General features: G+C 39.5%; 43 protein-coding genes (2 of these 43 only partly in view). 14 read left to right on the top strand and 29 right to left on the bottom strand.

Annotated features, from left to right (window positions below; all coding sequences use genetic code 11):
• The 5 genes from BM192_RS13825 to BM192_RS13845 form a co-directional block, all read left to right on the top strand.
• Positions 1–278, top strand: the end of a protein-coding gene (locus BM192_RS13825; RefSeq protein ID WP_037439440.1) for a hypothetical protein. The gene continues 517 nt to the left of window position 1, outside the view; 278 of the gene's 795 nt are visible here — the last part of the coding sequence; its start codon lies beyond the left edge, outside the window; the stop codon is at positions 276–278.
• Positions 279–397: 119 nt separating this feature from the next.
• Complete coding sequence (locus tag BM192_RS13830) at positions 398–982, top strand: RNA polymerase sigma factor (RefSeq protein WP_051759746.1); 585 nt, start codon at positions 398–400, stop codon at positions 980–982.
• A gap of 75 nt (positions 983–1,057) precedes the next feature.
• Positions 1,058–2,257, top strand: coding sequence for a FecR family protein (locus tag BM192_RS13835; protein WP_051759747.1), 1,200 nt, complete (start codon positions 1,058–1,060; stop codon positions 2,255–2,257).
• Positions 2,258–2,373: 116 nt separating this feature from the next.
• A complete protein-coding gene (locus BM192_RS13840; protein WP_081857485.1) occupies positions 2,374–5,610 on the top strand; it encodes a SusC/RagA family TonB-linked outer membrane protein in 3,237 nt (1,078 codons plus the stop codon).
• Positions 5,611–5,637: 27 nt separating this feature from the next.
• Positions 5,638–7,320 (top strand): RagB/SusD family nutrient uptake outer membrane protein, encoded by a 1,683-nt coding sequence (locus BM192_RS13845; protein WP_074590012.1) that lies wholly within the window; start codon positions 5,638–5,640, stop codon positions 7,318–7,320.
• Positions 7,321–7,378: 58 nt separating this feature from the next.
• Here the strand turns inward: BM192_RS13845 and BM192_RS13850 are convergent, their stop codons facing one another.
• Genes BM192_RS13850 through BM192_RS13870 form a run of 5 tightly spaced genes read right to left on the bottom strand, consistent with a single transcriptional unit; the run spans position 7,379 to position 16,487 of the window.
• The gene (locus BM192_RS13850; RefSeq protein WP_037439443.1) at positions 7,379–9,961 is read right to left on the bottom strand and encodes a BamA/TamA family outer membrane protein; all 2,583 of its coding nucleotides are present in this window, start codon (positions 9,959–9,961) and stop codon (positions 7,379–7,381) included.
• 19 nt (positions 9,962–9,980) lie between these two features.
• Positions 9,981–12,371: a GAF domain-containing protein gene (locus BM192_RS13855; protein ID WP_234797563.1), complete on the bottom strand. Its 2,391-nt coding sequence runs from the start codon at positions 12,369–12,371 to the stop codon at positions 9,981–9,983.
• Positions 12,371–13,237, bottom strand: coding sequence for an SdiA-regulated domain-containing protein (locus BM192_RS13860; protein ID WP_037439445.1), 867 nt, complete (start codon positions 13,235–13,237; stop codon positions 12,371–12,373). The genes BM192_RS13855 and BM192_RS13860 overlap by 1 nt, the downstream gene beginning before the upstream one ends.
• Before the next feature lie 15 nt (positions 13,238–13,252).
• Complete coding sequence (ppk1, locus tag BM192_RS13865; RefSeq protein ID WP_037439447.1) at positions 13,253–15,277, bottom strand: polyphosphate kinase 1; 2,025 nt, start codon at positions 15,275–15,277, stop codon at positions 13,253–13,255.
• A gap of 1 nt (position 15,278) precedes the next feature.
• A complete protein-coding gene (locus BM192_RS13870) occupies positions 15,279–16,487 on the bottom strand; it encodes a Pycsar system effector family protein (RefSeq protein ID WP_037439448.1) in 1,209 nt (402 codons plus the stop codon).
• Between the two features lie 446 nt (positions 16,488–16,933).
• Here BM192_RS13870 and BM192_RS13875 point away from each other — a divergent pair, with 446 nt between their 5' ends.
• From BM192_RS13875 to BM192_RS13885, 3 genes are read left to right on the top strand one after another with little or no spacing between them, the layout of a single operon-like run.
• The gene (locus BM192_RS13875; protein WP_037439450.1) at positions 16,934–23,449 is read left to right on the top strand and encodes a type I polyketide synthase; all 6,516 of its coding nucleotides are present in this window, start codon (positions 16,934–16,936) and stop codon (positions 23,447–23,449) included.
• A 2-nt stretch (positions 23,450–23,451) separates the two neighbouring features.
• Complete coding sequence (locus tag BM192_RS13880) at positions 23,452–27,471, top strand: non-ribosomal peptide synthetase (RefSeq protein WP_051759748.1); 4,020 nt, start codon at positions 23,452–23,454, stop codon at positions 27,469–27,471.
• Positions 27,472–27,476: 5 nt separating this feature from the next.
• Positions 27,477–28,169: a 4'-phosphopantetheinyl transferase family protein gene (locus BM192_RS13885; RefSeq protein ID WP_037439452.1), complete on the top strand. Its 693-nt coding sequence runs from the start codon at positions 27,477–27,479 to the stop codon at positions 28,167–28,169.
• Between the two features lie 9 nt (positions 28,170–28,178).
• On the opposite strand, the gene BM192_RS13890 is transcribed toward BM192_RS13885, so the two are convergent.
• From BM192_RS13890 to BM192_RS13900, 3 genes are all read right to left on the bottom strand, one after another.
• Positions 28,179–29,345, bottom strand: coding sequence for a glycosyltransferase family 2 protein (locus tag BM192_RS13890; protein WP_037439454.1), 1,167 nt, complete (start codon positions 29,343–29,345; stop codon positions 28,179–28,181).
• Between the two features lie 3 nt (positions 29,346–29,348).
• Positions 29,349–30,260 carry a glycosyltransferase family 2 protein gene (locus BM192_RS13895; protein ID WP_037439456.1) on the bottom strand — a complete coding sequence of 304 codons (912 nt, stop codon included), beginning with the start codon at positions 30,258–30,260 and terminating at the stop codon, positions 29,349–29,351.
• A 75-nt stretch (positions 30,261–30,335) separates the two neighbouring features.
• Positions 30,336–31,940: a hypothetical protein gene (locus tag BM192_RS13900; RefSeq protein WP_074589994.1), complete on the bottom strand. Its 1,605-nt coding sequence runs from the start codon at positions 31,938–31,940 to the stop codon at positions 30,336–30,338.
• A gap of 368 nt (positions 31,941–32,308) precedes the next feature.
• Here BM192_RS13900 and BM192_RS13905 point away from each other — a divergent pair, with 368 nt between their 5' ends.
• On the top strand, positions 32,309–33,583 hold the full coding sequence (locus tag BM192_RS13905; protein WP_037439458.1) for a right-handed parallel beta-helix repeat-containing protein: 1,275 nt from the start codon (positions 32,309–32,311) through the stop codon (positions 33,581–33,583).
• An 89-nt stretch (positions 33,584–33,672) separates the two neighbouring features.
• Here the strand turns inward: BM192_RS13905 and BM192_RS13910 are convergent, their stop codons facing one another.
• From BM192_RS13910 to BM192_RS13965, 12 genes are all read right to left on the bottom strand, one after another.
• On the bottom strand, positions 33,673–35,025 hold the full coding sequence (locus tag BM192_RS13910) for a lipopolysaccharide biosynthesis protein (protein WP_051760133.1): 1,353 nt from the start codon (positions 35,023–35,025) through the stop codon (positions 33,673–33,675).
• Between the two features lie 149 nt (positions 35,026–35,174).
• Positions 35,175–36,869: a GMC oxidoreductase gene (locus tag BM192_RS13915; RefSeq protein WP_037443318.1), complete on the bottom strand. Its 1,695-nt coding sequence runs from the start codon at positions 36,867–36,869 to the stop codon at positions 35,175–35,177.
• A gap of 6 nt (positions 36,870–36,875) precedes the next feature.
• The gene (locus BM192_RS13920; RefSeq protein ID WP_037443319.1) at positions 36,876–37,448 is read right to left on the bottom strand and encodes a gluconate 2-dehydrogenase subunit 3 family protein; all 573 of its coding nucleotides are present in this window, start codon (positions 37,446–37,448) and stop codon (positions 36,876–36,878) included.
• Entirely contained in the window at positions 37,448–38,569 is a 1,122-nt protein-coding gene (locus BM192_RS13925; RefSeq protein ID WP_037443320.1) for a glycosyltransferase family 4 protein, read from the bottom strand. Before BM192_RS13925 ends, BM192_RS13920 begins: the two co-directional genes overlap by 1 nt.
• 21 nt (positions 38,570–38,590) lie before the next feature.
• Positions 38,591–39,781: a glycosyltransferase gene (locus BM192_RS13930; protein WP_037443321.1), complete on the bottom strand. Its 1,191-nt coding sequence runs from the start codon at positions 39,779–39,781 to the stop codon at positions 38,591–38,593.
• 9 nt (positions 39,782–39,790) lie between these two features.
• Positions 39,791–41,002: a glycosyltransferase gene (locus BM192_RS13935; protein ID WP_037443323.1), complete on the bottom strand. Its 1,212-nt coding sequence runs from the start codon at positions 41,000–41,002 to the stop codon at positions 39,791–39,793.
• Positions 41,003–41,048: 46 nt separating this feature from the next.
• Positions 41,049–41,663 (bottom strand): acyltransferase, encoded by a 615-nt coding sequence (locus tag BM192_RS13940; protein ID WP_037443325.1) that lies wholly within the window; start codon positions 41,661–41,663, stop codon positions 41,049–41,051.
• A 97-nt stretch (positions 41,664–41,760) separates the two neighbouring features.
• Positions 41,761–43,218: an O-antigen ligase family protein gene (locus BM192_RS13945; RefSeq protein WP_037443328.1), complete on the bottom strand. Its 1,458-nt coding sequence runs from the start codon at positions 43,216–43,218 to the stop codon at positions 41,761–41,763.
• Positions 43,219–43,232: 14 nt separating this feature from the next.
• The gene (locus BM192_RS13950; protein WP_037443330.1) at positions 43,233–45,383 is read right to left on the bottom strand and encodes an exopolysaccharide transport family protein; all 2,151 of its coding nucleotides are present in this window, start codon (positions 45,381–45,383) and stop codon (positions 43,233–43,235) included.
• A 23-nt stretch (positions 45,384–45,406) separates the two neighbouring features.
• On the bottom strand, positions 45,407–46,084 hold the full coding sequence (locus tag BM192_RS13955) for a TolC family protein (RefSeq protein ID WP_037443332.1): 678 nt from the start codon (positions 46,082–46,084) through the stop codon (positions 45,407–45,409).
• A gap of 30 nt (positions 46,085–46,114) precedes the next feature.
• Positions 46,115–47,173: a sugar transferase gene (locus BM192_RS13960; protein ID WP_037443335.1), complete on the bottom strand. Its 1,059-nt coding sequence runs from the start codon at positions 47,171–47,173 to the stop codon at positions 46,115–46,117.
• A 3-nt stretch (positions 47,174–47,176) separates the two neighbouring features.
• Entirely contained in the window at positions 47,177–47,563 is a 387-nt protein-coding gene (locus tag BM192_RS13965) for a response regulator (RefSeq protein WP_037443336.1), read from the bottom strand.
• Between the two features lie 479 nt (positions 47,564–48,042).
• On the opposite strand from BM192_RS13965, the gene BM192_RS13970 reads away from it, so the two are divergent.
• A complete protein-coding gene (locus BM192_RS13970; protein ID WP_037443339.1) occupies positions 48,043–49,260 on the top strand; it encodes a glycosyltransferase in 1,218 nt (405 codons plus the stop codon).
• Between the two features lie 20 nt (positions 49,261–49,280).
• On the opposite strand, the gene BM192_RS13975 is transcribed toward BM192_RS13970, so the two are convergent.
• Both BM192_RS13975 and BM192_RS13980 read right to left on the bottom strand, forming a co-directional pair.
• Positions 49,281–50,228 (bottom strand): hypothetical protein, encoded by a 948-nt coding sequence (locus BM192_RS13975; protein ID WP_037443341.1) that lies wholly within the window; start codon positions 50,226–50,228, stop codon positions 49,281–49,283.
• A 77-nt stretch (positions 50,229–50,305) separates the two neighbouring features.
• A complete protein-coding gene (locus tag BM192_RS13980; protein ID WP_074964031.1) occupies positions 50,306–51,274 on the bottom strand; it encodes a GlxA family transcriptional regulator in 969 nt (322 codons plus the stop codon).
• 80 nt (positions 51,275–51,354) lie between these two features.
• On the opposite strand from BM192_RS13980, the gene BM192_RS13985 reads away from it, so the two are divergent.
• From BM192_RS13985 to BM192_RS14000, 4 genes are all read left to right on the top strand, one after another.
• Positions 51,355–51,651 carry a Dabb family protein gene (locus BM192_RS13985; protein WP_037443231.1) on the top strand — a complete coding sequence of 99 codons (297 nt, stop codon included), beginning with the start codon at positions 51,355–51,357 and terminating at the stop codon, positions 51,649–51,651.
• A gap of 485 nt (positions 51,652–52,136) precedes the next feature.
• Positions 52,137–52,529, top strand: coding sequence for a GreA/GreB family elongation factor (locus BM192_RS13990; RefSeq protein WP_037443230.1), 393 nt, complete (start codon positions 52,137–52,139; stop codon positions 52,527–52,529).
• 144 nt (positions 52,530–52,673) lie between these two features.
• On the top strand, positions 52,674–53,312 hold the full coding sequence (locus tag BM192_RS13995; protein WP_037443228.1) for an NAD(P)H-dependent oxidoreductase: 639 nt from the start codon (positions 52,674–52,676) through the stop codon (positions 53,310–53,312).
• Positions 53,284–53,574, top strand: coding sequence for a putative quinol monooxygenase (locus BM192_RS14000; RefSeq protein WP_037443226.1), 291 nt, complete (start codon positions 53,284–53,286; stop codon positions 53,572–53,574). Before BM192_RS13995 ends, BM192_RS14000 begins: the two co-directional genes overlap by 29 nt.
• A gap of 69 nt (positions 53,575–53,643) precedes the next feature.
• Here the strand turns inward: BM192_RS14000 and BM192_RS14005 are convergent, their stop codons facing one another.
• The 7 genes from BM192_RS14005 to BM192_RS14035 form a co-directional block, all read right to left on the bottom strand.
• Positions 53,644–54,138 (bottom strand): TlpA family protein disulfide reductase, encoded by a 495-nt coding sequence (locus tag BM192_RS14005; protein ID WP_074589976.1) that lies wholly within the window; start codon positions 54,136–54,138, stop codon positions 53,644–53,646.
• A 129-nt stretch (positions 54,139–54,267) separates the two neighbouring features.
• Positions 54,268–54,648, bottom strand: coding sequence for a monovalent cation/H(+) antiporter subunit G (gene mnhG, locus BM192_RS14010; protein WP_074589974.1), 381 nt, complete (start codon positions 54,646–54,648; stop codon positions 54,268–54,270).
• Complete coding sequence (locus tag BM192_RS14015; RefSeq protein WP_037438726.1) at positions 54,641–54,916, bottom strand: cation:proton antiporter; 276 nt, start codon at positions 54,914–54,916, stop codon at positions 54,641–54,643. The genes mnhG and BM192_RS14015 overlap by 8 nt, the downstream gene beginning before the upstream one ends.
• The gene (locus BM192_RS14020) at positions 54,913–55,395 is read right to left on the bottom strand and encodes a Na+/H+ antiporter subunit E (protein WP_037438723.1); all 483 of its coding nucleotides are present in this window, start codon (positions 55,393–55,395) and stop codon (positions 54,913–54,915) included. Before BM192_RS14020 ends, BM192_RS14015 begins: the two co-directional genes overlap by 4 nt.
• A 19-nt stretch (positions 55,396–55,414) precedes the next feature.
• The gene (locus BM192_RS14025) at positions 55,415–56,926 is read right to left on the bottom strand and encodes a proton-conducting transporter transmembrane domain-containing protein (RefSeq protein WP_037438722.1); all 1,512 of its coding nucleotides are present in this window, start codon (positions 56,924–56,926) and stop codon (positions 55,415–55,417) included.
• Positions 56,923–57,276: a Na+/H+ antiporter subunit C gene (locus BM192_RS14030; protein WP_037438720.1), complete on the bottom strand. Its 354-nt coding sequence runs from the start codon at positions 57,274–57,276 to the stop codon at positions 56,923–56,925. Before BM192_RS14030 ends, BM192_RS14025 begins: the two co-directional genes overlap by 4 nt.
• Positions 57,277–57,278: 2 nt before the next feature.
• Positions 57,279–57,671, bottom strand: the 3' portion of a protein-coding gene (locus BM192_RS14035) for a Na+/H+ antiporter subunit B (RefSeq protein WP_037438718.1). Its footprint extends 18 nt past the window's final position; the window shows 393 of its 411 coding nt (coding positions 19–411); the start codon falls outside the window, past its right edge; the stop codon is at positions 57,279–57,281.

The following is a 57,671-nucleotide window of genomic DNA, read 5'->3' on the forward strand; positions in this document are numbered from 1 at the left end:
AGATTAGCAGTTATCCCGGGAACACTGTGTTGTATTTTAATGATCTGGAAGGAAATCCACTATTTAAAGAAGTAAAAAACGCATGGATATTCGGGCTGGAAGGTTTGCATCCGTTTTTCTTCAGTAATTCGGCCAATTGGGGAGGTAAAGAAAATAAAGACCCCTATGATATCACTTATTCTTACAACCGGTCTTTATTTCCACAAACTATTCAATGGAAGTCAGGCACACAGACCACAACCTTGAAAGTTACCTTCTCAGAAATCTACCCCGAATAAGGGGAAGGTTAGCTGCAGCCACGATTACTAACGTTTACAGGATGCATACAACGAGCAAATAATAAGAATTACTTAATTTATTGTAAATTACATCTTGCAATTAGTAAGAATAAAATTGAATGGAAACACTTCAGGAGAAGGAACTTGTGCAGTTGATTAGGGAAAGTAATGTACCCGCATATGAGAAAATATATTCGCTATATAGTATTAGAATTTTAAAAAAATTGATTCGCCTTTTAAAGGATGAAGAAATGGCAAAGGAAGTTTTACAGGATATTTTTCTTAAAATATGGGAGAAAAGAGAGCAGATAGATCCTGAAAAAAGCTTCAAAGCTTACTTATTCAGAATAACTGAAAATCAGATTACTGACGTTTTCAGAAGATCTGCATCTGACCTTAAATTAAGAACCCACCTGATTAATGCATCTACTGAATTATATAACCATATAGAAGACTTCATCAATTTCAAAGAGATTAGCGGTAACCTGAAACTAGCTATTGACGCATTACCCCCCCAGCGAAAAAAAATATTCACCCTCTGTAAAATGGAAGGCAAAAGTTATGAAGAAGTTGCCGAATTACTGGGAATCTCCACTGGTACAGTAAATGACCACATGGTAAAAGCAGGGCGTGCGGTAAAAAAACATCTGATGACTAGTGACATCTTTATGATTCTACTCATAAGCAGCTATATCAGTCAATAATTCCCGAATACTAAAAAAAAGAAAATTGTAGCATATGTATTATGCTTTTCGTCCGTATAAGGATAAAAGTGTCAATTGGAAAATCAAAGAATTAAAGACATATTCAGCAGATATTTACAGAACAAGTGTTCTGTAGAAGAAGCAAAGGAACTTCTGGATAATTTCCATAGCGATAATGAAGAGCATCTGCGGCAGCTTATCATTTTGGAACTTAACCGCAGGGAGCCATCCGGCGATGACAGAAAATTGGAATCGGCTTCTGAAGAAGTCCTCGCCAAAATCAAAAAACAAATTTACAGAAATCATCAAAATGTACCAGTATCCTGGTGGCAGGCTAACAGGTGGTTAAGAACCGGTATTGCAGCTTCTTTATTGATAGCGTTAGGAACTTGGCTTTACTTGTCTTTATCTCCTGTACAGTCAGATAAACCTACCTTACGCAACCAAATTACTGCCGACCTCAAACCCGGCCAGAACAAAGCTACTTTAACACTTCCCGACGGCCGGCGTCTTTCCCTCGATGATCAGAAAAATGATCAGCTGAAGCTATTGACGGGTGATGCAGAAATAAGCAAAACTACCAGCGGGCAGCTTATTTACCAGCACTCTCCAGGTTCCGAACCCGGATTTACTGTATTTCACACACTAGAAACGCCAAAGGGAGGACAATATCAGATTAAGCTTGCAGACGGTACGCTTGTGTGGTTAAACTCTGACAGTAAACTGGCCTATCCGGCAACTTTTAAATCTGCTGGAACACGTACTGTTAAATTAACAGGAGAAGCCTATTTCGAAGTCGCACATAATCCGGCGCAACCTTTCATTGTTCAAACTACAGGACAGACGGTGGAAGTACTTGGAACACATTTTAATATGATGGCGTATGAAAATGACGACAATCAGGAAACCACCTTGCTTAAGGGCGCCGTAAAAGTGGGTTTTTCAACCAAATCAAAAATCCTTCATCCCGGACAACAGGCACAGACCAAGCTCAATTCATCTGAAATTTACATTCTATCGCACGTAGATACTGGAAAAATCACCTCCTGGAGAGAAGGTATTTTCACATTTGACAACTCTGATATCGACGACGTCATGAAGCAATTATCCAGATGGTATGATGCGGTTGTGATTTATCAGGGTGAAAAACCAACCGTAACGTTTACGGGGGTAATCTCCCGAAATAACAACCTGTCAAAAGTTTTAGAAGTACTGGAATTGGCAGGTGGCGTAAAATTTAAAATCGAAGGAAACCGAATAATAGTTAAAAGATAAATGACAGAGAACAGACTGATAACATGATTGCACGCAATTGGATCAAACGGTCCTTTGAATCTGTATTTCCACCTGGAAGTAAAACTTAATAATCAACCAAATATAACCAACAGCTTATGAACAAACTTACGGATTTCAAATCCTGGAGGCACCCCGGTGCATTAGTAAAAAAGGTCTTTTTGAAGGCCAGATACACAGGCATTTTTATTTTTGCTTTTTCTTTTCAGACCGGTGCAACGACTTTCGCTCAAAAAGTAACCATCTCCGGTAATCATTATGAACTAAAGGACATTTTAAAAGAACTTCGCAGACAGACCGGATTCTATTTCATCTATTCCAATGAAATAATCCGTAATGCAAAACCAGTCAACGTAAATCTCAGGAATGAGGATCTGGACAAAGCCTTAATCCAAATTTTTGATCAGCAACAACTTAGTTATTCTATAAAGGGTAAAACGTTGATTGTAACTGAAAAAATTCAGCGTAAAGTGTCGCCTGCAGTGTTCGCTATAGATTTGAAGGGAAAAGTGACAGACAAAAAAGGTGGACCACTGCCGGGTGCAACTATCCGTGTAAAAGGTGACAATAAGGCCGTCATAACCAATAGTGACGGGGAATTCCAGTTGAAAGATATAAGCAATGATGCGGTGTTAATTATTTCCTACACCGGCTTCGTGAGCCAGGAAGTATCAGTCCTGGGAAAGAAGGAAATTCAGATCAGCCTGGTAGAAGATATGGCCAGGCTGGACGAAGTAGTCGTCGTGGGATATGGCTCACTGGACCGTAAAGAACTAACCAGTGCAGTATCCACACTCAGACAAAAGGATTTGATTTCCGGTGCTGTATCTCCACTGCTCGCGATACAGGGAAAAGTGCCTGGGTTAAATATCGAATCTACCAATGGTACAGATCCGAATGCTGGTTTATCACTCCAGTTAAGGGGGGTAAATTCAGTAAATGCTTCTCAAGGCCCACTTGTGGTAATTGACGGTGTTCCTGGCGGAGACATCAACTCGGTCGTAAAAGAAGACATCGAATCCATAAATATTTTGAGAGATGCGTCTGCAGCAGCTATTTACGGAACAAGAGCTTCGGGCGGAGTAATATTAATTACCACTAAAAAACCTCAGGCCGGTGAAACGAATGTAACTTTTACTAGTGAATTGTTTACAGAGACTGTCAGAAGACGTCCTGAAATGCTATCCGGTGACGAATTTGTAGCCAATGGTCTAGGTGATGACCTGGGACATCGCACAGACTGGTATAAAGAGGTAACCAACAAAAATCCAATCAGCCAGCGTTATGTCTTGAGTATGAGTGGCGGAACAGAAAATGCCAATTTGTATGCGACGGTATTCAAGCGAAATGCGAAGGGTATTGCAATCGGTTCCAAACGGGAAGAAATTGGTGGAAGGATTAATAGCAACTTCAAATTTTTCAATGGAATTGCAGAACTGGCAACAAACATCAGCTATACGCAGGTAGATGCAGACTTTACCAATAATGATATCTTCAATATGGCTTTGGTTCTAAATCCCACCGAAACGCCCTATAACTCCAATGATATTACCGGATACAATGTGCTCGTTGGCGGTTATGATTATTGGAATCCAGTTGCAGAGGTAGCCCTTCGCTCTGATCATAAACAGTACAAGTATCTTTTAGCTAATTCGACTTTAAAAGTCAATCTGACCAAAGATCTGTTTGCCACTGCGACAGTAGGTATCAAAAGTAATAATCAGCATGACACTTTTTATCGCTCAGCACAGCACCGTGAATCAAGATTGAATGGAATTGATGGTTACGGGAAACAGGAATTTCAACGCTGGGATGACAGGATATTTGAGTCCACGATGAATTATAACAAAAAGTTTGACAATCATAGTATTAATGCGGTTGCAGGTTATAGTTATCAGGACTTCAATGGTCAGGGCTTCAATGCAAATAATTCAAATTTTCCTGTTGACGGCATCCGGGAAAATGATTTGGGAACGGGCACTTTTCTAGTTGACGGCCGCGCAGGAATGGGATCTTACAAAAATCCATGGATCAAACTCGCAGCATTCTTCGGTCGTGTCAATTATTCTTTCAAAGATCGCTATATCGTTACAGCAACCATGAGGCGCGAGGGATCCTCCAAATTTGCGCCAGGAAATAAATGGGGCACCTTTCCTGGCCTGTCTTTAGGCTGGCGTCTGTCTGAAGAATCTTTTATCAAAAAACTGAATGTGTTTGATGATCTCAAAATCCGTGCTGGATATGGCGAAACCGGAAATGAGGGCTTTAATGCTAATGTAGCGACAAGGATGTACAGTGCAGATACGTGGTATCTGGCAAATGGAACCTGGATACGGACATATGGCGTTATGCATAATCAGAATAAAAACATTCGCTGGGAAGTGAAAAAAGAATATAATATTGGTATGGATTTCTCTTTATTTAACAGAAAGCTATCCGGTCGATTTGATTATTACAAACGTGTTATCGACGATTTGATTTATGATATAAGTGTCTCTCAACCTCCTGCGATTCATGACAAAACCACTATTAATATCGGTAGTATGCAGAATGAGGGTTTTGAATTTGAACTAAATTATAACGCTGTTAAAACTACCGACTGGAACTATACAACTACACTGGTTGCCGCTCACAACAAGAGCCGTTTAAATTCCCTATGGGGAAATCAGACTTTCGCAGACAGAAAAGGATTCCCAGCTCCAGGTTCTCCCGGCAATGCTGTTCGTTTATACCCTGGCCAGGATCTGGGTCAGTTTTTCATCTGGCAGTTCGCCGGATTTACACCCGAGGGACAATGGATGCTGAATGACCGCAATAACGAGGCCTTTGATGTATCGAAGCGGAATAAAACTATAGCAGACAAACGATTCATTGGTAACGGTATACCCAAACTGCAGTTATCATGGAACCATAGTATATCCTATAAGAATTGGGATGCGGGAGTTTATATGAGAAGCTGGTTAAATTACGATGTCTTCAATATGATTAATATGTATTACAGCTTACCTAATGTAAAAGGTCAAAACGTATTAAAAGAAGCTTATACGGCGCATAAAGATATTAAAGGTGAAAAGGAATTAAGCGACTACTGGCTGGAAAAGGGTGATTTTCTGAAAATTGATGCTGTCAGCCTCGGATACACCTTTAGTAAATCTGTGATCAAACCTTTAAAAAATCTAAGATTATATGCGACCGGGCGCGACCTGTTTGTATTCACAAATTACAGTGGACTAGATCCGCAAGTGAATATAAACGGCCTGGATCCTGGGTTTGAAGAGCGTAATGCTTACCCTAAAACCAGAACATTCATGTTTGGTTTACAAGCCAATTTTTAATCCCTAAGACCTTTAGTATCAGAAATTATGAAAAAAACTTTTATATGGACATTAGCACTTACCGGCATTTTAGCAGGAAGCTGTACAAAACTAGAACCTGAATTTTATAGCCAGGTGACACCTGAAAACTTCTTTCAGAGTGAAAAAGACATCTTAGCAGCTTTAAACCGACCATTCACCCATGCCAACTGGTATTTAGGAGAGGACCGTTGGAGTTTGCAGGAATATACTGCAGATAATTTTGCAATCACAACAAAAGGACGTCACTGGTATAACGGGGGTGAAAATGAGAGATTTCATTACCACAAGTGGACACCTGATGAGGGTTGGATTTGGGGGACCTGGCGAGGTACATTAATGGGTGTTGCGCTCGCTTTAGATACCAGAAGTGATCTGGAAAAGTTAGATTATTCCCGATTTGCCCTTACCCCGGCAGATAAGGATGCTCATATTAATCAGCTTAACACACTAATGGCCTATTTTTATCTGCGCGGCCTGGATTATTTTGGAGGAATGCCCATCTTTAATTCTCTAGATCAGGAATCACTGCCCAGAAATACAGATGAGGAAGTCTTTAAGCATATTGAAAGCATCCTCAAAGAGGCCATGACCAAATTAAAGAAGAAGAACGGTGGCGAAACGGAAGAGGGAGTGTTAAAACAGGCAGCGGCAGCATCGATGTTAGCACAGTTATATTTTAATGCTGAAGCATATATCGGCAAACCAATGTATCAGGAGTGTCTGGAGGTTTCAAAGGCTATAATCAATAATGAATATGGTTTTTACGCATTGGATGACAACTGGAGCGGCCCTCATAGTTTCACCAATGACAGGTCCCCTGAAGTTATATGGTCCAGTCCTTCTCAGTTTAATCGTCTGCAATACAATTGGTTTTACAGTAGATTTTATCATTATAACTCAAGGCAGTACTTTAATACAGATATGGGGGCTGATAACGGTACTCACCTTACGCCTTCTAGAAAACCTGATGGCAGCCTTTACAAAAACGTTTTCAGCTTAGGATCTCCTTTCGAAACTTTTGATGACGGCGATTTAAGAAAAAAACCTTACCGCTTTCTGGGAAACGGTCGCTATGAGGGTATGTTTATTACAGGTGCGCACCTCAGCCCTTCTGGAGAAGTAATTAAGGGAGGCGAGGAATATAAAGACCAGCCACTTGTATTTAGGGATCAGGTTGCCCGGTTTTCTGAGGTGGGCCCGGGGAAAAAATATGCTACTGTAGCTGATCTGCCTTCCCGTATGTCAGATGGCGAGGAAAACACTGGTGTAAGGCCAGTGAAGGTTCCGATACCGCCACTTTCTGAAAACACATTGCGCTGGGGGGCAGATAATCCTATAATACGTTTAACAGAAATTTATTATATGCTGGCAGAATGCAAATGGCGCACAGGCGACAAAAACGGCGCCGCAGAACTTATTAATATGGTGAGGAAAAGGAACTTTGCAAATCAAGAAGATCCCAATCCAGCCACCGCTGCAAATTTGGATGCTCAACGCTTTTTAGATGAATGGAGTATTGAATTTTTGGCAGAAGGAAGAAGAAGAACCGATCTGATCCGCTGGAAAATGTTTACAACGGGTGCCTGGTGGGATCATCAGCCTTCGGGTTCAGCTCATTTAAATCGCTTTCCTGTCCCTACGGAAGCTATTTCAGGGAACAATAACTTAGCACAAAACCCTGGGTATTAATCAAGTAAAATACGATCTATTAATTCATAAAGGGTGTGCTTAACCGCACACCTTTTATCTAAAAGTTAAAACCTACTGAAATATACGGCATTGTACTCTCTTTCGAGAAGCCTACTGCTGCCTGAATAAGGATCATCTCTGCAGGTACTACATAAAGCCCACCCCCATATCCATAGTGCCACTGATCAGAGGACTCACCGCCATACCATACTCTGCCTATGTCGTTAAAGGCTAGCAATCCGACCGAACCCGGAACTATATAAGAGGTGAAATTGAACAGTTTAACTCTTAGATCCAGGTTCTCATATACCATAGTTTTACCACTGAATCTTCCGGTATGAAACCCTCGCAGGTTATGCACGCCACCCAGCTGCATCAACTGAAAATACTGTGGATCTCCGAAGGTAGTTCCCCCACCTAAACGATTTGCTATAACCACACCTCCTTTTCCTGGATTTGCATAATATCTGAACTCTGTCTGTATTTTACCCATGCGGTCATTGCCGTTATTGAGTTCCTGCATACCAGAAATACGGGTATTCCAATACATTCCTTTGGTTGGTACTGCAACCTGATCTCTGGAGTCATACCGTACTTCTGCCAATAAACCTGCAAAAGCCCTGTCAGAAAAGACATTCATTTCAGGATGCTGCCGATTAAATTCGTTGAGGAACCTATTATCGTTAGCACTTTCACTGCTGGTATAGTAAGAGAAAGCCGGTCCGCCACCGATAGTCCATTTACTGATCTGCTGATAAAACTGAAAGTCTGACTGAAAATAATCATAGCGGTTCCGGTAATAGGACATTCCTTTGGGCTCATCTTTGATAAATGCTGTTTCATTACCTAAACCAAAGAAATTACTCAGATTATTCGGACCGAGCAGATTTGCATTAATTTTAAAACTGGTATTACCTATAATTTTCTTGAAGTCTCCGGCATAACTCAGGATAAATGATTTTCGTCCGGTGGAGTAATCGATCCAGAACTCCTGCTTCTGCGCATATGGGGTTCTTCTGAAACCTTGTTTTTCCAGTAATAGCCCAACACCGGGCTGTATTCCCTGGTCTATATTATAATTCAGATGTACGAGCGGACCGAAACGGTCAAACTCATAGCTATTTTTGTTATAGGAGTTAACAGCTGTATCTTTGGCTAATCTTAATTTGGCCAGACTCGATGATGGGATATTATTAGTCTCATCGGATCGGTCATAGATATATGTTTTACCCCTGTTTTTCGCTTTAGGATCAATCTCGAAACTATCCTGATCATCTCCGCCAATCATACGTACGACAATTGGCGAAGATTCAGTACCAGTGAGCCTGAATTGATCTTCACCCGCCATACCATATACTCTTATCTCCTTGGTAATACCGGGTTCAAATGTGCGCTGGTAAAGTTTTCTTCCCGCATCGCCGTTTTTCTTAATATTATGCATGGTCAATTTAACCTCGCCACCTGCTTTCTTTTCCAGCTCGATCAGTTCTTTTTTGTCTGTAGCAGGAATATCAACGGTACGGGAGAGGTAGCGATAATAATCCAGTGCACTCTTATCCAGATTCTTAGTTCTGGCTATAGCAATCCTTAAGGTTTCATCTCCATTGATATTGTAGATATTTTCCGGCATCCTGCGGAATGCCTTTTCAAGTAGTTCCGGGGTAATTATATCCTGAACTTCTTTAACTGCTTTTCTCCAATCTTTCTCATCCAGCCCATTTAGAAAGTACCGGTCAAAATGCCGCTGGTAAATATTCCATTGATCTACGGCCCTGATCTCCGGCTCGTAAGGCTGAATATTTGCTTTCAGCCACTGATGCGATAAAATCCAGGGCAAAAGTCCTGAAGTCTTGTAGAATACTTTGTCCCTGTCCCTGGGTACTGGAATATAAGTCTTGATATCTTTTTTCTCGTCGTCTTCCCTTATCCATCGCCAGTTATCGTCGTGTTTATCGTAATCACCGAGAATGAAATCCAGTAAACGTGATCTTAGCACAAGCTTCTGATCCAGATAGGTATCGTTGTCTTCCTGTAATTTTCGATATACTTTTAAAGTATTATCGCTTTTCCTAAGACCTTCAGGAGAACGTTCTTCCAAAAGGTACACAGCATTTGAAAATTCTTTCTGATAGATTCCCAGACCTGGGTCGTCCCCTACGTAGACAAGTTCTGGATTTGCATGGGGAATATTCAGCGCATCTGCCAATGGAGGAACCACCAAAGCCGAAAAAGGATGGGTAGTGGCAATCTGATCCTGGACAATGTCCTTAACGATCGTCGCTTTCAGGTTATCGGGTAATTTTCTCTCGGGATATTTCTGTACTGTACGTAATGCCCACTCTTTGCCAGAGGCATCTGCGAGGCGCAATGACCTGGTTTCCATTCCTCCGCCAAGCTGAAGAATTTTCATTCCACCCCGTTCTGTCTGCATATCCATCACCCGCACCTTGACCGGCTCTGCCCATAACTTCCTGTAGCCTTCTCCAAAAAAGAAACGATGGGCATTGGAAACTGTGTCATAACCGGGAGCAATGGGCATTGTAACCGAATCTCTTACTGCCGTTGTTTGTGCCAGCACATTTACGGAAAGACTGAGTATAACGCCGGTAAGAACAGCGGATATGCTGGTTTTAAGTATCATGAGAGATATGGTAATGTTTTTATAAAGGATTTTGACTAATGCTGACTCTAAGTGCTTTTAGTCCTTCAACGCCTTGTAATTCTTCAACTTCTAAATATTCTATTTCGCCCGAAAGCAGCTCTTCTGTCTGTAATCTACGGATATGCTTCAGATATTCATGGGCTTCAGACTGATTAAAATATACGATAGCTATTTTTCCGGGCTGGGTTAATCTTTCTGTTGTGCCTTTAATATTCGCTTTATCAATTCTTTTTTTCACCATCTGATAGCGGATATTATAGCTGCCCTCAACATCGAAGCGTTGTTCATCCAGCCGGAAACTTATATCCAGCTGTTTTCCATATACAAATATTAATTGTGTTGTTTCTAGCGGAAGTGGCAGATGACTGTGTAAATTAGCAGTAATATGTGCTATCTCAGCGATTACCCGCAATTGCTGATACCGGAAAACTGAAACCATAAAATCTGGAAAAGGCGTACCAGGTGCAATTGACTGTCCCAAATAGATATCAAATTCCACTCCATCAGTTCTGAATTTCTCGAAATAGCAGGGGTATAAATCTTGTATCGTCTGGTTAAATTCATCGAGCTGCCTTGAGACTGCATGATTAATCATCTGCATACTCAGTTCATATCGATCGCGGTTTATAAAAACCTTTCCACCGCTCTTACTGTCAGCCAAATATCTGTCAATAACGGTCTTCGTTTCGGGGTGCTGCTCTTTCAGTACTTCCAAATGAACAGGAAGCTGTCTGCGCAGGTAGTCATCAGTTTTCATGACTTCCATATCCGACAGTTCACTAAAATGTTGTTCATCCCATACACTCAGTTTTTTACCCAGCACTTCAGTTAATGATCCGCAAAGCACGGGCTGCAGTTGAGCTAAGGTTGACTCCAGTAAGCGGAAATGATCAAAGAGATCTTTTCTTATCATCAGGTTACGCTGGATGCTGGAATTCCTGATATCTACCGCCCCGTAAAAAGGATGTACGTCTTTGAAATTAACTGGTTCTATCTGCAACTTTTTCTCCAAACTACCCGATTTGAGATAATTATAAGCAGCTTCAATAAACCTCCACTGGACTGAAGGCTGAATTGCGGTGAACTGATCGGTAATAATCGCGGAAATCTCATTGTTGAAATCCATGATAATATTCTGATAAAGTTGCGCTAATAAAGGAAAAGCAAACTCTATTGAAGAAATCGTTTGTGGATTAAATGCCCCAAATGATCTGCTGTACATTTCCAGACAACCTACAATTTTGCCGTTATAATATAATGGGTATAATGCAAAGGATTTAATACCATTATCGAGCAATAACCTCAACATTGGTATTTCCGCACAGACCTCTTCATTGATCTCCGGATAAATAATCCGTTTAGGCTGCTGCAGAAATTTCTCGATCAGGTTATCATATTCTGCAGCAAGCATCCCCGATTCCTTTGCAAGTTCGATCAGGACGCTATGAAATCCGTCGTGATCAAATAAAAGGGACTTCTGATTTAGTTTTAGAAAAGGAAGTAAACTAAACTCAAGCTGGTTATTGCAGACCAATGCCTTTAATGCCATATGAATTGCCGGAAAATCCCAACCGGATTTACATTGATTGTGAGATATAATTGTACTCTTAACGGATTCGAGTGCATATTCTGCCGTGGCATCCGTTAGAGTTACGATTGACATCCCTTCAATTGTAAACATTTCGGGGGGTAATACGTCCTTCAGAATCTTCAGATAATCTTCTTCACCATCTAAAAACTTCTTCACAACATCGAGTGATAGCTCCGGTAAGGCTTGCTGTGCGCGGATCTTTAAAAACCTGCTGTCTACGTCCAACCGGTAATATTTCAGCAAATTAGTTTCCAGATCAAGAACAGAATGGACTATATGCTGCTCCAGATTTAATGAAAACTGGTAAAATTCCTGCAAAATAAGATTATAGAAATTGCCAAGCATACTTCTTTCCATCTCACCGGTCGATGGTAAACTTAGGTTTTGGTTGATATGATGTTTCTTTTTATCTAACAGAACACTGTAAAAAGCATCGCTGCCGTAATAAAAACAAGGGCAAACAGGTTTACTGATTGCCCATAACTGTTGTCCTTCCCGCTGAAGCAGAGGAGATACAAGGGTATGGATTAAATCAAAAAGTTTAGCGTAACGTGCTGTATTTTCTTCTTCAATATTATTTTCGAGCTCCGGAAAGGCAGCAAATTCCTGCAAAACATAAGTATATATATTTTTCCTGGCCGATGTATCTTCATTGGACTTTGCAGTCAGAAAATCGACGAATGGTTTCATCGAAAATTTGATGTCTGCCCCCAATTCACTATTTTCACTGCCACAGATATATTTACTGAGGTCTAATTTTATGGACTGCATCTTATCGTTATTTAGATTCTCTGCCATCAGGATTTACGTTTAAACTTCAGAATGTTTCCGGAGCTGAGTTCATCTCCTTCATTTGATATATACAGGTTCCTTTCTTTGTCAAAAGCTATCCCTTCTGGCTGGTTAAAAGTAGAAGAATTTAATCTGTGTGTACTTTTAATTTTCCAGTCCGGACTTGCAATAACCAGCAACTTGTTAACAGAAGAAAGAATATACCACTCTCCGGTATGTTCATCTCTGGCCAAAGCTGATGTTTTCAGACCGGTTTTTAAAATCTGTCCTGAGCTGATCAGCGCCGACAAATCCATATTAATTTCTCCTGAAGGGATCAATTCCTGTTTAGCCTGATCAAAAGTAAAGATGGAACCAGATAACTCACCATGTTTCTTGTCTTCTTTACAATTTTTACAAATCAGAAATACCTGGCCTGTCTGCTGCGAAGCATAAATACTTTCATATTCGCCTTTAGGAAGTATCTTTTTAAAGATTTTAGGCCTTTGCACCTTTTGTGTGGTTGCTTGTGAAAAAGGAAAAGCGGTAATCTCTCCATTACTGTTTAGAACCAGTACTGTTTCTTTCAGGATAGCCAGATCTTCATAGTCGCCTTTTTTACCGAATGTAGTGTGTAGTTGCTTCTTTTTTCCCCAAGCCTGACGAAATAAACGACCGTCTTCATCCTGTATTGAATAAATGGTATCACTTTTATCCTTATAAAATGCTATTCCTGAAATCTCCAGTAAATTATCTGGCATTATAAATTTTTCGGGCTTCTTAAAATCGTACCCGGCAGGACTGGTAAAGTCAGGACGGGAAGATTTACAGGCGAAAAAAATCAGCACTAAAAAGACCGGAAGTAAATAAATTTTGTTTGATAAATATCTCATTTTCTTAGTTTAATGTTAGGTGCTGCCGGTCTTTAAAAACTGGTAAATTTCTTCCTGTGAATGATGCTGTCCGTTTCCATCCACCCGAATTTGTTCCATTCGGGCATTGAGCCGGACCGCCTGAACATTATCTTTTAACTGTAAATTGAGTAAAGTGATTAGTTCCGCTTTTAAATCCGGGTCTTCAACAGGAAAACAAACCTCTATTCTGCTATAAATATTCCTGTTCATCCAATCTGATGATCCCATAAATAATTCTTGCCTGCCTGCATCTTGAAAAAGAAATAACCGGCCATGTTCCAGATACCTTCCAACAATCCTGGTTACAGTGATGTTTTCGCTTTGCCCTTTTATTCCTGGAATCAAACAGCAAATACTACGTATTATAAGCTGAATTTTCACCCCGGCCTGTGAAGCTTCATATAATTTAGAAATCAGGACGCGCTCTTCAAGATTGTTCATTTTAATAATAAGAGATGCTTCCCTCCCTGCTTGAGCATGAGCTATTTCTCTATCTATCAATGTAATAAAACCGGGTAAAAGATTAAAACCTGCGACCAGCAACTTACTAAAAGTGATCTGATCTTCCAGCGCGGGTCTTTTTTTCTTCTTTCTCAGATAACCAAAAAGCTGCTGCAATTCTATAAGCATCGGTTGTCTGGCTGTCATGAGCACATGATCTGTATAAAACTTAGCCGTAGATTCGTTCAGGTTACCGGTAGCTAGTAATCCAAGATATTGTTGCTCTCCATTTATACGTCTTCTAACCAACGCGACTTTAGCATGAACCTTCAGGGCAGCATTACTATATAAGATACGCACGCCGGCTGCTTTCATTTCAGTAGCCCATTTCAAATTGTTAGCCTCATCAAATCTAGCCTTCAATTCGACCATCACGGTAACTTTTTTTCCATTCTGTGCTGCTGTAATCAGCGCTGTCACAATTCTGGATTGCGCAGCAACCCTGTACAGGGTTACGTAAATTTCTTCTGTAAAAGAATCATGTGCGGCTTCATTGAAAAAGCGTAGAATAGGATCATACTGCTGATACGGAACATTAACCAACTGGTCTTTTTGATTAATCAAGTCAAAAAGTGTTTCAGACGGTCTGAGAAAAACTGCCCTGACCGGGCTCAATTTCGGATAAGAAAACATCTCCTGTTTTACGGGAATAGAATCCAGATCCCGGAGGTGGTGATAAAAACCGCCCTGAATAATTGCAGCTCTATTTAATTTCAGCATGGATGCCATGGTATAAATATACCTCAAAGGAATTTCAGGTTGAATGAGAAAGCGTGTTGCCGGTCCTAAATCCCGCTGTTTGAGCAAATGTTCAAACTGAACGATATTTTCTTCATCTATACCTTCATCAAGGTGTAACTCTGCATCGCGGGTAATTTTCACCTGATATATACCGGTAATTTTCTGATCCGGGAATAAGTAAGCGCTATGTGTACAAATAATATCTTCCAGAAAGACAATAAATTGTTGTGTTTCCGTGTTGAATGAATAAAATCTGGGTAATTGAGACGATGGAATAGCTATAAATTCCATTTGCTCCTTTCCGGCTTTGTTTTCCAAAACTACGGCCTGATATAGTTTGTTATTTTCAGCAAAAAAGGATTGACGGTCTACCTGATACAAACGAAGATAACCAAGAATATTATTAAAAAATACATCTGATACAGCTTGTTTAATTTCTTCAGGAATTTCCTGTTTATAAATTAAAGTGATATGTCTTGCCGCAAGGGCAGGAATAATCTGATTCTGAAGCAACCTGCCAAATCTTTCTTGTTGTACATTAATAACATACTGGGCATTTGTATAAGTATTATGCATCCCCTGCCTGTCATCATTCACATCGACAGACATTAAAACAGGCATCCGGACACGATAAAATTCATCCAGATTGGATGAATAGATCGAAAGAAACCGGATACGCTCCATTAAAGGGATTTCTGTATTCTCCGCTTCCATTAATACCCGCTCATTAAAAGTAAGCCAGCTTAAATCACGATTGAAAAAGGTATAACTATTCATATTAAAGCGTTACGATAGCAATTGCGATCATAAATGCCAGCACTGAGGCAATTATTCCAAACATAAAAACGCTGTAAGCAATACGAAGTAGTTGATATTTTCTACCTAAAACTACTCCTTGTGAATATAAATCCCTTATTAAGCTCCCATATAAGAAATCACGATCTTCCATCATCTGCTCCATACCAGCCTCGTAATCAGGCAAAGGCATGCGGTAAAAATTCCCGAAGAAGAGAAGATTCGCTTTTTTATCCCTGATATCCTGAATACTGAAGGTCCCATGTGGTAATGATGGCCTAGTTGCCAGAATCGAGAAAACCATCGTGACTACACAAATGATCAGTAGAATGAGGGTGGGAATAATCAAATGAGGGTTATCTTCCAGTTTACGCAATAACAAACTGAGTACAACTGATAAAATAATAGAATTGGTAGAGATCATAATGTGGGCCTTATTATCTGCCATATCACTCAACCTCTGCTGATTACCAGCAGTAATTCTGAACATGGTTTCTATCCCTTTATCCGGCCTGCTCTCTTGATTTTTCTTTTTTTGCTTGTGTTTTTCCGGTTCAACCTCCAACTTTTCTGCCACAGGTAAAACTTCCTGTTTTACCGCAGCAAGTCTTGTCTTCAGTTCTTCGAGATTACTTTGTTCTCCCGGGCCCTGTTGCTCTTTAGCATAGGAAGTATGATATTGATGAGCTTCCAGTAATGCAATTGTTTTAACCTTCCAGTCGTCCTTGGAAATCTCCTTACCTAAAAAGGCTTCGGATTCTTTCCGCATCAGCTTATTTCGTTCTCTGAAGTTCTGATCTCCCAGATGAAACAAATCTGCATCGCAAACGATCTGCTCATTGAGATTAGCCGGTTTCTGAGGCATCATTGTAGCCATAATACAGCCCGATACGGCCTGTTGAACATCTTCGGGGACATCCTTTCCTGCCAAAAATTCCCGGGCACGCTCAGCTCCAAGGGCTTCATGCCCGGTCACAGCAGTCAGATATCCCGTATCATGAAACCACGCTGCGGTACTGACAATGAAGAAGTCCTGATCTGACAACCGGTAGAAACCGGCTATACGGGTCGCGGCATCTACCACCTGCGCTGTGTGTTCCAGGTTATGATAGATTAATCGTTTGTCGGTACTGCTCAGAAATAGGCCTGAAACATGTGCCCTCACCTGCTCGAGAAGATCAAGATAATTCATAGTTAAAGATCAAAGTTTAAATCGTCAAATCCCAAATTTTATACCGGGAATAGACTTTCATAAAAAACATAAGCTAAATTACTTATTTGAAGGGCTTTTCCGTACAGTAATATTCCCATACTGCGTAAGATAATTCACAAAAATTAAAATTCATCAGTATGTGATTAAAGGAAACATTTCCTGCTATTAATAATAACGCAGATATTATATCACAATTTCGTTACACTAAGCCCATGTTTGTCTGAATATTATGAGTAATTTGCATTAGCCGAATCAAGATATTAAAGCTTAAATGACAGAATATCAATCAATATTGACAGTAATTGTGTTTTCGTAACTCCAGTTACACCTTTTTGACTTCCTCGTTATATTTAAATATAGTTGAGCATCTGGAAATAAAATATTATCTGCGGCACAGATCATGCAAGGTTATTAGTTTTAGAATCATGGAAAACATACACAAAAATGATCATTCTGCTGCACTGGAACACCAAGGCATCTATAACCTTTTTGAAGAAACTTCCATTAATTTTCCTCAGCACACCGCAATCGTATCGGATAGTGGGAAAATAACGTATTCTGCGCTCTCGGAAAGCATATCCATTTTAGCTGCAAGTATACTTGAGCAAGCTCCGGACGAGGAGCTTATCGCTTTGAGTACAACACGTTCCGCAGAAATGATTATTGCCGTATTAGCCATAATCAAATCTGGAAAAGCTTATCTACCATTGGATCCATCCTATCCAGAACAGCGATTAAATGAGATGAAAGAGAGCTCCGGAGTAAAATTCTGTATTTGTCCGGAAAATGAAATATCATTATATGATACATTGAATCTAAGCTGCCTTAAACAGGACAAAGGTTCTGAATCAGCGCTTAATACGCCTGTTAAAGGCACACATGTTTATGTTCTTTATACTTCTGGTTCTACCGGTAAGCCTAAAGGTGTTTATATGACCCAAATTGCGATGGCGAACCTTTTAGAATGGCAAAATATAGAATCACTCGCCGGACCGGAAAGCCGCACCCTACAATTTGCACCACTGAGTTTTGATGTATCCTTTCAGGAGATCTGGTCTACCTTAACCACCGGAGGCGTTTTATATCTGATTAGTGACGACTTACGCTTAGATCCTCACAATTTGCTCAATTTCATAGCTGAACATAAGATTGAACGTATTTTTCTTCCTTTTGTCGCACTACAGTTTCTAGCTGAAGCCGCAGTGGGATCCAATGTATTTCCTGCCAGCCTTCGTGAAGTGATAACCGCCGGCGAACAATTAAAAATAACACCTCAGGTTAAAACTTTTTTCGAGCACCTGCCTGAATGTAAATTGTACAACCAGTACGGTCCTACGGAATGTCATGTAGTTACCCAACTCAAACTAGAAGGCAGCCCTGATGTCTGGCCGGCTCTACCGAACATTGGAACTCCAATTAACAATACAGAGATCCTGATCCTGGATGAAAATCTGAACCTCCTTGAATCAGGAAATACCGGCGAACTGGCTATTGCCGGGTTAAGCCTGGCCAGTGGTTATTTAAATCAGCCTCTTCTTACCGCAGAAAAATTTATCCGTCTTCCCGGAAATGAAAAACTGGTCTATCGTACTGGTGATATAGCCCAGACTTTACCGGATGGCACTATTGAATTTCTAGGAAGAAAGGATGATCAGGTAAAAATCCGCGGATATCGGATAGAGTTGGGCGAAATAGAAGTACGGATGAATCATATTCCAGGAATTAAACAAGCTGTAGTCATTAACCAGGAATTTGCTGGTCAACAACGGTTACTGGCCTATATGATCGCAGGCAATACCGAAATTACGACAACACAACTCCGCACAAAGCTGGAAGCAGACATGCCGGATTATATGGTTCCCTCCGTATTTACCTGGATGAAGGAGTTTCCAAAAACAACAAGCGGTAAAATTGATAAAAAAAACTTACCATTACCCGAGGGAAAAAGGCCTGATCTTTCCATTCCATTCAGTCCGGCTAAAAGTACGCTTGAAAAACAAATTACATCAATCTGGAGCACCGTACTGGAGATTAACGAGGTTGGTGTAAACGATAATTTTTTTGAACTGGGCGGGAATAGTCTGTTGGCGTTAAAAACGGTTACACAGCTTAGAAATATCCATGCGATTATCCTCCCGATCACTAAGCTCTACCAATTTCCTACTGTGACTCAAATTGCAGATTTCCTTAGGCCTGAACGGAACACTAAAGAACTTACTTTCCGCAAAACCCGGCCTGCCGAAATTAACGAGGGCATTGCCATAATTGGTATGGCCGGTAAGTTTCCGGGTGCAGATACAATAGAAGAGCTATGGGATATCTTAAAAGCAGGCAAAGAAACAACTTCCTTCTTTACACCTGAAGAAATCGACCGTTCAATTCCTGCCGCAATCCGAAACGACGAGAATTATGTACGTGCACGTGGGGTTATCAGAGATGCAGCTCAATTCGATCCCGTTTTCTTTGGTATTAGTCCAAAGATAGCAGAATTGATGGATCCTCAGCAGCGGATATTTCTAGAAATCAGTCGCGATGTACTCGAAAAAACTGGACACCTTCCAGCTGTTTACTCAGGAATCACAGGCGTATTTTCCGGTTGTGGCAATAACAGTTATTATTCGCATAATATTGCTGGTCAAACCGAACTCATCAATCAGGTTGGTGAATTTCAGGTCATGACGGCCAATGAAAAAGATTATATATCATCCAGAACTGCCTACCAGCTAAATTTAAAAGGGCCCGCAGTAAGTGTATTTTCAGCCTGCTCGACTTCTTTACTCGCCATAGCCCAGGCGGTTGATAGTTTGCGCCGTCAGCAATGTGATATTGCCGTGGCAGGTGGTGTCAGCATTACCTCCCCGGCATATAGTGGCCATTTATATCAGGAAGGTGCAATGCTCAGCAAAGATGGCCATTGCCGTTCTTTCGATGCTGATGCTACTGGTACCGTATTCAGCGATGGTGCGGGAGTGGTACTGCTAAAAACATTATCTGCAGCACTGAAAGATGGTGATACTATATACGGCATAATTAAAGGTACCGGCTTAAATAATGATGGTGGCGAAAAGGGCAGTTTTACTGCGCCCAGTACAACCGGACAAGCATCTGCAATTGCGATGGCTATCCAGGATGCTGGTATTAATGCATCCGATATCAGTTATATCGAAACGCATGGTACTGCAACACCCGTTGGTGACCCAATTGAAATCGAAGGTCTCAAACTAGCATTCGGTTCGCAGGAAAAACATAATTATTGCGCAATTGGAAGTATCAAAAGTAATATGGGACACATGACCGCTGCCGCTGGTGTAGCTGGTTTAATTAAAACTACGCTGGCATTGTATCATGGTGAAATCCCACCATCTATAAATTTCAAAACCCCTAATCCGGAACTTCGTCTTCAGGATTCTCCTTTCTATGTCTGTGATCGTTTACAGCCTTGGCCGGACAATAAGCGCCGTTTAGCCGGCGTAAGTTCATTTGGCGTCGGCGGAACTAACGTCCATGTACTTCTGGAAGGTTTTCAGCCAGCTACGATTGAGGAAGAAACGGCCGTTAACAGTACTCAGCAGGAGCAGCTAATTATTTGGTCTGCAAAGTCTGCAGAAAGTCTGGATGGCTATGGTCTTTCTTTACAAGACTTTCTGAATCAGCATACTGGCACATTATTATCAGATGCCGCTTATACACTTGCGACAACGCGGGAAAACATGAATCATCGCAGATTTATAGTAACTGACGGTACATCTTTTCAGGAACAATTAGAAAAACATACCAGTCATTTGCTTAAAAGATTACCTGGTGAAGTAGTTTTTATGTTTCCCGGTCAGGGTGCACAATATCCGGGAATGGGAAAAGAACTCTACACCTCGGAGCCTGTCTTCCGGGACGCTGTTGACAGATGTGCCAATCTTTTAAATCAGTGGGTAGATCTGGATATCAGGAAACTATTGTATGAAGACTATCCAGATGCTGCGGAATTGCTTAACCAAACACAATATACCCAGCCTGCCCTGTTTCTGACCTCATATGCTCTTGGCAGTTTATGGATTAGCTGGGGAATTAAGCCTTACATGTTATGTGGTCATAGTATCGGTGAATATGTAGCCGCCCACTTTGCGGGAATAATGAGCTTGGAGGACGCACTGTATTTAATTGCAGTCCGCGGGTTAATGGTTTCGAAACTTCCCGGCGGAAGTATGCTTAGTGTGAGAACCGGTCTGGATCGCATTGTAGGCTTATTGCCTGACACTCTTTCTGTTGCTGCTGTAAATAGCCCGCAGCTTTGCGTAATAGCAGGCCCCGACCAGGCAATTGAGCAATTTCAAGATCTGCTTGATACACATGCTATTCTTCATAAAAAATTATTTACCAGCCACGCATTCCATTCTGCCATGATGGACCCAATATTGGTTGACTTTAAAACCCTGGTCAACAGTATCAAACTGGAAAAACCAAGAAAGCCGGTTATTTCTACCGTAACAGGAAAGTATTTAACCGATGCTGAAGCTACTGATCCTGCCTACTGGACAGAACATCTGCGTAAAACCGTCAGGTTTAGCGATGCGCTTCACACGATCTCAGAACTAGACTATCCGGTTCTTCTTGAAGCTGGTCCTGGAAATACCTGCACGACGCTCGCCTGGCAACAGCTCGACAGAAATAGCATTACGGCAATTGCGAGTCTGGAAAAGAAAGAATTATCAGGCGGCAGAAATGCAATTCTCCAGGCCCTGGGTAAAATATGGCTTGCTGGCATCCAGCCGGAATGGAACGAATTTTACCAAAATCAACCGGTAAAGAGAATTGAACTGCCTACCTACAGCTATCATAAAAAACACTATTGGGCGCTCGCCGCAGTCCCTGTATCGACATCTCCTAAAGATAAAATCACCATGCCTAAACAGAACTTCATTGAAAAAATAAAAAATATACTGGAAAATGCTTCTGGTATAGAGATGGAAGGTGTAACTCCAGAAATGAGTTTTATTGAAATTGGTCTGGACTCTCTATTACTAACTCAGGTCGCCATTACTTTAAAGAATGAATTCGCACTGCCAATTACATTCAGGCAATTAAATGAAGAATATGCAACTATTGACTCCCTTGCTGCATATATCAGCAGCCAGTCTCCGGAAGCGCCACAAGCGGTAGTGCCACAGCCTGTATATCAACAAGCTACCCAAAATCCTGTTCGAACCGAGCCTGCAAATACTGCATTGGGTCTTATTGCACAACAGCTTCAGTTATTATCCAGACAGGTAGAATTGCTTACGGGTACGCCACAGCAACCGGCTACGCAACCTGTTTTCATACAGGCAGAACTTGCTCCCACGGTAGAAAAAATGAGTATAAATGCAGACCTATCTCCTGAGGAACTAACGGAACTTAAAAAACCTTTTGGTGCCACTGCCCGTATTGAAAAAAGTGCGGCGGCAATGTCTGAAGAACAAACCGTTTTTCTGAAGGACCTTATTCGCCGGTATAACGAAAAGACTCCTCAAAGTAAAGCTTATAACCAGCAGCACCGTACGCACATGGCCGACCCAAGGGTGGTATCTGGCTTCAAGCCATATACTAAAGAAATTGTTTACTCCATAGTTACCGATAAATCTAAGGGTAGTCATTTATGGGATATAGACGGCAACGAATATATTGACGCACTTAATGGGTTTGGATCAAATCTATTGGGTTACCAGCACCCTGTACTAAAATCAGCAATACTCGAACAGATTGAAAAAGGTTATGAAATAGGTCCGCAACATGCACTGGCAGGTGAAGTATGTTCTTTGATCTGCGAGTTTACCAACTTTGACCGGGCTGCACTTTGTAATACTGGTTCTGAAGCGGTATTGGGTGCTATCAGAATTGCAAGAACTGTAACTGGTCGCTCTTTAATTGTTGCATTTAATGGCTCTTACCATGGCATCAATGATGAAGTTATTGTTCGCGGCACTAAAAAACTAAAAAGCTTTCCTGCAGCACCAGGTATAATGCCGGAATCTGTACAAAATATGCTGATCCTTGATTACGGCACCCCTGAGAGCCTCCGGATTATCAGAGAGCGTGCTCATGAACTTGCGGCAGTATTAGTAGAACCTGTGCAAAGCCGCAGACCGGAATTCCAACCTGTAGATTTTCTGAAAGAAGTACGCGAGATCACCAGAAAGTCAGGTGCTGTCCTGATTTTTGATGAGGTCATTACCGGGTTCCGTGCACATCCTGGCGGTGCTCAGGCCATTTTTGGAATCGATGCCGATCTTGGTACTTATGGTAAGGTTATTGGCGGAGGACTGCCAATTGGTGCAATAGCAGGAAAAAAACAGTTTATGGATGCCCTGGACGGTGGATTCTGGCAATATGGAGATCAGTCTTTCCCGGAAGTTGGGGTTACTTATTTTGCGGGCACTTTTGTCCGTCATCCACTGGCACTTGCCGCAGGAAAAGCAGCCTTGCTCTACATGAAAGCACAGGGCCCGTCTCTTCAGAAAAAACTGAACGAACTAACCACTGGTCTAACCGCGAGTGTTAATACTTATTGTAAACAGAAGAATATCCCTGTATACGCAGCTTCATTCGGTTCGCTCTGGAAGATTAAATTTCACGAAGAATATCCGTATAGCGAATTGATATTTAGCCTAATGAGACTCAAAGGAATTCACATATGGGATGGCTTTCCTTGTTTCCTGACAGAAGCACATACTGCTGTTGAAATTGAAGAAATATTAAATGCTTTTATAGCAAGCGCCGATGAGTTGCTGGCAGTTAAATTGATTCCGGTATACCTCGAACCGAACAATACTGTTCCAGTGCAGGTGACAGACAAAAGTCAGCCTCCAGTAGCTGGTGCAAGATTAGGAAAGGATGAAAATGGTAATCCTGCCTGGTTTATTGAAAATCCTGAAATTCCTGGAAAATACTTACAAATTGAAACCAAATAAGAATGCCGCACCCTAGCCAACATATCACTTATAAGCCAGTTGATTTCAATCCTTTTGAAGAAGAAAAGGGGATTGAAAAAATTATCCCTGTTAACGAGCCCCAGAAAGAAATCTGGTTATCTTGTATGATTGGTGGTAATGACGCGAACTGCGCATATAATGAGTCTGTGTCCCTCGATTTCAGCGGTGAAATGAATACAGCTTACTTTGAAACTGCACTACGCAAAGTAATTGAGAGGCACGAGGCATTACGTGCAACCATATCTCCTGATGGTGAGGTACTCATTATTCAGCAACCAGGTAATTTCTCTCTTTCAACTACAGACTTGTCGTCTATACCTGAAGAACAAAACCGTTTAATTGACGAGTTCATCGTCGAGGAAATGAATTTTGTATTTTCTTTAGTTGAAGGCCCTCTATATCGTTTTCATCTTCATAAACTTGGAGAGAAACACTTTCTGTTCACTGTAGTCCTGCACCATATTATTGCCGATGGCTGGTCAACTGGTGTAATCCTGGATGACCTTAGTAAATTATATAACCAACTTTTAAAAAATGGGTATGCAGAACTTCCGGCGCCACCACAAATCAGCACCTATGCATCAACCCTAGAAAGTTTTAAAAAAACTGTAGCATTTGAACAGACAAATACTTTCTGGCTTAACCAATATCAGGAATCTGTACCCGTGCTGGATTTGCAGACTGATTTCCCCAGGCCGTCTCAAAGGACTTATAAGTCTAAAAGGTTCGACTTTCAGCTCAATTCCGAATTAGTAAATCAGATACGCAAAACCGGCGCTAAAAATGGCTCTAGCATGGTTAGCACACTACTTCATGCATTTGAAGTTTTCTTATTTCAGCAAACAAATCAGCAGGATATCGTCGTTGGTCTTCCGGCCGCTGGTCAGGCTGCTACAGAAAACACAGGCCTGGTAGGTCACTGCGTAAATCTGCTTCCTTTGCGATCCTTTATCGATTCGGAAATGAGCTTCAATGCTTATTTGAAGAAAAGAAAACCTGAGCTTTTTGATGCCTACGATCATCAGCTTTTTACTTATGGTCAACTTATCAAGAAATTGAATATTAAACGGGATCATTCCAGAATTCCTATGGTACCGGTTATTTTTAATATTGACCTTGGTATGGACCAAGGTTTGGTTTTCGATCAACTGGATTATAAGCTAATTTCGAACCCACGTTCTAACGAAACCTTTGAAATATTCTTAAATATTTCAGGGGCAGGCAATGTTTATATTTTAGAATGGTCCTATAACACTCAGCTTTTTAAACCGGAAACTATCCAAAGGATGGCGTTCGATTTTCAAAATTTGCTAGAGAAAGTAACTGCAAACCCAGATATTCCAATAAAAGACCTTACTGAAGAAAAAAGCAATTCATGGAATGAGAGCATTCGTCTTTGGAATAAGACAGATGTACCTTACCCAAGGGAAAGCTCTCTGATATCACTGATCGATCAGACGGCCTTAACTTATCCGGATAAAACTGCCGTATCATTCGGTGAAAGATCTATATCTTACTTTGAGCTTAAGTTAAAATCTGACCAACTTGCTGAATATCTGATAAAACAAGGAATGACTTCGGGGGACATAACCGGTCTCGCAGCAGAAAGATCCATTGAAATGCTAATTTGTATGCTGTCCATTATGAAATGTGGCGCCGCCTACTTACCTCTTGATCCGGAATATCCTGCGGAACGAATTGAATATATGCTGGAGAACTCCGAAGCACATTTCCTGCTTGTTTCCGATTTATGCACAGGAAAGTATCATTCTCGAGCAACCGAATTATCTATCTCTGAAATCTTCAGCTCTTTAGAATATGTGGGACAGGAATGCGATTTCCCAATCGTTGCGGGTAATGACCTTGCTTACGTTCTATACACATCAGGGTCAACAGGTAAGCCCAAAGGAGTACAGATTATGCATTATAATCTGGTGAATTTTTTATTGAGTATGCAGAAAGATCCGGGCCTGAACTCCCGCGATAAGTTACTTGCAATCACGACCATCTCATTCGATATAGCAGGTCTCGAACTTTTTCTACCGCTGATCAGCGGCGCCGAGTTAATTTTATGCGATAGAGAAACCTCAAGAGATGGACGCCGTTTACTGGAAACACTAAGCAGTAGAGAAATTACTTTCATGCAAGCGACGCCAGCAACCTGGAGAATGCTTATTGACGCAGGCTGGAATTCAAGCCCTGGACTTAAAGTACTTTGTGGCGGTGAAGCTTTTCCTCCAGCACTCGCAGAAATTCTGCATACCAAAGTTGGATCTGTGTATAACATGTACGGCCCTACTGAAACAACAATATGGTCATCACTGAAACTGTTATCTGCAGAAGACAAACAGATCACTATTGGAAAGCCCATTCAAAATACTCGTTTTTATATTCTGAATGCCCAGCTTAACCCAGTTAAACCAGGAGCTACCGGCGAAATATATATAGGTGGTGATGGTGTCGGCCTGGGATATCTGAATCAGCCGGAACTTACCGCCGAACGATTTATAAAAGATCCCTTCTGTGACTCTCCTGATTCCAGGATGTACCAGACTGGTGATTTAGGAAAATACACGGCTGATGGTGAAATCCTCTATATGGGGCGTTCAGATCAGCAGATCAAAGTACGAGGCTTTCGTATTGAACCTGGTGAAATTGAGAGCGTACTGCATGATATTAATGAGGTGAAATCTGCAATCGTTATCGCCAGGGAAGACATACCGGGAGATCAGCGAATGGTTGCTTATGTCATTCCGGTCAAAAAAGAACTTCTGGAATCTGATACTTTTGGTGAATGGAAAAAAGAACTCAGAAATCATTTACCTGAATATATGATCCCTCAGGATTTTGTAATCATGGAAGAGTTTCCACTTACACCTAATCATAAGATAGACCGTAAGGCATTACCAAAGCCACCAAAACAGCAAACAGCAGCAGCAAATCAGTCAGCAATTAGAAAAATGACTAAAAGAGAAGCTGTTATTGCTGAGATATGGTCTGACGTGCTCGGCCTCGTTAATCCTTCACCTGATGATGATTTCTTCGAATTAGGAGGGCATTCATTGCTCGCGGTCAAAGTCATGGTAGAAATAGAGCGTGTCACAGGAAAAAGGTTGCCTTTATCAACCCTTTTTGAATCATCCACAATTTCAAGTCTAGCTAAAAAAACCGGAGGTGACGACGATAACGAAGAACATTCCTGGGATGTTTTGGTCCCTATTAAACCCTCAGGCAAAAAAGATCCTATCTATCTTGTGCATGGTGGTGGTCTGCACGTTTTATTATTTGCATCCATGAGCAAATATATCGACGACGATCAGCCGGTATACGGTATTCAGGGCCTGGGGATGAAACGGGATATGGAGCTTCTGTATTCGAATGAAGAAATAGCCAGTAAATATCTAGAGGAAATCCTGCAAAACAACCCAGATGGTCCTTATTGTCTTGCAGGCTATTCAATGGGCGGTAAAATAGTTTTTGAAATCGCAAATCAATTACAGCGAATGGGAAAAACGGTGAAATTCCTCGGAATAATCGATACCTACGCAACGAATGAAGATGAAAATTTAAGAATTAAGATGAGTAAGAAAATCATCCGGCAATTCAGAAAAATACCATTTTTCATTAGCTCATTTATTAAAAACCCTAAAGATGCCTGGTCTTATCAGATGTATATGTCTAAAACCAGAATTAAGCAATTACTTTCAAAAAACAAAGAAGAAGAAACTAAACATTTTAATGAGAGAGAATTGGAAATAGTGAATAGTTATGATATTGCTTATCAAAAATATAGACTCAAACCTTCAGACCTCAAAATTCATTTGTTCCGGGTTAACAAAAGATTATATTTTCTGGATGACCTGAAATTTCTTGGCTGGGCGAAATTTGCAAAAAAAGGAGTAGAAGTACATGAAATACCGGGGGATCACAGGACGTTCCTATACTCTCCTAATGATCAAGGGTTTGCACGTATATTGCAAGGAGTGCTGGACAAACTTTAAAAACTATGTATGACTTATCTCTACAGAAACTGACGGGCCACTCCTGGCGTCCCTATTTGCCTATTCAAAAGCTCAGTCAGGATTTACATATTTTCTGCATTCCGGCGATAGCTAGACCAGGAGAAGAATTACTAGATGCTGATATGATACTTTCTGCTTGCGAATTACATCATCTTAGTAAATTACGCTTACCTTCTTTAAAAGAGAACTTCAAAAGATCAAGGTATTTTCTAAGGAATATTCTTTCTGTTTTTCTGAATTCGTCGCCATCAGCACTAAATTTCAAAAAAGATAAAGGACACAAACCTTCCGTGGATGGATTGGAGTATAACCTTACGCGTTCAGCAGATTTTATTATTATTGCTGTAAGTGAGCAGCCTGTCGGAATCGATCTTGAATTTATTAAACCTGATTTTGATTTCTCAGATATCTGTGATCAGCATTTCCATGAAGAAGAACAGCGATGGATAGATACTGACCGACTACGGTTCTTCACCGTATGGACCAGAAAAGAGGCCGTATTGAAAGCTACGGGAGAAGGACTGATTGATGATATGGCTACCTTCTCGACGATAGCACCACGAGTATATAGAACCCCTAACGGGTTTCATTTAGAAAGTTATCTGATGAATGACAATTATATACTTAGCCTTGCCACCAATAATTCTGACAAAAAAACTTATTTCTGGCAACTCTAGTATGCCATTTTACTTTCGTCTGGATTTCTCCCAGGCAGCACTTTGCTGCTTTCTGAAGTACCGGTTTATTCCTGCAATTACCGCATAGTTCATTACGCAAAAATAATAGGGAATAAAGAGCGCTTTAATTCTGATGTTTTTTCTTTCAAAATATACTCCGGCTATACTTAATAAATAAAACAGGCACTGAGCGATCAATAAGGCTATGTAGAATAGCCCGGCATCATTGACGACTAACACTATATTTAGAAAAAAAACAAGAATTAATAGAAACGGAGTGATAGTCCATCTTAAAACACGGTGACTGATATACTGAAATGTAAATATGGGCTGATTAAAGGGGTTGGCAGATTTCCTTAACCTGAAAATAGATTGTATTCCACCCGCAGCTATACGGATCTTCCGTTTTAACTCTTCAGCGACATCTGCTGAAGCTGTCTCCATCGCATAAGCTAAAGGTTCGTATGCTATAATATAACCTTTTTCGGCTATTCTCATTGCAATCATATGATCATCAATAATGGTATCACTTTCAACTGGTTCGTATAATGCAGTTCTAATACTAAATAACTCTCCTGCAGCACCGACATTAGAATACAGCTCATAATCCCATTGCTTCAACTTGGATTCATACTTCCAATAAAAACCCTCTCCTGCAGAACTTGCATCTGCGGTATCATCTACCAGAATTCTTTTTTCCCCGGCAACAGCCCCGACTTTAGGATTCTGATAATGCTTAACCAATTCAAGAATGGCGGCCTTATTTAAAAATGTATTTGCATCAGTGAATACCGTAATTTCTCCCTTTATAAAAGGAATTGCCCTTTTAATAGCAGCCATCTTGCCAGCACGGCTGTCTTGATGCAAGAGCTCAATTGAAGAATAGCCAGCTACCTTAGCTGCCGTAGAATCAGAGGATCCATCTGTAATAAAAACAAGTTGTATCAAACCTTCAGGGTAATCTAACTCCAGGGTATTTTTAATTTTTTCTTCAATAATATCTTCTTCGTTATAAGCTGCCACAATAAGCGTAACTGTGGGGAGAGCACTATCAGAGCTAAATAAAAAAGGCTTACTAAAAATCTTCTTTATTTTGACAAGCAGGTATAGTACAAACCCATAACCGACATAAGTATAGACGATCAGGAATATGCTGATCCAGAATAATAAAACCATGAATTATAATTTATAACCTAATTTCCTGCTCTTTTTGCCATTAACCAGGTTCCACGCCAGACCTTTTAGTACCCATTTGACCAAATCTTTCCGGCCAGAGAACGTATATTTTAATATTTGTTTCGGACAAGCGAGCAAGACATAATAAAAACTGAATATAACAGTATTAAACAAACTTGTGTTACGACGGATGAACAATAAGCGATTTCTGGTCATAAAATAGGTCTTAATACTGCTCTCCCTCCCTACACTAACCGATTCTTTATGATATATTTTCGTTTGCCCGGTAAACCAGATACTTTTTCCCGCACGTCTAAACTTTTCGCACCAGTCGAGTTCCTCATAATACAAGAAAAAGTTTTCCTCCATCAATCCTACACTATTAAGGTCTGTTCTTCTGCACATCATTGCTGCACCATGACAATAAGCTGTTTCCCTGCTTGTCTGGTCAAACTGCCCTTCATTTTTCTCCATACTACCAATACCACGGTTACGGCATGTTTTATAGTTCATCTCTGTGAATCCGGCGTATTGAATTAATTCAGGCTGATCAAAATACAAAATCAGCGGAGAGACCATTCCGACCTGCGGATTATCATCCAGAGTTGCGCTTAATGCATCAAATAGGTTTTCGGTAATTTCGGTGTCGTTATTTAAGAATAAAAGGTAATCTCCGGTTGCCTGTCCTATTCCGAGATTATTTCCGCCTGCGAATCCGATATTTTCCTTCGATCTGATGTACTTGACTCCGGGATACGCAGACTGCAATATTTCCTGGATATCCTGTTCACTACCATTGTCTACAACAATTAACTCAATAGGATGCCCTGAAGAATACTTCTTAATGGATTCTAGCAAAGCAATAGTAACATCAGGCTGGCGGAAGTTGACGGTTATAACAGAGATTGACTTCATTCATTAAAAATGATAAAATTGAGGGTTTCGGCTATTAGAAAATAGGAAAACCTCAATTATTTTCAATTTAGATATTTATATAGCTTCTACAAAAATTGGTGTTTCTGTTACCTCCAGTTCAATCTTGCCATTTGACGTTGGAAAATCCTTATAATCCATCTGATCGGCACCGGGCTTTAAATAATGTACTCTGGCAGTTTTTGCTTCTTTAAGATTTAGCTTGTATTTTTCCTTTCTATCATTCTGATCCGGAACAACAAGTATGTACATATTTTTACCTTTATAAGTATAAACGTCTACAATGGGGTCATTGTTTATGGTGTTGCTGTAAATGTACTCACCCATTAATTTAGTAGTTTGAAGAATATAATCTGCAGCCGGTCGTCTTTTCTCTTCATTAAGCAATCCAGATGTTTCAAAAGGTGTTTTAGCTGCGAAACCAGGAGAATGCGCATCATATGCCTGATAAAAGAAAACACGATTCAATCCATGTCTGGCGTACATTAAGGAAGTTCTCAAGATCCAGTCAGCCTGCGTTAATAGAATAGATTTCGAACCAATAGGTCTTGCACTTTGTACACTTTCCTCATTCAGATCGTACCCGGTTTCAGTTGTCCAGACTTCTAAATTGCCAAGTTCTTCCCCTAAAGAAACCATCGTATCTGCAATTTTCCCCATATTTTCATTAGTTTCTGGGGCAACACCCTTATTGTTGGGTTTGAATTTGGCGAACCATGTTGTATTATCATTTGAATACATATGGAAGTTAATCACGTCAAAACATAAATCAACACTTCCATCCGGCTTATAGCCACGATTTTCTTTGCACCATTCTACAATTTCCCTGATATACTTTACGTCTGCCCTGGCAAGTCCGCCAATAACAACTTTCATATTTGGATCTGCAGTTTTAGCCCCTGCATTTTTTCCCATTGTTCCTTTATGTCCGTCATAAAAGGCTGAAAGGTTAGCAGCATATTCCCTTCCGGTCTGTTGCGCTTTTTTTCCTTTCCACCATTTGTCAGGCTCATTATTACATTCGACATATTTGATCAGATTGAGTCCAACCTTCATATGGTTTACCCGGTCATTTGTCCATCTTGGTTTTTTAAATAACGTAATCAGGTTTGTATCGATATTCTTATTACTACCGTATCTGGCTGAGAATTGGAAGATTGCCCTCGCTACCTCTTTATAGGACTTTGGATCTTCTCTGTTGGCGCCATACTTTAGTGGCACCACATCCACTTCCTGCTGACCAGGAGGATACGTTTTATATAACCAGTCAGGTACATTTTTAAGACAACTTAAAACAAATATACCTTCCATCTTACAACGCTCGTAAACCAGATCGTAATTCCAACCTCCTTTTGTCGTCGGATCGAAGGAATAAACGCCCTCTTTATCTTCAATTTTATCCCAATCCATATAATGCCTCACACCGGAGAAAGACTTCATTAAGTCCATTTTAGGTTCGTAAATAAAATTGCCGTCATTATTTCCATGAGGATTCTGTAGAAAGTCCCATTCAAATGCATTGATACCAAACAGGTCTTTCATTCTAATCTGTCTATAGGCTAACTTATTTTCTTTGATGTCCTCTTCCTCTGACTTACATGATAATAATGTGCAAACAAATAAGAGTGCTAAAATGGATTTGAAGATTTTCTGACTATTCATATATTATTTACTGAGAGATTAATTTATTAATCACGATCAATTTGCTGTAACCTGATAAAACTGATCTAAAATACATAAAATTCTGTCTTTAATTGAATGGGCCTGGAATACCGGCACAGGTCCTTTGCGGATCCGGAATTTTAATTCAAAAAACCATAAATCGGCCCGGCAAGAAAATATAAATATTTAGGGGATAAAATTCCCCAATTTTACACACTTTACGATTTTTTTACTCTATATTCCCCAACTTGTTTTTATAACACTAAAATTTTACATAGCGACGGAACATTTTGAATAGTAGCAGATTACCAATTTAAAAACATAAAATAAAAAACTTTTAAAGAAAAAATTATTATTAAAAACTCAAAATGAATAAAATTCATAAACTATTGCCTGTTCTCCTCCTCGCTTTTCTGTTAATGTCCTGCAAGAAGGGTCAGATAGCACAAGAAATTACTAAACCCGAAACCCCTCGGGACACAACGCAGGTAAAGCCTCCCGCTCAGGGAAGTAAAGGCCGGACTATCCCATTAGGCACAGGTTCCGGAAACTTGATAATTGATGGTACCAAGCTAGGACTTGCCTGTGATGATGTCATCAAAATTAAAGGTGGTACTTATAAAAGTATTGATATCAAAAATATTAATACCGGCTGTAATGTCACCATTCAAAATGATGGCTTGGTAGAGATTGCGGGAAATAGTGATCATATTTTCCTCAGTAAGGTGAGCAACCTGACAATTTCAGGTAAAGGAACTGCTGGTATTACTTACGGATTTGTATCAAGAGACAGTCCCCAGCACCGATCGATTTCAGTGACAGGTACGGTGCAAAACCTCACAGTACAAAATTTCGCATTCAAAAATATTGGAGATTATGTAGTCTATTTTAATTCCGGCCAGATTGTATATGACGGCAGCGCATCATCATATTCCAATAATGTCAGGTTCCTGAACAATAGTTGTTCTAATACTGGCTCTTTTCTTCATCTGGAAGGAGGCGTTGAGAATGGTGTGATACGTGGCCTTATTAAGAAACTGGAAGTTGCCTATCTGGACTTTCGGAACTCAAATAGTGGAGACGCTGTTCTTGCGGAAAATGCCGATGACTATAATATCCACCACAATACTGTTATTGATGTAAACAGTGCGAACAACAATCACAATGGTATTTTCACAATGAAGGGTAGTGGATCTTTTCATCACAACCTCATACGCAATCATCAGGGAAATGCGATTCGGGCCTGGACAAGAAGTTTTGGTACCACTCCGAAAGAAGTATTAATTTATAATAATACTGTAGTGAATTCCAGAAAATATTCCGGCTTTGAAGTCCAGTCATTTGCAAGCATGATTATCGGCGGCAAAACAACCTATTCAAATGTTAAAGTCTATAACAATATCTGTGGTAAACTGAATACCAGCAAAGACTGGGTCGGTGTTGTAGTAGATGTTTATAGTTTAGAGGGTGGGAAATGTGAAGTATATAATAATACCGGATTTGATTTTCCTGCGCCAAACCCTAAAAGCTACATTGTTAGTCAGCAGGCGAACACAGTGCCAGTACAAACTAATAATAAATACTTTGCAACTGCAGCTGAAGCCGGGATTCCCGATATCAATGCATTAAAAATCCAGAATTAGAAAACACTGATCTGAAATAAAGGGATAACAAAAAAGCAGCAATAGACTTGCTGCTTTTTTGTTATCCCTTTATTATTAAATAATCTTACTTATCTCGTTCTGGCAAAAATAGTAGCAAAGATTTGTTTAACGAATAAAACCGTTTCCTGAAAACCAATCACATATATATTCCAGAAACTGAATTTATGAAATCTGTTTAAAGGAGGATAAGCTATAATTATAGCGAGCAGTACCGGGATCACATTAGCTATAGCAATCGTATAAACTGATTTGAAGAACATCATTCCGATGAAATCTGCTGCGACATTTGCAGCGAGCATAATTAAGATTTTGAAGAAGTTAATCTTCGGTTTATGAATAACATCGAGTGTGAGTGCGAAAAACCTGTCTGCAGGTGCGAAAATAGCGATGCTCATAAACATCCGGAATAAATGCGGAGCTTCGGTATTTACATATTTCCCACCACCTATCAAAGCAATAATCGGTTCCGCAAAAATGATTGAAACCAAAGCAATCAGAAAAATGAAGATAGTTATCATTCCAATCATCTTTTTCATCACAAATATCATTTCAGCTTTCTGATTGTTATTGTAATAGGCAGATAAGCTCGGCATACCCGATGCAACAAAACTTAATAAAGGAATTTCAATTAATTGCATCAGCCTTCCACCAAGATTGTATACCGCCAATGCTGCAGGTCCTAAAAAGAAGTTAATAAACATGATATCAGTTACCTTAAAAAGATTCGAGCTAACCATTGTTCCAACGCTGTATTTCCCAAAATGGAAAAGATCCAAAAAAGATTTACGTGTTGCATTGGTTATTGACTTTATCATGGTCCAGCCAAAGCAGATAGCGGCAATACCTGCTATCAGATTAGTAATTATGTAAGTATAGATTATAGAGGTCAGCGTTACAGTACCCATAAAAGTTAATACCCCCACTGTTCCTGTAAATAACGTCTGATTAATCAGCCTCAACCATAAAAGCCTGTCAAATCTCTTATCTCCCTGCACTATGAGAGTAGCCATAAAAGAAGGTAAAGTTGCCAGTGTGATTATCGAGAAGTACTTAATAAAAAGCACAACACCTTCATTTTCACTAAAAGGCGGCAGCAAGTAAAAAAGTACGTTTAGTACAATTAATGACCCCGTGATTATCAAAGCAAGGCACCAGGCTGATCCAGCTATTTCCTTAGCAACGGCACCAGTAGTACCAGAATAAAATTTAATAAAAGCGGTTGTGATAAATCCCGATCTGAGGGTATCAATCAACCCAAGTACTGTCATAAAAAAGACGTAGACACCTATATCCTGAACAGAAAGTGCACGATAAAGAATGGCAATGATCAGCATTCCAAAAACTGCCATTACACCGTTTCCTGCTAGAGATTGAAAATGTATATTATTAAGAGGAGACAGTATCTTTTTTAATGAAAGCATTTTTAGATAGTAAATTAATACAATATTTTTTGGAAGTGCATAAAAATCTCAATTTACAGCTATGAAGAAACTATAAATATTTCTTTTCGTCTAAGATATAAGAAAGAGTCCCGATATCAAATTTTCTTTAGTTTAAGATGATATGACTATCAAAGATTATTTTTCTTAAGTTCCTCCACGGCATAATTACATGCCCGCGCAGTTAATGCCATATAAGTTAAAGAAGGATTCTGACAAGCAGATGAAGTCATACAACTTCCATCTGTTATAAAAACATTCTTTACAGCATGGATTTGATTATTACCATTTAATACAGAAGTCTTTGGATCTTCACCCATCCTTGCCGTTCCCATCTCATGAACAGTGCCGCCTCCAACAGTTTTATAATTAAAACTGTCAATATTGTTAAAACCCGCGTCCGCAAGCATCTGTTGTGAGGTATGCTGAATATCCGCCATCATCTTCTTCTCATTCTCTTTAAATTCAAAATCTATTTTGATAAGCGGTAATCCCCATTTATCTTTTTTATCATTATCAAGGGATACCCGGTTATCATGATAAGGAAGACACTCGCCCCAGCCGGCCATCCAAACTGACCATTCGCCAGGCCGCGTCAACTGCTTTTTAAAGTCAGCGCCAAATCCTGCATTCCGTCCCATTTCCTGCCATCCGTAGCGCTCTCCGTCACCCTGAATATTGTACCCTCTGAGAAAAGCAGCATTCGTGTCTGGAACCAGGTTTCTAAATCTGGGTATAAGAAAACCACAGGGCCGTCTTCCCTTATAATAAGAGTCCTGAAACGAAGAATGTGTGCCTTGTGCACCCGCTGAGGAATGATGATCCATTAGATTATGCCCCAACTCGCCACTGTCATTTCCAAATCCATCGGGGAATCTGGACGATTTTGAGTTAAGCATAATACCCGCTGTAGCAATTGTGGAGGCATTTAAAAAGATAACCTTTGCTGAATACTCAAAGGTTTCCATTGTTAATGTGTCTATCACCCTTACTCCAGATGCTTTACCGGATTTATTATCATAGATTATTTCTGAAACAATTGAATATGGCCGCAGTGTCAGATTCCCTGTTTGGAAAGCGGCAGGAATCGTAGAACTGTTACTGCTAAAATAACCACCATAAGGACACCCTCTCGTACATAGGTTTCTATTTTGGCAGGGCCCCCTTCCATCCCATCCTTTAGTCAGGTTCGCCACCCGGGCGATAGTAAGCAACCTGTCGCCGTTATGTTTTTTAATGGAATTATTAAGATGATTTTCTATGCAATTTAATTCCATCGGGGGTAGAAAAGAACCGTCCGGAAGATGACCCAGATTTTCGTTTTGACCACTTACGCCTATAAAATTTTCAACATAGCTGTACCAGGGAGCAATATCACGATACCTTATTGGCCAGTCAACCCCATGACCATCCTTCTTATTTGCCGCAAAATCAAGATCACTGAGCCTATAACATTGACGGCCCCAAGTAAGTGACCTCCCACCGACCTGGTATCCCCTGATCCAATTAAAAGGCTTCTCTTCCAGATATGGGTGATCAACATCATTAGCGAAGAATGACTGGCTACCAGCATCGGCGTATTGTGTTTTTTTAGGATTATTCTGCTTCTCCTGCTCACTAAAATTAAGGCGCAGGCCAAAATCCCAGGGTTTTAGATTTGCAGTCGGGTAATCCTGGATATGCTTAACATCTCTCCCTCTTTCCAGCAAAAGAGTCTTCATTCCCTTTTTACAAAGTTCCATTGCCGCCCAGCCGCCACTTATTCCAGAGCCAACAACGATGGCATCAAAAGTCGCCTCAATTTTAGATTTCCCTGATATATACATTACATACTATTTTGTTGCCCAGGATTTCTGATTTAACTGCAGAGGTGTACAAGCAAGATAATCGCCTGGCACATAATCAAAAGCAAGACCCTGCATGGCACCAACTTCAGATGTACAATATCCCTCAACCGTTAACTCCTTTAGTTTTATAAAAAATGGCTTACCCAACAATCTATTGCTGATCTTATTTAGTATTGCCGACGAATATCCAGAAGATTTTTCATAATAACTCAAAATCTGATACCTGGATTTATAGCTACAATTTATAAACTCGTTTTCATAATAGTTTAAAGCATATTGTTCCAGTTGCTTTAAACCTTTTATAAAATTACGCTGCGTTTTCTTATCAGAGCCCTCGGTTATCATACGGATTATAAACTGATCCACCCTGGCGTCTTTAGCACCGGGTGTATCCGTTCTTGGTATTATCATTTCCGCAAGTTCAGCAATTGTCGGTTGTTTACCTGCGAGATATTCGATATCCGGGCTCTCCCAACCGGTGAACTTATACACGGCAACAATTGCAGAGCCTGAAAGACCTGCACCGAGTAAATACTTTAAAGAAGTTCGCCTGTTCATTACTTTAGTCCTAAAACCTTATCATAAACGTTCTCAATTTTTAAGGCCATTTCCTCAACACCAAAATTGTCCTTAATTGTTCTGTATGCCTGTTCCCCAAGTCTTTCTCTCAAATTCCTGTCCGATGCCAGCGTCGTAATCGCGTCGGCTAGTTTTGAAGATTCAGACACAGGTACCAATACTCCGTTTTCCATTTGTCTAACCAGGTCCCGGGTGCCATCAATTGCTGTAGCCACAATTGCCTTTCTCATGGCCATTGCTTCGAGCAATGCAATGGGCAGCCCCTCCCATAAAGAAGGTAGACAAAATATATCTATAGCATTAAGAATAGAAGGAATATCACTACGAAAATCCAGAAAAACTATTCTGTCGGTCAATCCCAGTTCACCCGCAAGCCTGAGCATCTCAGGCTTAAGCTCTCCATCTCCTATAATTACAAATTTGATTACCTCCGGCGTGAGTGCAATAGCACGTAAAAAGGTGAAAGGATCTTTCTGCACAGTTATCCTTGCAATATAACCGACTAGTACAACGCTGTTGTCGATATTTATTTCTTTTCTAAAATCCGGAAAAGTCTGGTCAGGATTAAATTTATTCTGGTTGATTCCATTAACAATTACCGACCCTCTTGAGATAGGAAATCTCTTTTTGCCGTCTGCAAGATTACTTTGGGAAACACAAATTGTATGATCTGCCTTGCTGACTAACAGACGCTCACTTTGAGCCCTGATAAACTTTACGGGCATAGACTGGTCAGGATGAAATGACCACCCATGAACCGTATATACCAAAGGTATGTTCAGCTTTTTCGCACTATAAAAAGTATTCGAATTAGCCCTGGTTCCATGTGCATGAACTAAATCTATATTTTCGTCAGTTAATATCTGTGTAACAGCTGGCCAGGCCTTCCAGTTAAAAGGACGTTCAGTTGGTACAACATACACAGTAAAACCCTCAGATTTAAGCTGATCTACCATCGGACCAGGTGTGAAAGCCAGGATTACAGATTCAAATTTATCCCGGTTCAGCTGGTGTACAAGATCGAGTACATGAGTTTCCCCACCACCTATTTTACCTTGCCTGATAGCATGGAGAATCCTAGTTTTTTTTGTCGCTGTCATTTCCGATGTATTAAAGACTAATTATTTGATAGAGTTTTCGACCTCGTCGATATGCTGATCGCTGTAATGCACAGTTGCAACTGAAATCTCATTTGCGCGTTTAGCTTTCAGTAGAGACAGTATCTGTAAAAAAATAAACTTAGGGATATTAACAAGTGCCTTATAAATTATACCAGGTGCTTTAAAATAAGAAAGTGCAGCAAAAAAAACTGCCAGAAAGCAGATGATTGCAATGCCCCAGAAGTACAACATTTCCGGTAGAAGGACCAGGTCGACAAAAACGCCAATGACGGTCACTAAAGCAAGCATGAACAAAGGCGGCCTGGAAAAAACCAGTCCACAGAAAAATTGATTACGATTCAAATTAACAAGTCCTCTCCCAATTAATTTAACGCCTTCACCAGAATATTTAAACCATGTATTAATCCATCTCGCGCGTTGATTTACCAATTGGTTTGACTTCGCAGTTTTTTCATCAAACACGATAGCTTTCTCTGCAAAAGCTATCCTATAGCCTCTTTTCAAGATCTGCATCTGGAGTACTTTGTCAAAACCAGCCCCTTCAATCTCAATCGTTTCCAGGCAGTCCCGGTACAACTGAGTTGTAAAAGCCATCCCCGAACCGGCAAGTGAGGCAGAAGAACCGCATTCAAACAGCAATTTCCGGTCAATAAAACGATAATATATATCTCCTGCTTCATCCAGACATGCATAACTTGTATTCAGGTTTTTAGCCTGTCTGACACCCTGAACTGCAACATATCCATCTGCAAAAAAATGATTGAGTTCATTAAGATACTCAGGGGAAACCAGGTTATCGCTATCTATAATCGTTAAAATTTCATGTGGCCTTTTAAAATTGTGTATTGCATGAAAATGTGATTTAGTATTACTAGCTAAAGTGTGCTCAGGCCTTAGAAGAACAACCTTATCACTATTAAAATTTAAATTGGAGATATCGCAATTATCAGCTACGATGTAAATCAGATAATTTGAATAATTTAGCTTTAATGCGGAATCAACTAGTGCGGGCAATAAGTTAGTCTGCTGATAGGCAGTAATTATTACTGCATAATCAAATTCCCGGATAATGGGATTACTCGGTTTATCTGCTCTCCGGACCAGCTTTATTAATAAAAGCAGGACAGGGAGAATAAAATAAAAAGCCATAAAAAAATGGAATATAATCCAGACAGTTTTTAAAATTTCCATAAGCAGCGGCTATTTATGTGCCGAAATAGTTTTTTCAATTGCGCGATAAATCTTATCCACGCTATTTTCCCAAGTATGAGTTAATGCATATTCAGTTCTGGCTTTCTGAAGTTCTGCATTATCATCCCGGAGAGCAGACTCTATAAGTTCCAGATAATCTTCTTTAGATTTAGCCAGACTCACGAAATCTTTAAATGATTCCATAGTTGCTGTAGCGCTTACCACCACAGGCTTACCCATTACCAGATACTCATCTATTTTACGCGGATAATTGCCAATTGTGACTTCATTAATAAGCTGGGGGTTAATACACACGTCAAATATTCTGATATAATCAGCCAGCATTTCCATAGGCTTGATACCCGCGAAAATAATATTTTTAAAACTATGCAGTTTTCCAGCTTTGAATGCATTGTCCTCCGGACCGACCATAATTATCGTCCAATCAGGTTTGTTCTTTGCAAGATAAGCAATAATATCCTGGTCCAAACGTGCACTTTCTAAAGCCCCGACATAGCCAATAACGGGCCCGGAAAACTTTTCTGCGAATGGGTAAGGTCCAGGTATTCCAGTAAAAAATTTAAAATCGCAACCCTGTCCGACATAAAATGAATTGGTATTAAACTGCCGGCAATAATCCGTGAGATAGGTTGAGTTGGTAATGCACAAATCATACTTAGCAATAATAGCCGGCTCCAACCGTAGCCCGTGTCTTCGCCAGTATGGAACTGCCACCATATTATCTCTGGAGTAATAAATGCTCAAAACCGGGTCAAGAAATTCTTTAAGATGAAAACCCTTGAACATCTCGTTATCATTAAGCAGCATAAAATTACTAAACCCAAGTAATTTTAAGGCTTTTTTAATCGACTGGGCGAACTTGTAATTATTGTATTTATTGGCCCAGTCAAATATAAAATTACTGCCAATCCAATTGATAGATTCCAGCATACAATCCGGATAGAGATTCCAGAGATTTTCCTGGATCTTTACAATCTCAATCTTTTTGTTTTTTATGATTGCCCTTCGCTTCTTAACTCTGGGGTTTTTCCACTCTCTGTAAAGTGTGACGCGATCCAATGGAGAATTCACATAAAGAACCCTATGCTTTTTAGAGAGTTCTAAAGCAAGGTCCTTACTGTTGCTGCCAATCTCGACATCCCATGGCTGCTGCCCAATAATGACAACTTCAAATTCTGAATGCCCCCCGAAGTTAATCATATCTAAACACCTTTATTATGTATATAGTCAAAATGGAATCCCCCGATTATACCTTGTCCCAGACCCTGGTAAGGTGATTATATTTTTTTATCATTTTAGCAGGATTGCCTACAACAACAGTATAAGCTACTACATCTTTGGTAACTACACTTCCAGCACCGACAATAGCGTGTTTTCCAATGCTGACACCTGGAGTTATCACACAGTTTGCCCCTATCCATACATCGTCAGCTATAAGCACCTGTTTACAGATCTCCTTTTGTTTACGAGGCGAAATATCTACATTCTCATACCCGTGATTTAAACCAGATATAACAATATTCTGAGCTAGCATTACATCCGATCCTATCGTAACAGGTCCTATAATTACATTACCGATTCCGACAATGGTGTGCTCACCGATAATTACATCCCCAACCCCATTGTTAATTGTTGCAAAATCCTCGATAACAGAATAATTACCTAAATCAAATTTATTATACGGAAACACGTCGAGTCTTGTCCTCCGTCTTATAATAGAACTACGTCCCCTTTTATGTATAAAAGGATTCACAAAAAGACTTACCCACAATCTTGGTTTATGTTCATTCGCGGGAATCATTAACTTCAGGGCTAATGATTTCAAGACCGGGTTGTTTTTTATTCTATCTGTTAATGACATCGTATAAAATTATTTATTCTTAAATACTTCAAATCCCTTTAAGAAACCATACACAAAACAGATAGCAGCTGGAACAACGAAAATTTCAAATGGCATATTAATCCTGGACTAAGGGTATATTTACTTTTTTTCTTAACTCTTCATCAATTTTCGGTCCTAAAAACACCAGAACCCATGAAATGTAGACTATATATGATGACGGCGCTGTATTGATGACTTCGTTTCCATAGCTACAAATCAAGATACCTGCGAAACCAGACGTTAAAGCAATCATTTTGATTTTGAGCCGCTCGTCCTTGATGTTCCAAACTATTCCGCAACACTTCCCTAAGATATACATCATTATACCAAACCAGATGACAAACCCCACAATTCCATACATAGCCCAAACCTTGACCCAATAACTGTCCGGTGCAATTGTAGAAAGGAATTTATCTTTATTATACTCTAGTCCCCATACCCCGATAACACCAAGGCCGCCGCCCAGCGGCCGGGTACTCAAATATTCCCGTAAAATTTGCTGATTGGTAATTCTGACATTGAAGGAAGCCTCCTTGGGATCAAAAGCGGTTCTTAGCCGGTAAATTTCGTAGTTACTGTTACCGATATAAGTATACTTTAATACGAACAAGAAAGAGCACGCAATTAAACCTCCGATAATCATCACCTTAAATTTTTTACTAAGGACAAGCGCAACAAACACCCCGACAATCAGCGCAAAGATGGCGCCTCTTGTACCGGAAATAAGCATCCCATATAATAAGATTAAAGATGCGATAAACAGCAGGACTCTTTTCCACATTTTAAAAGGGCCCAATGACAGCACAAGAGCTATCAATCCTATGTGCGCCTGCGAAGCACCAAACTGACCTGCATCGCTATAAAAAGAGAAGACCCTCAACCTGCCAAAAAGAATATGTGTAACGTAGCCGCCCTCGTCAATAAACCGCTGTTCTCCTGGAGATAGACCGATATACAACTGTTTCATTCCGTTGAAAGCTGCGAGAAGAGAAAACCCGATGATTAAACCGAGAAATACATTAAGATCGCGGTTTCGTTTCAACACCAGGAAACCAATAACGACGACTAGAAAAGGGTAAAGAGCTGCAGCCCGGATTTCCTGAAGCCAACCTTGCACACTTGCTCCTGCAGGATTGGCTATCTCCAGAACGCTGATAATAAGCCATGTAAGCATTAGCAGACACAAATCATTATTAAGTGTTTTCCAGTTCTGCTCATCAGGACTAAAAATTAAAGTGAGGCAGCCCAGAATCATAATTCCTTCCTGCATAATCCCGAATGGACCTCCTCCAATTTCCCTGGTGAGGATCATGAAAGTGAAGATGAAGCATAATAAAACCCAAATGATCGCATTAGGTTTTTTGATGAAATAAAGTTCAATACCGACCAGTATAGCTAGCGCAATTGCACCAACCGGTAAAATAATTCCGGCATCACCTACAAACACACCAATTCCGATGCTTAATGCAATAGCAATTGAAATTAGTATAATCTTTAATTTATTATAGCGCTCCCGCCCGGATGATTTCACCATCAAAGATTCAACAATTAAGATTTACCCTTATAATCCGCCTTCATTTTATTTAAGACCCACCCAATAAATCCTTTTTGTTCTTTTAGATATGGAAGAAGTTCCTTCTCTTCATCTGACAAGACTTTGCCATATTCAAATACCGCAATAGTTTTCTCTGCGAACAAAAGCCATTCTTTGGCCAGATTTACCTCATTTATACTATGTATATCTATAATAATCAAATCGAACTCGTTTCTAAGAATGTCAAATCCGGCCCGCAGATTCCGCAAACTCTGAATTTCAAGCAAGGAGGTGTTATCCTCATTTTTATTCAGGACAGTAATTAAGTCATTCGCATTAATCTCCCTTTTTATCAGAAAAGTTTCAAAATTGCCTCTTGCCGTTAATTCCTTAGTTTTTTCATTTTCGATTGCCTGCGACTCACCACCGATCAACAGAACTTTCTTTCCGGTTTTAGCAAATGCATAAGCAAGACTGGATGAAATAAAGGATTTGCCCTCTCCATTACCAAGACTTGTTATTCCCAGAATCCTGCTGCTATCCCTATCCATTTCACTGGATATGTCCAGGCGTAAGGTTCTAAGCTGATTTTTAAAAACTTTGTATTCAGGAGCGTCACCATCTCCCCATATTTCCTTGAAAGATTTAATAATATTTACGTAGTGAAGATGTCCGATTACCGGTAGGGAAGTAAGTGCCGTTAATTGCTTCGCATTGATAATAGACCTGTCAAGGAAGAACAACAGTACAACAGTCATAAAACAAAGCGCAAAGCTACCAATTCCGGCGGCAGCTGTAAGAACCATTTTTTTCGACGGTTCCGGCGTTCCGATAAGACCAACCTGGGCAATATTAAGCTTCAGACCAATATTCTGCTCCGTTCTCGTTTGATTATACCTATTTAAGGCATCCATGTAATCTTTTGTAGCTAAATCGGCGTCTCTTTCATAATTCTGGATACCAGCGTCAAAAGGAACCATACTATTGTATTTACCTTTCAAAACCGCAAGTTCCCTGTTAATTGCAGAAATACTGCTTTTTGCTTGATTCATAGCAATCTCCAGCGTCGATCTCTGCTGAATTAAATTCTGTTTATTTACAGTTGGATCTGTAATATTCTGATCAGAGTTAGCCGCTGTTTTTTCTGACATCAAATTGGTTAACGAGTCAACCCTTTTTTTATCTGCTACTTTAAAACCACCATCTATATACCTGTCATTTGCAACTTTAAGCTGATTTTTAAGATTTACTATTTCCCTGTTTTGGGAAATGACGTTCCCGCCAGCAAGTGGATCTTTACCCCTCAGCCTCGCTTCAATTGCTCTAATTGCTCCCGAATTAGCCTGAATAGCACTAATAGCCTGAGCCTTACGTTCTTCATTGAGAGAAATCTGAGAGTAAACCGCTTCAGACTGCTTGTCTAAATTAATTACCCCATTCTGCATCTTAAACTGCTTTAAATCAGCATTCTTTGCATTCATTGTGGCTTCTTTCGTTTTCAAAAGCGAATCCAGGAGAACCATAGAATTATTCTGATTATAGCCGACATCCAGCGTATAATTCCTAATAAACTCTGTTGTCAACGTATTAACAACAAAAGCAGAAAGTTCGGGATTATTAGATGTATAAGTTACGTTGATGAAATCACTCCCGTCATTTCTGTTAATCTCAAGGTTTTTATCTATTCCCTTCTCATCGTAACCCATAGAGACGACAATATCATAAAGCGGATATTTACCTTTATTATCTACCGGAGTAAGTACGGTCTTTTTCTGAAGCTTTTCCTTATATAAAGCAATTAGTTCATTCCGTTGCGGATCTGATAAAGAATCCAGCTTTGGGCTGTACTTTTTATAAGACTGGCCTGGATTTTCGAGGTCATGTAAAATCAGATGATAGGAAAGAATACTCGAAATCTTCTTCATCTTAATTTTCTCAATGATATTGGAAAATTGCTGACTGAGTTTAAAGTAGTCAAGGTTTTGCTCGGTTGTAGCAACTTGCTTAGACTGGTCAATCAGACCTGTCGATATCTGAGCCTGGGACTTATACTGATCAGGTAAATTTTTAACCAAAAGATAGGCCACCACAACAGTAACGAGCGGCACAAGTATAATAAGCCACTTATATCGTTTGAGATGAGAATTAAAAGCCTTAAAATCCATTATTTATGATGATATATTTTTTTTTATTTAACTTCAGCAAGAGGTTTTCCTACAATTTCTTCCAGCGCATCTTTTGCTGTCAGGTAGCTAACTTCAGAGGTGATTTTAGCAGTATTGGCAGCAGCAAGATTTATTCTCGACTGATTATACACTTCAAGTGAGATTTCACCTTTTTCAAATTTATATTTTAAATTCTCGGCTACATTTTTATTATCCTGAACACTTTGAGTATTAACTTTAAGTTGTCCGAGTTGCTCAATATAAGCATAATATCTTCTTTTAACCTCAGTACCGAGTGACATATCATACTCCTGGGCTTCTAACTGGGCTATTTTATAATCTGCCCTAGCTTTTTTTCCAATGTAAGGTTTTTGAAGAAAATTCCCGAGGTTCAAAGATACTCCAAACTGGAAACCGTTCACCGTATAAGGATTGATTGGGTTTAACACATCAGATTTTTTATCAGGTCTGTAAAAGTATGACACATTGAATATATCAAGATAAGAAACTGCATTTATTGGAATAGCAGTCTTTGCACTTTCAGCCCGGGCTTCAAATATCTTAGTGCGGGGAAAATTAAGCCGCGCCAATTCAATATATTTTTGAAGTAACGAGTAATTGATATCACCTATGATAGATTCCTGTGCAGAAGCGCTAAGGGTAAATAAAGAGCATAGAAGAAAAATGTAAAGCTTTTTCATTTTTTTTAAGTTAAATATAGATTTTAGATTTTAAACTTTTTCTTTCTGGAATAAAGCGGGAACTGTGCGTAACATAATGTTGAGATCAAACCAGACTGAATAATTTTTAGCATAAAAATTATCTAGTTGCTTTCTCTCAGTGTCTGACATCTCACTTTTTCCCCGTTTACTGATTTGCCATAATCCTGTTAACCCGGAAGGTCCTAGAAAACGTAGAGACCATTCATTGCTGGTTAGCATTTCAGCTTCATAGAGTGGCAATGGACGATTACCAACCAAAGACATATCCCCCTTAATTACATTGAATAACTGGGGAATTTCATCCAGACTGGAATTCCTTAAAAAGTTACCAAGCTTGGTAACACGTGGGTCATTCTTAATTTTAACAAATGCATTAGAACCACTTCCGTCATCAGCGTACTGGTTCAGGTTTGATAAATTCTTTAATTCTGCATCAGCCCCAACCTTCATTGACCTGAATTTATAGAAATCAAATATTCTATACCCGGTACCGACTCTCTTACTTTTATAAATAACCGGGCCTTTTGAATCAAGCTTAATCAAAATTGCGACCAGAAGAAGAATCGGAGAGAGCACTAATAATACCGCGCCAGAAGCAATCATATCAAAAATTCTTTTTGGATATGGAACATGGTATTCATTTCTTTTTTTGATAACAGACAGTTGCTCGATATTAGGTTTGATCAGCTTGAATTTAATCAAAAAATTAAGTCTTTCATTCAGCACATCAACTTCGTATGGATGAACATACAAGTCGTGCACTTTAGCTTTAATTGCTCTCAATTTGAGCTTCAAATCCTGTCTATCCCCTATCAGGATTATGATGAGACCACTTGTTAAAGGATTACTTTTAATTTTTTCAACTAGTGAAAAAACCAGTTCTTCGTCGTCCGCTTCAATCATGATAACATCAGGCGTAGAAAATAGAGACATTTTATTTAAATGATCCTCAAGTAATACATTATCCGCGACTGCAACGACATTAAACATATTATTTAATGCTTCGGCCGATTCGGAGAAATGTTTAGACCCCGAATAAACTAAACTAACTCTTTTGTTGTTCTCCATTTATTAATTGGCAATAATTTGATTTGAATTTAAAACTTTGGCTATCTCCTCTTTTAAGAATTCAGGGTTGAATGGTTTTGGAAAATATGCCTCCACTTTAAATGGCAAATTAGAAACAATATTATCCAGGTCTTCAGCCGCAGAAAGAATAATTACAGGTATATCCCTATAAAACCCACTTATTTTTATACTCTTTAAAAACGATGAGCCATCAAAATATGGCATATGAAGATCAAGAATAATAAGATCTGGCAGATTGCCATCTTCAAACCATAAATGAGCCTTGTATCCGCTTTCAACAGCATATATATTATACTGTTTGTTCAGAATAAAGTTCAATAACTTTAAAATGCTAGGCTCATCATCAACGAGTAATATTTGCTTCTTCATCTTCTGCAGACTTATATTTAGTATTATTTTTTAAAAAGTTTTATTGAATTAGTCAACAGCTTTAAAGGTCCCGATTTATCAAATCTACAGATATGTATGCAAAAAACCACCCAGAAGTACGCTTTAGCCAGAAACAGATCAAAAATATTGCGATAACTATAGTAATGAGGTTATTTTCTTATCATAATCGGTTTTTTGGGTATTAAAACTGGGTAATTACTTTCTCAAATGAGAAAGTACGTACTCGAGAAATAACAAAAATTAACTGCTGTAAAGTATATTAACCACAAAGATTTAAAGTTAAATGGTTCGGCACACTTTTGGCCTTCTATTAACTACTTTGCAATTTAATAATAAAGTCGTTAATTCATCCATCCAATTTACTAATACAATATCAATACTCCAAGTACCTGAATACACCAGTGAAGAATATTTATCTAAATTTATACTATGCGTGAAAAAATTAACTTGATGATTTTATGGTTTTAAAAGACAAGGTGATCATTATACTGGGAAATACCCGATACGATGGACCAATACAGGCGACATCGGTATTTATAGCTCAAAACCTTGCCCTGCATAATAAGGTCTTTTTTATCGACTATCCATTTACAATTAAAGATTTTTTTTCTCATTTACTAAAAAAGAACGGCCTGTCTGCCGAACGACTAAAGAAGTATTCTATCTTCTCAGATGGGCTGCTGGAGACTGAATTGCCGGGTTTGAAGATCGTGATAACTCCACCTGTTATTCCTGTTAATTTCTTACCTGAAGGAAAAACTTACAGGAATATACTCTATTTCAATGAATGTCTGATCAGAAAACGTTTAAAAAAAATAATTAAAGCGGAAAAAATAAAAGAATTCATCTTTATAAATTCATTCAATTTCCACTATCCGGATATTGCTAACGGGCTCCATCCGCTTTTGACTGTATATCATTGCGTTGATCCCATGATCGTTCCGTATGACATGAAGCACGGCATACAATCTGAAGCAGCACTCGTTAGCAAAAGTGATCTTGTTATCTGTACGAGCATGGCTTTATACCGGGAAAAATCGAAGGAGAATAAGAATACCTATTTTGTTCCAAATGCAACGGATTCTGATCTGCTGGAAAAAGTTCAGGACAAAAATTTATCAGTGCATGCTCAGGTCAGAGGAATTAAATCTCCGATAGTCGGTTATCTGGGAACTATAGAGCGACGAATAAACTACCAGTTACTGCAACAAGTAGCGGAAGCCAATCCCGATTATTCATTTGTGCTGGCAGGTCCGGTAACAGCTACATATCTGCCGCAATCTTTGGCAGAACTGGAAAATGTACATTTGCTAGGTGCTATCCCTTATGATCAAGTTCCCCAGTTAATCAAAAGCTTTGATATTGCAATTATCCCGTTTAAAAAAGATGAAGTAAGTAATACCATCTTTCCTATTAAGTTATTTGAATATCTTGGTGCTGGAAAGCCGGTTATAGCAACAGATTTTAATGATGATCTGAGGGAATTTACAGAAGATCAGGTTTCCTACTGCTCGGATGCAGAATCTTTCAGTCTGTCAATCCGGACGGCGTTAATGACGAATTCAGAAGAATTAATACAGAAAAGAAAAGAGCTGGCAGCTAAGAATACCTGGGAAAACAGAACGGCTCAGATAGCCAGTATTATTGCCGCACACCTAGAGAAAAAAAACGCATAATAAGCCGGTTGATCTGTACTTTAAAAGTGCAGATCAACTAAATCTATTACATCCTGGTCGGTCTTCGCATGAAAAATTCTTGCTCCAGATAACTGAGGGTACAATTTCTGGTAGCAATTAAAATGATGTTCAGGCCCCTGTTTAGATATAATCAGGTTTATACCACCAAAATAACTAGCTAACGCAGCGGTTCCTCCATGAACAGAAATAAAATGATCTGAGTTGGCATATACCATAAGCTGAAGATGATTAAAGTTGTTCACTTTATCTTTGTTCGCTTTATAAAGATCTTCCATTAACAGAACCTCAGGATGTTCTTTCTCCAGCCATTCAAATTCCTTCAAATCATATATTTCACTATTATCGCCAGTAATATTTTCGGGCCTCGGGCGATTATAGATAATAGTAAACTTATCTTTCAGCTTACTTATAATATAATCAAGCTGCGATAAACTATAGAAACTTATAGGCGGACCATCCCATTCCATATTATAACGGTTTGCGATGATCAGTGTTGGTTTATCGTATTTATATATATCATTCTTGTAATGGTCCTTTAACGGAACCGGCAGCCATTTACTCATTTTATAGTCATGACTGTACAAAATCCTTGGCATCTCAAAATTATAGTTACCCTGGTTAGTCCTGGTTGAGAACTCTTCGTGATGATCAGGTGAAAAAAAGTAGAACTCCTTAGTGAATTTAGAAGAAATAGTTTTCTTCAATGTCCCGTTTTTATGATGCCAGTAGGCAAAAGGTAAAACAAACTGCAGCTCTGGTGCGAACTCACCATCAAATGCAATTTCTTTATACGCCGTCTTGGTGATATAATCTTTAGCCAGATATTTAAGCTGAACCAATTCACAGCTAAATGTATCGCGATAAAAATATTTTAAATTAGCTGGTACCTTAGGATACCTTAATTTGACATACAAACTGAAAATTTTATTAGTTACCGTACTAGGCATAAAGACGCATTTAAAGATGTTGGATATTTTAGGGAAGAATGATATAAATATGCTCAAAGTTATTTATAATTAATCAATCACCCATAATAAAACTTATCCCGGTATGCCTTGGGAGTCATACCTACATTTTTTTTAAAAACCTTACGGAAAGCCTTTGGATCAGAATAGCCTGATTTGTAGATCACTTCGTTCATTTGTTCTGCAGTTTGCTCGAGTAATTTTTTAGCGGCTGCTATGCGGGTTTGCTGCAGGTATTCAATTGGTGTGATGCCGGTTACCAGTTTAAACCGGCGAAGCATATTACGCCTGCTGGAGGGGATATCTTTGATCAGTTCTTCGATAGTGACTGTTTGCTGGTACCCCTCCTCTATTTTCTCCTGTGCCAGTTTAACCAAAGGATCAAGGTGAGTGCGTTCGATATTAAATGTACTAAAGTAAGACTGTTGTTTCCGGTCCATATCAATCGCGAATATTTTGGCTACCGCAATTGCCTGTTTGCTCCCGCAGAATTTTCGGATCAGGTGCAGCATTAAATGAAAACTTGACGTTGCTCCCCCGCTGGTATACAAACCACCATCGTGGGTGACGGTCAAATCAGCACGTAAATTTACATCGGGAAATGCAGTCCGGAATGCGGTACAGGCATCAACATGTGTAGTTGCTATTTTGCCGGACAATAATCCAGACGCACCCAGAAGAAAAGCACCGGTGCAGAAAGTCGCAATTTCAGATCCCTGAGCAGCCATTTTGTTTAGCCAGCCTACAGATTCCAGATTATCCTGAATTGCGGTGCTGATATTTTCATGCTTAAAGGAGGGAATTAAGATCAGATCAGGAAGATCGCCCGTATCTGCAGTACTGCGAATAGCATAATTTTCAAAAAAGTCATTTTTAAAATCTGCAGATTGCTGATAGAAGCGAATTTCGAAAGGTAGATTCTCCTGAGCCGAGCCTGCCAGCTGATTTACAGTTTCAAAGACATCCAGTATAGCTGCAACACTTAATAAACGATAATGATGCACCAGTAGTAAACCAATTCTGACCATTTTCTATTAAATTATTTATAAATATAGTTAAAAATCAGAAACCTAAATCGCAGTCATTTCCTACATTTACAAGAAAAATTATGATTGCACACCACGTATTATTCTGGTTAAAACCAGAAACCACGACAGCACAGAAAAGCGATTTCAGAGCCGGATTAGAGTCTCTCTCAGCGATTCAAAGCATTACCAATATTCACATCGGCACACCAGCTGATATTTCACGCAGCGTGGTAGATACCACTTATACATTCTCATTGGTCGCCTTTTTTGAGAATATGGAAGGACATGACGCTTATCAGGTTCACCCGGTACATCAAACATTCCTCAATAACTTCAGAGAATTATTTGAGAAGGTTATTATATACGATGCAGATTAATCAGCAGAATTTACCTGTATGCCATCCATCTGGCATGCAGGTAAATTGAGCGCTTGAGGTAAACTCTTCTGCTCATCATATTCATGTAAGTATTCTCAGAATTGATGCAAAAAATAAATTAAGCTTGGTTCTTAGTTTAAATTTTTACATTTTCGTAATAATGAGTCCAATTGCACATAGCTATTTATATCCTGAGCTGACCTTTGCATCACAAGTGCAGACCGCCAGCAGGCTTTGCTGTGTACCCAATAATTATAATGCTGATTCCAGATATTTCTCTCTGCAAAGCAGCAAGGCCTTTATTATATAAGCCTCAATCCATCCTTGGTTTGGGGCCAACCCCATAGCTTTTTCTGGGTACAGTAATTTCTGTCAGCAGCATCAGACTATATTCCTATTCAAATTCTTTCCGGTTTTTTCATCTGTATTTCTACGGATGTAAACACGCATACCGGAATTTCCAAATAATATAAATACCAACAAATATGAAAACAGAAAAATTAATGATTCTCCAGAAAGAACTCGATCTGCTAAAAAAACACCTTAAGGACTGTAATTTATCTGATTACAATAAAAAACAGTTATTACAAGAGCTCGAATCAGCCCAGGTAATGAAAGAAAATGAATTACCTGAAGATGCTGTATGTATTGACGCTAAAGTTGAAATACAGGAAGAAGTAAGCGGTAAGAAGTATACATTTCAAATAGTTCTGCCTGCCGAAGCAGATATGCGCAAAAATAAAATGTCTGTATTTGCACCTATAGGAATTGCGTTACTAGGTTACCGCGTAGGCGCGAAGGTACAGTGGGAAATGCCTGACGGACTAAAAACATTCAACATTCTTCAGGTTATGCATATCAAAGCAGAACAAGAATAGACACTATACCATGCGAAAAAGATAGGGCGGATATATCCGCCTGTTTTTTCTTTTTTGATATCATAATTATGATAGATACATATGATTTATATAATTTTAATGAGATAGATGAAGTCCATACCTTTGAGTATCAAAAAGAAATAAATGGAAACTCAAAAAATATTTATCATCAATGGCGGTCAGGTTTTCGGACATTCAGGCGGCCGGTTTAATCAGACCATCAGTAAAGCAACTGCAGACTTCTTCCAGCCCCTTGCAGAATTCGAAATCCGCACAACTGATATTAATCAACCCTATAATCCGGAACAGGAAGTATTAAATTTCGTATGGGCGGACGTGATCATTTATCATACACCAGTGTGGTGGTTCTCACTGCCACATAAGTTCAAGGAATATCTGGACGTTGTATTTACTGCAGGACATCAAAAAGGAATTTACCACAGTGATGGCCGTTCTTCAGCGAATCCACAGATCAATTACGGAACAGGCGGACAGCTGCAGGGCAAAAAATATATGCTTACTACCTCATGGAATGCACCTTCTACCGCATTTACATTACCTGGTGAATTTTTTAATGAACACAGCGTCGATGAAGGGCCTATGTTTGGATTCCACCGTATGAATGCATTTACAGGTATGAAACCCCTAGAAAGTATTCACTTTCATGATGTAGAAAAAAATGCTGATATTCATGCAGATCTCAATCGTTACAAACAACATTTAACTGAATTATTCATTAAAAAAATAATTGAAAATGAGCATATTGCTTACAGCCATTCTTAGGGCAAAGCCAGGAAAATCTGCAGCATTAAAAGAACTGCTGCTTCAACTAGTCAAAGGATCTCAGGCAGAAGCTGCCTGCAGACAATACGATTTGCACCAGTCCAAAGACGAACCTAATTTATTCATCTTTCATGAAGAGTGGGCAGATCAGGAAGGATTTGAATTACACCAGCGTGCAGAACATCACCAGAAATTTGCAGAGGAAGCTGCAGAACTTCTAGATGGTAAAGTAGCCATTCATCACACAGAAAAAATTGGCTAAACACAGCCTGTTGAAATAAAAAAGCCTCAGTTTTTCATAAAAAACTGAGGCTTTTGCTATAAAATAAACTTAAGGATTAATCAATTTAAAAAACTTAGGAACATCCGTGTCTTTACTTGATGTAAAAATAAGCTTTTTATCAGGTCCATAAAGGTATAAAGCAGGGTACTGCTTCGGATGAAATGCCATTATGAAAACGCGGTCACGATCTTGTACCACCTTCACATTTTTCTGTTTCACCAATTCTTTGGCAAATGTATTTGTGAAATAGTCAATAGATCTGTACTCATCCTGTGAAACCAGATAAATATTAACATTTGCTAATTCCTTCAGCTGTTTATTCATCTTAGATGCAACTTGCTGACAATGTCCGCAGGTAGCGTCAAAAAACATAATCAGACTTTTTTTGCCTCCAGGAATCTGTTGGGTCGAAAAAACCCCGTTATCCCTGTTATAGAAAATCGCAGTAGGAATAGCAGAGCCCGGCATGGGCTCCTGGGCAAATGCAGCCACAGACAGGAACAAGACTACTAAAAGCACAAATGGATATTTCAAATTTTTCATAACGATATTATTTAAACAGAAAACGGATCTATAATACCGTCAGCCGCGCGAGAGCAAATATATTTTTTCTATATCTGATCTGATATAGCTGCACACACTTTGACACAACAATGATTGAATGTATCTCTTCTATACATTTTTATCCTTTTCTTCGGTTGCTTCACTACTCAGTTCATGCGTAACGTCATTGTATTTGCCCTCAAGATCATCAAATAATGTGTGCTTCCAGCGTTTGTTTCCCGTAAAATGAGCTGCCCGGCCGATCATATGGGCAGCGACAGGCGCTGTTAGCAGCAGAAATAGAATAATTGCTAATAATTTTGTTGTTACGGCAGTTTCCGAAAAATAAACTGCAGCGCTCCCCAGAACAAGCCCAACGCCGAGCGTGGCAGCTTTAATGGTTACTGAAAGACGAAGATAGAAATCTGGCATCCGCAAGATGCCAATCGAAGCGATTAGTATGAATAAAGTACCCAGCGTACTTCCCGCCATTATCAGAATATCACTCATTTTTTTCTCTTTTTTCAAGGTAAAACGAAAACGCTACGGTTCCCAGAAAACCGATGAGCGCCATAATAATTGCAACGTCCAGAAAAGTCGGCTGGTCGGTAACCAGGCTATAAATTGTGATAATAGCAATTCCGATAGTCAGCAGCAGATCCAGTGCGACTACCCTGTCCGCAGTATGTGGTCCTTTCAAAAAGCGAATAAACACCAGTAATACCGAAATACACAGGACGGGTAAAATAATATAATATAAAAATGTGTATAAACTCATCGTAAAATAGCTAATAACTTTTTCTCAAATCCATTTTGGAGATATTTGATAAAACTATCTTTATCTGTCATATACATTACATGTATATAAAGCACTTTTTTATCATTGCTGACGTCCAGAATTAAAGTGCCCGGTGTAAGTGATATAATATTTGCCAGCAGATTGATCTCAAATTCAGAGGTTGCAGTTAACGGAAACCTGACAATAGCGGGCTTCATAAAAAACTTAGGTGTAACCACGTCATAAGCCACCTGAAGGTTGGCTTTGATCAATTCATAAATAAAATAAAATATGAAACTTATGATCCTCGGTATCCTGTCAAAATATTGTTTAGATGCCGAAGTATTGTCTCTGGACATCAGCATCAGTATAAAATAGCTGAGAATAAAACCAAAGAAGAAATTGACGAACAGAAAACTCCCGGTTAGCCCTACCCAGATAAAACTGAGCATCACATTCATTAAAAACTGCTTAATCATAATGTAAAGAGTTTAAAGGTTAATTTTTTGGTTCAAATACTGCATCAATATAAGGCTGGTGGTGGAAGAGCTCCGTAGAAATTCGCTCCGCCAATACTGCAATATGTTGTGCACCGAACCCCATATATAAAGTAAGCGCTGTAAGTGCAATAACAGGAATAACCAGTAATTGCTTTTTAAAATTACTTAAAGCATCAAATCCCGCAGCTTTCAGATCTGTTACAACCATTGGTTCTTTCCAGAAAACTTCAGCCCATAATTTCGCTATTACATACATAGTAATAAAACTTGCAATTAAAATAGAGGCAAGCAGTATATAGGAACCGGAATTCAAACTTTCGCTAATCAGGTACAGCTTTGGCCAGAAACCAGAAAGCGGAGGAATTCCAACCAGGGAAAAGAAGACAGCTGCCATAACCAGGGAAAGCTTTGGATAACGCCTGTAGATGCCCCCAAGTTCCGACATTTTATAAGTACCGGCTATTTTATAAATCAGTCCGGCTATTAGAAACAAATTTGTTTTAATAACGATGTCATGGAAGAGATAAAACAAAGCTCCAGTCATTGCTTGCTCCGTATATAAGGCCAGCCCGGCCAGCATATAGCCGATATGACAGATAATAAGATAAGATAGCAATCTACGAATATCCGTTTTACCCAGGGCACCGAGAGCCCCTGTAACCAGTGTTGCACCGGCAACAAACAAAAACACACCTTTTAAAAATGAATCCGGAATATAAATCAGTGTAAATACACGCATTAGCGCATAAATTCCAACTTTAGTTAACAAACCACCAAAAATGGCTGCAATGGCAGAAGGTGGTGTATTATAAGACGATGGCAACCAAAAATACAGCGGAAAAACTGCAGATTTAATACCAAATCCGACAAAGAAAAGTATAGCAGTTACATGCACCAGCTCGCGGTTTTCTATATCTGCAATCTTGATCGAAAGATCTGCCATATTCAGACTTCCCGTAAGGCCGTAAAGTATGCCTATCGCGGTTAAAAAGATAACCGATGCCAGCAGGTTCATGGTTACGTAATTGATTGCACCCTCCAGCTGTGGTTTTCTCCCGCCCAGGGTCATTAGTACAAAAGAAGAGATAATGATAACCTCAAACCAAACGTACAAGTTAAAGATATCTCCGGCCAGGAACGCGCCGTTTAGTCCCATGAGTAAAAAATGTACAATCGGAAAATACCCAAATTGTATCCTGTTTTTAGTAATTCCGGCGCAGGAATATATAGCTACAGCCAAACCAGCAATTCCAGTCAGCAGCATTAGGGTCGCCGATAAGGTATCTGCTGCAAAGGTAATTCCAAAAGGTGCTTCCCAGCCCCCGCCCTGCATAGTTAAAATACCAAGGTTCCAGACTTTCATCCAAAGACCGAAAGCTAATAATACAATTACAAGATTACCGGCAACACTGATTATTTTCTGCGCCCTTACTTTTTTCCAGCAAAAGATCAATAAAATGGCAGTCAGCAAATGCAGCAGTACCGGAAGAATAATAAATGGATCTGTCATATGTCCTGATCGTCTGAATTAAGTTGGTCCAGGTCATCAGTACCTGTAACCAGATATACTCTTTTTAATAATACAATAGCGAAAGCCTGCAGTCCAAAACTGATGACAATTGCTGTTAAAATCAATGCCTGCGGAATGGGGTCAGAATAAACCCCTTGCAGAGAACTGAAATCCCGTGGGATTACCGGAGGGTTACCTTTATTAATATCCCCCACTAGAAAAATAAGCAGATTAGCACCATTACCGATTAGGATTAACCCAAGCAGTAACTTTACCATACTCCTTCTGAACATCATATAAGTACCTGATGCGTATAATAAGCCGATTAGTAAAACAAGTAGAAACTCCATAATTAAACACTTTCAGTTATGGTGAATAACATCGACAGGGTCACTCCAAAAACCACGAAGTAAACACCAAGTTCAAAAAACAGTGCCGAGCCGATCAGTCCGATCACCGGGACAGGTTCATTAAACCAGAGACCTGTCATTAGAGATTGTCCGGCAAACATAGGTACTACAGCACTAATTAGAGACAGCGACAGACCAATCGGAATAAACACACCCGGATGAATACGCAGGAATCTCCTGGTTTCTTTTAACCCATGGGCGAAGGAATGTAAAACAAAAGCGATTGCTGCTACAAGACCGCCAACAAATCCACCACCTGGTTCATAATGACCACGTAAGAGTACAAATACCGAAAAAAGTATCAGCATAGGCAGGAGGTAATTGGAAGCAGTTCT

Origin of the sequence: Pedobacter antarcticus, from assembly GCF_900112985.1 — a bacterium.
In the GTDB taxonomy this organism is placed as follows: Bacteria; Bacteroidota; Bacteroidia; order Sphingobacteriales; family Sphingobacteriaceae; genus Pedobacter; species Pedobacter antarcticus.

Excerpts from the sequence above, each read along its gene's own strand:
- BM192_RS13920 (WP_037443319.1), bottom strand. The coding sequence starts at position 37,448 with ATGAACAGGCGAACTTCTTTAAAGTATTTACTCGGTGCAGGTCTTTCA.
- BM192_RS13980 (WP_074964031.1), bottom strand. The coding sequence starts at position 51,274 with ATGGTCAGAATTGGTTTACTACTGGTGCATCATTATCGTTTATTAAGT.
- BM192_RS13940 (WP_037443325.1), bottom strand. The coding sequence starts at position 41,663 with ATGTCATTAACAGATAGAATAAAAAACAACCCGGTCTTGAAATCATTA.
- BM192_RS14025 (WP_037438722.1), bottom strand. The coding sequence starts at position 56,926 with ATGACAGATCCATTTATTATTCTTCCGGTACTGCTGCATTTGCTGACT.
- BM192_RS13830 (WP_051759746.1), top strand. The coding sequence starts at position 398 with ATGGAAACACTTCAGGAGAAGGAACTTGTGCAGTTGATTAGGGAAAGT.
- BM192_RS13900 (WP_074589994.1), bottom strand. The coding sequence starts at position 31,940 with ATGAATAGTCAGAAAATCTTCAAATCCATTTTAGCACTCTTATTTGTT.
- BM192_RS13870 (WP_037439448.1), bottom strand. The coding sequence starts at position 16,487 with ATGAATTATCTTGATCTTCTCGAGCAGGTGAGGGCACATGTTTCAGGC.
- BM192_RS13955 (WP_037443332.1), bottom strand. The coding sequence starts at position 46,084 with ATGAAAAAGCTTTACATTTTTCTTCTATGCTCTTTATTTACCCTTAGC.
- BM192_RS13895 (WP_037439456.1), bottom strand. The coding sequence starts at position 30,260 with ATGAAGTCAATCTCTGTTATAACCGTCAACTTCCGCCAGCCTGATGTT.
- BM192_RS13890 (WP_037439454.1), bottom strand. The coding sequence starts at position 29,345 with ATGGTTTTATTATTCTGGATCAGCATATTCCTGATCGTCTATACTTAT.
- BM192_RS13855 (WP_234797563.1), bottom strand. The coding sequence starts at position 12,371 with ATGGCAGAGAATCTAAATAACGATAAGATGCAGTCCATAAAATTAGAC.
- BM192_RS13910 (WP_051760133.1), bottom strand. The coding sequence starts at position 35,025 with ATGCTTTCATTAAAAAAGATACTGTCTCCTCTTAATAATATACATTTT.
- BM192_RS13975 (WP_037443341.1), bottom strand. The coding sequence starts at position 50,228 with ATGCCTAGTACGGTAACTAATAAAATTTTCAGTTTGTATGTCAAATTA.
- BM192_RS13935 (WP_037443323.1), bottom strand. The coding sequence starts at position 41,002 with ATGATTAACTTCGGGGGGCATTCAGAATTTGAAGTTGTCATTATTGGG.
- BM192_RS13985 (WP_037443231.1), top strand. The coding sequence starts at position 51,355 with ATGATTGCACACCACGTATTATTCTGGTTAAAACCAGAAACCACGACA.
- mnhG (WP_074589974.1), bottom strand. The coding sequence starts at position 54,648 with ATGAGTGATATTCTGATAATGGCGGGAAGTACGCTGGGTACTTTATTC.
- BM192_RS14020 (WP_037438723.1), bottom strand. The coding sequence starts at position 55,395 with ATGATTAAGCAGTTTTTAATGAATGTGATGCTCAGTTTTATCTGGGTA.
- BM192_RS13885 (WP_037439452.1), top strand. The coding sequence starts at position 27,477 with ATGTATGACTTATCTCTACAGAAACTGACGGGCCACTCCTGGCGTCCC.
- BM192_RS13930 (WP_037443321.1), bottom strand. The coding sequence starts at position 39,781 with ATGGAAATTTTAAAAACTGTCTGGATTATATTCCATTTTTTTATGGCT.
- BM192_RS13965 (WP_037443336.1), bottom strand. The coding sequence starts at position 47,563 with ATGAAGAAGCAAATATTACTCGTTGATGATGAGCCTAGCATTTTAAAG.
- BM192_RS14005 (WP_074589976.1), bottom strand. The coding sequence starts at position 54,138 with ATGAAAAATTTGAAATATCCATTTGTGCTTTTAGTAGTCTTGTTCCTG.
- BM192_RS13995 (WP_037443228.1), top strand. The coding sequence starts at position 52,674 with ATGGAAACTCAAAAAATATTTATCATCAATGGCGGTCAGGTTTTCGGA.
- BM192_RS13970 (WP_037443339.1), top strand. The coding sequence starts at position 48,043 with ATGGTTTTAAAAGACAAGGTGATCATTATACTGGGAAATACCCGATAC.
- BM192_RS13960 (WP_037443335.1), bottom strand. The coding sequence starts at position 47,173 with ATGGAGAACAACAAAAGAGTTAGTTTAGTTTATTCGGGGTCTAAACAT.
- BM192_RS13945 (WP_037443328.1), bottom strand. The coding sequence starts at position 43,218 with ATGGTGAAATCATCCGGGCGGGAGCGCTATAATAAATTAAAGATTATA.
- BM192_RS13875 (WP_037439450.1), top strand. The coding sequence starts at position 16,934 with ATGGAAAACATACACAAAAATGATCATTCTGCTGCACTGGAACACCAA.
- BM192_RS14000 (WP_037443226.1), top strand. The coding sequence starts at position 53,284 with ATGAGCATATTGCTTACAGCCATTCTTAGGGCAAAGCCAGGAAAATCT.
- BM192_RS13925 (WP_037443320.1), bottom strand. The coding sequence starts at position 38,569 with ATGACAGCGACAAAAAAAACTAGGATTCTCCATGCTATCAGGCAAGGT.
- BM192_RS14030 (WP_037438720.1), bottom strand. The coding sequence starts at position 57,276 with ATGGAGTTTCTACTTGTTTTACTAATCGGCTTATTATACGCATCAGGT.
- BM192_RS13950 (WP_037443330.1), bottom strand. The coding sequence starts at position 45,383 with ATGGATTTTAAGGCTTTTAATTCTCATCTCAAACGATATAAGTGGCTT.
- BM192_RS13915 (WP_037443318.1), bottom strand. The coding sequence starts at position 36,869 with ATGTATATATCAGGGAAATCTAAAATTGAGGCGACTTTTGATGCCATC.
- BM192_RS13845 (WP_074590012.1), top strand. The coding sequence starts at position 5,638 with ATGAAAAAAACTTTTATATGGACATTAGCACTTACCGGCATTTTAGCA.
- BM192_RS13880 (WP_051759748.1), top strand. The coding sequence starts at position 23,452 with ATGCCGCACCCTAGCCAACATATCACTTATAAGCCAGTTGATTTCAAT.
- BM192_RS13990 (WP_037443230.1), top strand. The coding sequence starts at position 52,137 with ATGAAAACAGAAAAATTAATGATTCTCCAGAAAGAACTCGATCTGCTA.
- ppk1 (WP_037439447.1), bottom strand. The coding sequence starts at position 15,277 with ATGAATAGTTATACCTTTTTCAATCGTGATTTAAGCTGGCTTACTTTT.
- BM192_RS13850 (WP_037439443.1), bottom strand. The coding sequence starts at position 9,961 with ATGATACTTAAAACCAGCATATCCGCTGTTCTTACCGGCGTTATACTC.
- BM192_RS13860 (WP_037439445.1), bottom strand. The coding sequence starts at position 13,237 with ATGAGATATTTATCAAACAAAATTTATTTACTTCCGGTCTTTTTAGTG.
- BM192_RS13840 (WP_081857485.1), top strand. The coding sequence starts at position 2,374 with ATGAACAAACTTACGGATTTCAAATCCTGGAGGCACCCCGGTGCATTA.
- BM192_RS13905 (WP_037439458.1), top strand. The coding sequence starts at position 32,309 with ATGAATAAAATTCATAAACTATTGCCTGTTCTCCTCCTCGCTTTTCTG.
- BM192_RS14015 (WP_037438726.1), bottom strand. The coding sequence starts at position 54,916 with ATGAGTTTATACACATTTTTATATTATATTATTTTACCCGTCCTGTGT.